General features: G+C 64.6%; 53 protein-coding genes. 23 read left to right on the top strand and 30 right to left on the bottom strand.

Translation table 11 applies throughout. The features are described from left to right. Nucleotides 1–276: 276 nt before the first annotated feature. Nucleotides 277–483, top strand: coding sequence for a YodC family protein (locus GGD63_RS36890; protein ID WP_183249758.1), 207 nt, complete (start codon nt 277–279; stop codon nt 481–483). A gap of 6 nt (nt 484–489) precedes the next feature. On the opposite strand, the gene GGD63_RS40420 is transcribed toward GGD63_RS36890, so the two are convergent. Continuing rightward, complete coding sequence (locus GGD63_RS40420; RefSeq protein WP_246785807.1) at nt 490–948, bottom strand: hypothetical protein; 459 nt, start codon at nt 946–948, stop codon at nt 490–492. Nucleotides 949–1,039: 91 nt separating this feature from the next. On the opposite strand from GGD63_RS40420, the gene GGD63_RS40415 reads away from it, so the two are divergent. Next, on the top strand, nt 1,040–1,333 hold the full coding sequence (locus tag GGD63_RS40415; protein WP_246785806.1) for a hypothetical protein: 294 nt from the start codon (nt 1,040–1,042) through the stop codon (nt 1,331–1,333). A 29-nt stretch (nt 1,334–1,362) separates the two neighbouring features. Further along, nucleotides 1,363–2,349 carry an alpha/beta hydrolase fold domain-containing protein gene (locus GGD63_RS36880; RefSeq protein ID WP_183249753.1) on the top strand — a complete coding sequence of 329 codons (987 nt, stop codon included), beginning with the start codon at nt 1,363–1,365 and terminating at the stop codon, nt 2,347–2,349. Between the two features lie 194 nt (nt 2,350–2,543). On the opposite strand, the gene GGD63_RS36875 is transcribed toward GGD63_RS36880, so the two are convergent. From GGD63_RS36875 to GGD63_RS36865, 3 genes are all read right to left on the bottom strand, one after another. Then, complete coding sequence (locus tag GGD63_RS36875; RefSeq protein WP_246785805.1) at nt 2,544–3,005, bottom strand: DUF4440 domain-containing protein; 462 nt, start codon at nt 3,003–3,005, stop codon at nt 2,544–2,546. 567 nt (nt 3,006–3,572) lie between these two features. Continuing rightward, nucleotides 3,573–5,822: an ABC transporter substrate-binding protein gene (locus GGD63_RS36870; protein WP_183249751.1), complete on the bottom strand. Its 2,250-nt coding sequence runs from the start codon at nt 5,820–5,822 to the stop codon at nt 3,573–3,575. A 353-nt stretch (nt 5,823–6,175) separates the two neighbouring features. After that, complete coding sequence (locus tag GGD63_RS36865) at nt 6,176–7,210, bottom strand: transglycosylase (RefSeq protein WP_183249750.1); 1,035 nt, start codon at nt 7,208–7,210, stop codon at nt 6,176–6,178. Between the two features lie 232 nt (nt 7,211–7,442). Here GGD63_RS36865 and GGD63_RS36860 point away from each other — a divergent pair, with 232 nt between their 5' ends. Further along, a complete protein-coding gene (locus GGD63_RS36860; protein ID WP_246785804.1) occupies nt 7,443–7,658 on the top strand; it encodes a hypothetical protein in 216 nt (71 codons plus the stop codon). Nucleotides 7,659–7,801: 143 nt separating this feature from the next. Further along, nucleotides 7,802–8,218: a cupin domain-containing protein gene (locus GGD63_RS36855; RefSeq protein WP_246785803.1), complete on the top strand. Its 417-nt coding sequence runs from the start codon at nt 7,802–7,804 to the stop codon at nt 8,216–8,218. A gap of 121 nt (nt 8,219–8,339) precedes the next feature. Here the strand turns inward: GGD63_RS36855 and GGD63_RS36850 are convergent, their stop codons facing one another. Genes GGD63_RS36850 through GGD63_RS36830 form a run of 5 tightly spaced genes read right to left on the bottom strand, consistent with a single transcriptional unit; the run spans nt 8,340 to nt 11,928 of the window. Continuing rightward, a complete protein-coding gene (locus tag GGD63_RS36850; RefSeq protein WP_183249748.1) occupies nt 8,340–9,101 on the bottom strand; it encodes a TSUP family transporter in 762 nt (253 codons plus the stop codon). Beyond that, entirely contained in the window at nt 9,098–10,366 is a 1,269-nt protein-coding gene (locus GGD63_RS36845; protein WP_183249765.1) for a CCA tRNA nucleotidyltransferase, read from the bottom strand. Before GGD63_RS36845 ends, GGD63_RS36850 begins: the two co-directional genes overlap by 4 nt. Before the next feature lie 10 nt (nt 10,367–10,376). Beyond that, the gene (locus GGD63_RS36840; RefSeq protein WP_183249746.1) at nt 10,377–10,640 is read right to left on the bottom strand and encodes a DUF6111 family protein; all 264 of its coding nucleotides are present in this window, start codon (nt 10,638–10,640) and stop codon (nt 10,377–10,379) included. Next, the gene (locus tag GGD63_RS36835) at nt 10,637–11,320 is read right to left on the bottom strand and encodes a CoA pyrophosphatase (protein ID WP_183249744.1); all 684 of its coding nucleotides are present in this window, start codon (nt 11,318–11,320) and stop codon (nt 10,637–10,639) included. The genes GGD63_RS36840 and GGD63_RS36835 overlap by 4 nt, the downstream gene beginning before the upstream one ends. Beyond that, entirely contained in the window at nt 11,317–11,928 is a 612-nt protein-coding gene (locus tag GGD63_RS36830; protein WP_183249742.1) for a DUF1285 domain-containing protein, read from the bottom strand. The genes GGD63_RS36835 and GGD63_RS36830 overlap by 4 nt, the downstream gene beginning before the upstream one ends. 263 nt (nt 11,929–12,191) lie before the next feature. Here GGD63_RS36830 and GGD63_RS36825 point away from each other — a divergent pair, with 263 nt between their 5' ends. The 6 genes from GGD63_RS36825 to GGD63_RS36800 all read left to right on the top strand — a co-directional run bounded on the left by GGD63_RS36825 (nt 12,192) and on the right by GGD63_RS36800 (nt 22,369). Next, a complete protein-coding gene (locus tag GGD63_RS36825) occupies nt 12,192–13,190 on the top strand; it encodes a MoxR family ATPase (protein WP_080137678.1) in 999 nt (332 codons plus the stop codon). Next, nucleotides 13,190–14,134: a DUF58 domain-containing protein gene (locus tag GGD63_RS36820; RefSeq protein WP_183249740.1), complete on the top strand. Its 945-nt coding sequence runs from the start codon at nt 13,190–13,192 to the stop codon at nt 14,132–14,134. The genes GGD63_RS36825 and GGD63_RS36820 overlap by 1 nt, the downstream gene beginning before the upstream one ends. Then, on the top strand, nt 14,131–16,944 hold the full coding sequence (locus GGD63_RS36815) for a DUF4159 domain-containing protein (RefSeq protein WP_183249738.1): 2,814 nt from the start codon (nt 14,131–14,133) through the stop codon (nt 16,942–16,944). Before GGD63_RS36820 ends, GGD63_RS36815 begins: the two co-directional genes overlap by 4 nt. Nucleotides 16,945–16,951: 7 nt before the next feature. After that, nucleotides 16,952–19,015, top strand: a complete 2,064-nt coding sequence (locus tag GGD63_RS36810; protein ID WP_183249736.1) for a hypothetical protein — start codon at nt 16,952–16,954, stop codon at nt 19,013–19,015. Nucleotides 19,016–19,413: 398 nt separating this feature from the next. Then, entirely contained in the window at nt 19,414–19,812 is a 399-nt protein-coding gene (locus GGD63_RS36805) for a DUF2946 family protein (protein WP_183249734.1), read from the top strand. 148 nt (nt 19,813–19,960) lie between these two features. Further along, entirely contained in the window at nt 19,961–22,369 is a 2,409-nt protein-coding gene (locus GGD63_RS36800; protein ID WP_183249732.1) for a TonB-dependent receptor, read from the top strand. An 87-nt stretch (nt 22,370–22,456) separates the two neighbouring features. Here the strand turns inward: GGD63_RS36800 and GGD63_RS36795 are convergent, their stop codons facing one another. The 5 genes from GGD63_RS36795 to GGD63_RS36775 form a co-directional block, all read right to left on the bottom strand. Beyond that, nucleotides 22,457–23,614 carry a hypothetical protein gene (locus GGD63_RS36795; RefSeq protein ID WP_246785802.1) on the bottom strand — a complete coding sequence of 386 codons (1,158 nt, stop codon included), beginning with the start codon at nt 23,612–23,614 and terminating at the stop codon, nt 22,457–22,459. Nucleotides 23,615–23,650: 36 nt separating this feature from the next. Next, nucleotides 23,651–24,322 (bottom strand): methyltransferase domain-containing protein, encoded by a 672-nt coding sequence (locus GGD63_RS36790; RefSeq protein WP_183249727.1) that lies wholly within the window; start codon nt 24,320–24,322, stop codon nt 23,651–23,653. Between the two features lie 36 nt (nt 24,323–24,358). Continuing rightward, a complete protein-coding gene (locus tag GGD63_RS36785) occupies nt 24,359–24,874 on the bottom strand; it encodes a GNAT family N-acetyltransferase (protein WP_183249725.1) in 516 nt (171 codons plus the stop codon). 124 nt (nt 24,875–24,998) lie between these two features. Further along, entirely contained in the window at nt 24,999–25,946 is a 948-nt protein-coding gene (locus GGD63_RS36780; protein ID WP_183249723.1) for a glycosyltransferase family 2 protein, read from the bottom strand. A gap of 62 nt (nt 25,947–26,008) precedes the next feature. Next, nucleotides 26,009–26,500, bottom strand: coding sequence for an NUDIX domain-containing protein (locus GGD63_RS36775; RefSeq protein WP_183249721.1), 492 nt, complete (start codon nt 26,498–26,500; stop codon nt 26,009–26,011). Between the two features lie 104 nt (nt 26,501–26,604). On the opposite strand from GGD63_RS36775, the gene GGD63_RS36770 reads away from it, so the two are divergent. Further along, nucleotides 26,605–27,486 carry a metallophosphoesterase gene (locus GGD63_RS36770; protein ID WP_183249719.1) on the top strand — a complete coding sequence of 294 codons (882 nt, stop codon included), beginning with the start codon at nt 26,605–26,607 and terminating at the stop codon, nt 27,484–27,486. 121 nt (nt 27,487–27,607) lie between these two features. On the opposite strand, the gene GGD63_RS36765 is transcribed toward GGD63_RS36770, so the two are convergent. The 3 genes from GGD63_RS36765 to GGD63_RS36755 form a co-directional block, all read right to left on the bottom strand. Further along, nucleotides 27,608–28,162: a hypothetical protein gene (locus GGD63_RS36765; RefSeq protein WP_183249718.1), complete on the bottom strand. Its 555-nt coding sequence runs from the start codon at nt 28,160–28,162 to the stop codon at nt 27,608–27,610. Nucleotides 28,163–28,358: 196 nt separating this feature from the next. Continuing rightward, on the bottom strand, nt 28,359–28,568 hold the full coding sequence (locus tag GGD63_RS36760; RefSeq protein WP_008560963.1) for a hypothetical protein: 210 nt from the start codon (nt 28,566–28,568) through the stop codon (nt 28,359–28,361). A gap of 29 nt (nt 28,569–28,597) precedes the next feature. Further along, complete coding sequence (locus GGD63_RS36755) at nt 28,598–30,232, bottom strand: isocitrate lyase (RefSeq protein WP_183249716.1); 1,635 nt, start codon at nt 30,230–30,232, stop codon at nt 28,598–28,600. 453 nt (nt 30,233–30,685) lie between these two features. Between GGD63_RS36755 and GGD63_RS36750 the strand changes: the two genes are divergently transcribed. Beyond that, the gene (locus GGD63_RS36750; protein ID WP_183249714.1) at nt 30,686–32,131 is read left to right on the top strand and encodes a short-chain fatty acyl-CoA regulator family protein; all 1,446 of its coding nucleotides are present in this window, start codon (nt 30,686–30,688) and stop codon (nt 32,129–32,131) included. Nucleotides 32,132–32,315: 184 nt separating this feature from the next. Here GGD63_RS36750 and GGD63_RS36745 read toward each other — a convergent pair whose 3' ends face one another. Continuing rightward, complete coding sequence (locus GGD63_RS36745) at nt 32,316–32,609, bottom strand: antibiotic biosynthesis monooxygenase (protein ID WP_018648871.1); 294 nt, start codon at nt 32,607–32,609, stop codon at nt 32,316–32,318. 232 nt (nt 32,610–32,841) lie between these two features. On the opposite strand from GGD63_RS36745, the gene GGD63_RS36740 reads away from it, so the two are divergent. Both GGD63_RS36740 and GGD63_RS36735 read left to right on the top strand, forming a co-directional pair. Beyond that, nucleotides 32,842–33,642: a hypothetical protein gene (locus GGD63_RS36740; protein ID WP_183249712.1), complete on the top strand. Its 801-nt coding sequence runs from the start codon at nt 32,842–32,844 to the stop codon at nt 33,640–33,642. Between the two features lie 163 nt (nt 33,643–33,805). Further along, nucleotides 33,806–34,159 (top strand): hypothetical protein, encoded by a 354-nt coding sequence (locus tag GGD63_RS36735; protein ID WP_183249710.1) that lies wholly within the window; start codon nt 33,806–33,808, stop codon nt 34,157–34,159. A gap of 189 nt (nt 34,160–34,348) precedes the next feature. Here the strand turns inward: GGD63_RS36735 and GGD63_RS36730 are convergent, their stop codons facing one another. Both GGD63_RS36730 and htpX read right to left on the bottom strand, forming a co-directional pair. Further along, nucleotides 34,349–34,984, bottom strand: coding sequence for a tetratricopeptide repeat protein (locus GGD63_RS36730; RefSeq protein ID WP_183249708.1), 636 nt, complete (start codon nt 34,982–34,984; stop codon nt 34,349–34,351). A gap of 135 nt (nt 34,985–35,119) precedes the next feature. Continuing rightward, nucleotides 35,120–36,076 (bottom strand): zinc metalloprotease HtpX, encoded by a 957-nt coding sequence (gene htpX, locus GGD63_RS36725; protein WP_183249706.1) that lies wholly within the window; start codon nt 36,074–36,076, stop codon nt 35,120–35,122. A gap of 287 nt (nt 36,077–36,363) precedes the next feature. Here htpX and GGD63_RS36720 point away from each other — a divergent pair, with 287 nt between their 5' ends. The 5 genes from GGD63_RS36720 (at nt 36,364) to GGD63_RS36700 (ending at nt 42,938) form a co-directional block, all read left to right on the top strand. Next, nucleotides 36,364–37,716, top strand: a complete 1,353-nt coding sequence (locus GGD63_RS36720; protein ID WP_183249704.1) for an HlyD family secretion protein — start codon at nt 36,364–36,366, stop codon at nt 37,714–37,716. Continuing rightward, nucleotides 37,713–39,653 (top strand): glycosyltransferase, encoded by a 1,941-nt coding sequence (locus tag GGD63_RS36715; RefSeq protein WP_183249702.1) that lies wholly within the window; start codon nt 37,713–37,715, stop codon nt 39,651–39,653. Before GGD63_RS36720 ends, GGD63_RS36715 begins: the two co-directional genes overlap by 4 nt. A 92-nt stretch (nt 39,654–39,745) precedes the next feature. Continuing rightward, the gene (locus GGD63_RS36710) at nt 39,746–41,047 is read left to right on the top strand and encodes a lytic murein transglycosylase (RefSeq protein WP_183249700.1); all 1,302 of its coding nucleotides are present in this window, start codon (nt 39,746–39,748) and stop codon (nt 41,045–41,047) included. A 108-nt stretch (nt 41,048–41,155) separates the two neighbouring features. After that, nucleotides 41,156–41,659, top strand: coding sequence for a DUF1993 family protein (locus GGD63_RS36705; protein WP_183249698.1), 504 nt, complete (start codon nt 41,156–41,158; stop codon nt 41,657–41,659). Nucleotides 41,660–41,837: 178 nt separating this feature from the next. Beyond that, entirely contained in the window at nt 41,838–42,938 is a 1,101-nt protein-coding gene (locus GGD63_RS36700) for an alkene reductase (RefSeq protein ID WP_183249696.1), read from the top strand. 192 nt (nt 42,939–43,130) lie between these two features. Here the strand turns inward: GGD63_RS36700 and GGD63_RS36695 are convergent, their stop codons facing one another. From GGD63_RS36695 to GGD63_RS40690, 8 genes are all read right to left on the bottom strand, one after another. Next, entirely contained in the window at nt 43,131–44,873 is a 1,743-nt protein-coding gene (locus GGD63_RS36695; protein WP_183249763.1) for an ABC transporter substrate-binding protein, read from the bottom strand. 130 nt (nt 44,874–45,003) lie between these two features. Further along, nucleotides 45,004–45,333, bottom strand: coding sequence for a DUF2160 domain-containing protein (locus GGD63_RS36690; RefSeq protein WP_183249694.1), 330 nt, complete (start codon nt 45,331–45,333; stop codon nt 45,004–45,006). Nucleotides 45,334–45,345: 12 nt separating this feature from the next. After that, on the bottom strand, nt 45,346–46,152 hold the full coding sequence (locus tag GGD63_RS36685) for a carbohydrate ABC transporter permease (RefSeq protein ID WP_183249692.1): 807 nt from the start codon (nt 46,150–46,152) through the stop codon (nt 45,346–45,348). Then, entirely contained in the window at nt 46,152–47,126 is a 975-nt protein-coding gene (locus GGD63_RS36680; protein ID WP_183249691.1) for a carbohydrate ABC transporter permease, read from the bottom strand. The genes GGD63_RS36685 and GGD63_RS36680 overlap by 1 nt, the downstream gene beginning before the upstream one ends. Further along, on the bottom strand, nt 47,126–48,211 hold the full coding sequence (locus GGD63_RS36675; protein ID WP_183249688.1) for an ABC transporter ATP-binding protein: 1,086 nt from the start codon (nt 48,209–48,211) through the stop codon (nt 47,126–47,128). The genes GGD63_RS36680 and GGD63_RS36675 overlap by 1 nt, the downstream gene beginning before the upstream one ends. Before the next feature lie 13 nt (nt 48,212–48,224). Beyond that, complete coding sequence (locus tag GGD63_RS36670; RefSeq protein ID WP_183249685.1) at nt 48,225–49,301, bottom strand: ABC transporter ATP-binding protein; 1,077 nt, start codon at nt 49,299–49,301, stop codon at nt 48,225–48,227. Further along, entirely contained in the window at nt 49,298–50,848 is a 1,551-nt protein-coding gene (gene glpD / locus GGD63_RS36665) for a glycerol-3-phosphate dehydrogenase (RefSeq protein WP_183249683.1), read from the bottom strand. The genes GGD63_RS36670 and glpD overlap by 4 nt, the downstream gene beginning before the upstream one ends. 51 nt (nt 50,849–50,899) lie before the next feature. Beyond that, nucleotides 50,900–51,034, bottom strand: coding sequence for a hypothetical protein (locus GGD63_RS40690; protein ID WP_283812022.1), 135 nt, complete (start codon nt 51,032–51,034; stop codon nt 50,900–50,902). 95 nt (nt 51,035–51,129) lie between these two features. Between GGD63_RS40690 and GGD63_RS36660 the strand changes: the two genes are divergently transcribed. Continuing rightward, on the top strand, nt 51,130–51,381 hold the full coding sequence (locus tag GGD63_RS36660; RefSeq protein ID WP_183249681.1) for a type II toxin-antitoxin system prevent-host-death family antitoxin: 252 nt from the start codon (nt 51,130–51,132) through the stop codon (nt 51,379–51,381). Then, nucleotides 51,381–51,797 carry a type II toxin-antitoxin system VapC family toxin gene (locus tag GGD63_RS36655; RefSeq protein ID WP_183249679.1) on the top strand — a complete coding sequence of 139 codons (417 nt, stop codon included), beginning with the start codon at nt 51,381–51,383 and terminating at the stop codon, nt 51,795–51,797. The genes GGD63_RS36660 and GGD63_RS36655 overlap by 1 nt, the downstream gene beginning before the upstream one ends. A 4-nt stretch (nt 51,798–51,801) precedes the next feature. Here the strand turns inward: GGD63_RS36655 and GGD63_RS36650 are convergent, their stop codons facing one another. Both GGD63_RS36650 and GGD63_RS36645 read right to left on the bottom strand, forming a co-directional pair. After that, a complete protein-coding gene (locus GGD63_RS36650) occupies nt 51,802–52,635 on the bottom strand; it encodes a DeoR/GlpR family DNA-binding transcription regulator (protein ID WP_183249677.1) in 834 nt (277 codons plus the stop codon). A 122-nt stretch (nt 52,636–52,757) separates the two neighbouring features. Beyond that, nucleotides 52,758–53,444 (bottom strand): HAD family phosphatase, encoded by a 687-nt coding sequence (locus GGD63_RS36645; RefSeq protein ID WP_183249675.1) that lies wholly within the window; start codon nt 53,442–53,444, stop codon nt 52,758–52,760. A gap of 154 nt (nt 53,445–53,598) precedes the next feature. Here GGD63_RS36645 and GGD63_RS36640 point away from each other — a divergent pair, with 154 nt between their 5' ends. Then, nucleotides 53,599–54,066 (top strand): nuclear transport factor 2 family protein, encoded by a 468-nt coding sequence (locus GGD63_RS36640; RefSeq protein WP_183249760.1) that lies wholly within the window; start codon nt 53,599–53,601, stop codon nt 54,064–54,066. Nucleotides 54,067–54,325: the final 259 nt, after the last annotated feature.

Raw genomic sequence — 54,325 nt, 5'->3', positions numbered from 1 at the left:
GCATCGCCCACGCTCGCTGCCTTCTCGCCTATTATGGTGAAACTCGCCCGACAAAAGCGAATCATTCTCACGCTCTCAGGATGAGGCTAAGCAGCGTCAGTGCCCGTTGAAACTGCTGCCGCGCACTCCGTCCTCATCCTGAGGAGCCCGCCTGAAGCGGGCGTCTCCAAGGATGGCCACAGGGAAACGCTCTCAAATGCGATAGCCCTGCGTTTTCCCCGTGTCATGACCGCCTGCTAGCCTCCTCCGGGGTCGATCAACTCGAAAGGACAATTCATGGACTTGAAAACCGGCGATGTCGTGATGCTGAAATCCGGCGGCCAGCCGCTGACGGTTGCGGAGGTGAAGGAGGACGAGGTGCTCTGCCTCTGGATGGGCATGGAAGGCGATCTCTTCCGCGAGACGCTGCCGCTCGCCGCGCTCGTGCAGGTGGAGGAAGAGGAGGAAGAGGAAGACGAGGATGAGGACGAAGACGAGGAGTAGGCGCCTCTAGAACCGCATCCTCGTCGGATCGGAGCGTTCCGCTCCGACGCTTCTGATGTCCGCTTCTCCGCCGACGACAGCGCAATAGCGGACATCACTGAGTGTCACGGAAGAGCCGGAGGCCGACATGGCAACCGCTTGGGGCACGCAGCCTGCATTCTCCTCCGTCACCATGTGCATGGCAGTCATCCGCAGAAATCGCTTCAACCACCGGTAGTCACGCTCGGGCGGTTCGGCTAGCATTTGGTGGCGTGCAAACATTGGGACGGAATGTCCGTCCTTGAAAGGACATATCATGAGATTGTCGTCAGGATTTGTCGCGCCTTCAGCCTTCGCTTTCTTGTCAACGGTCTTGCTGTGCAGCCCGGCGGCGTCGCAAACCGCAACAAGCTCCCCCACCCAGGTTCCCTCCGTCACGGTCGAAGCGCCGAAGCAGGCGGCAAGGCCGAAGCAGGCGGTCAACACCGGGGCATCTCGCTCGTCAACCCGCCACATACGATCGGCAACTGCTCAACCGTCGAGCGGCCGAACGCCGTCGTCAGCACCGGGTTCACCATTGGCGAGGATTGCCGCGCTGGAGAAAGTCGCCAGCAGTTGCAACGGTGGCTGTCAAACAAGCTTCAGACACGGCAAGGATCCCTGGGTCGGGTGCAGCGAGTCGGGCGGCGGACAAACCAATGCACCCTTCTCGCCGACCTGCACAGACACCATCACTCACAAATCCTACGTGGATTGCGTCGAGACCAAGGTGTTCCTGGGCGACTACCGAAATAGAGCCTACTGGATCTGCAGCAGCCTCTCCGCCGGCAACAAGTTTCAAGTCGCCGAACTCAAGCGATCAAAGCGCTAGCGCTGGGGCGTTTTCGAGCGAACCGGATATTGGTTCGCTCGAACTGTTGGCGAATTGAGGAGGAAGATCTGCGCAATTCGATTCATCTCTCTCTGTTGGCTGCAGCCTGGCTATTGAGTTCGTTCGCATCTGCCGAGCCATTCCGAGCTGCGATTTCGCGACTCAGCGTACCGGCCGAGACTCCATTCGAAGTCCTGATTGCTTATCCGACGGCGGCATCCGAGGCTGAGTTAGTAGAAGGCCCGTTCAAATTCCGGGCGAGCCAAGATGGTCCGATAGCGCCGGATAGCGTTTTTCCCATTGTCCTGTTCGCGAAGGGAAATGGAAGCGCCGCGGGGTCCCCGTTGGTGCATCATGATCTGCTACTTCGTTTGGCGCGTGAAGGGTTTGTCGTCGTCGCGCCGTACTACCCCAAGACGCCTCGACCTTTCATCAGCCGGCCAGGACAAACGCGCAGCGCGCTCGCGGCCGCTGAGGCAGACGAGCGTCTTTCCGGACACATCGATCCCGACCGGATCGGAATGATGGGCTATTCTTTCGGTGGCGCCGTGACGCTGATCATGGCGGGAGCGAAACCAAATCTGGCGCTGTTGTCGGCATATTGTCGTGAACATGGAGACGATCCGAAAGCCTGCGAGGGCATACCGACGGATGATTCTTTGGCCAATATTCCAAGTCGAAGATCGGATTATGCCATTCCATTGAAAGCGCTCGTTCTCCTCGAACCGCTCGGAGCGCCCTTTGGAAAGGACGATCTGAATACATTGAAGATGCCAATCTTGATCTATCGTGCATTGCAATCGGATCTCAGGGCAGACGGTAATGCCTTGTCATTGGTCCGAAACTTACCGGCGGCCCCTCGCCAAGCCGCAATACCCGGTGGGCACGGCGTTTTTCTCGCTCCTTGCCCACCCACACTCAATGCGCTCTGCAGCGATCCACCGGAAGTCGATCGGATCGCAATTCACAACAGGGTCGCTGATGAGGTTGTAAATTTCTTGCGCTCTAGTTTGTGACTCCCCCAATTGCGGCGCCAGTGCACTCGATTAACCCGCCCGCTTCAAACTCGGCAGGCGCCGACCGACGCCCGTGCTGTCTGAGGTAGGTGCACTGTCACCGTAATTCCTGAGCGCCAACAGCAAACGTTCAATGAGATTTCATCACGAAAGCGACGGCGACCGGGGTCTAACCCGGTCGCCCGCGACGCGTCTTACTTTGGAGGCTGCGGCGGCTTGGGCATCGCCGACAACATGCGAATCTTCAACTTCCCGCCCTCGGTAACGTAAGTCGCCGTCCAAATCCCACCTACTTCGATGGGTGCTCCACTCTGGTTCTTGCCAGTGATGCGGTATCCGCCGATAGCGAGCGCGGCGTCCGTTCCGAGGGGCCACGCCTGATCCACGGTTATCTCCTCGTGATCAAGTCCTGCCTTGAACGCACCTTGGTAGTACTCTGCAATATCCGTTCGTGGTCCTGCTGGATTAACGTGAACGCCTTCATTCGCGAACAGCGCGGCGATACCTACGCCATCCTGCTTATTGAAGCTTTCCGCGTACGCAGAGCCGATTTGTTCAACCCTCTGCTTGAGGTTTTGGTCTGCATCGGCGGCTGCCGCAGGCACAGAGAATGCAGCGAGAAAAAAGCCTAAGACGTAAGACAATCGCATTTTCATTCCCTCCCTATTAAATCAATGAACGAAATGGCCTCCCCATTGAGGAGCCGAGAGCAACGATAGCACAACAATCAATAATTGAGGACCGAACCCACGAGTGCCGGGATCATCACCAGTCCGCCGGCAATCAAGGCCACATCTGGGATGGCGGTGCACCGGCATCCGCTCGACCAAGGCGTGGCAAGCAGCGCGCCGGGGATCGCAATCCAACCGAACTACTACCGCCCCGAGTTCGGTGGCCGATCCCGATCAGTCCGTAATTACGGTCTCCAGCACGCTCAATTGACCCGGCCCGCTTAAGCTCTGCAAGTGCCTGACCGAAGCCCGCGCCGACGAATTAAGTGCACTGTCACCGTGAGACCGCGGCGCTCAAATCCCCATAGCGCCTGCCGCACCGTTTTACGTTTCCTCTCGCGCGGTTTCCTCCCTTGGAGGCTTTCGGACGCCGGCCGCCGAATGCGCCGCGCCGCCCCTCATGCGGCCGGCATCCGAAACCCTTCACAGATCCGGACTCATGCTGCAAATTTCAAGAAGGTGTGGCGCACCGGCGAGGTATCAACGCGTGCCTCACAAGGCATAACGCCGGTAGAGCACGACGATGACAGCGAGCACCGTCCCGGCATAAATGACCTGCGCTGCGTGATCCAGAATAACAGCGGCGCGCTTTCGGCCGGTGCCCCGAAGTTTTTCATGTTTGTAGCCCGCCAATATCGTCATCAGGCATAGTATAAAGAAGATGTAGAATATCTCTTCGACCACCACCGTGTATCCGACATCGCCGATCTGGCTGCTCACCGCTACGAGCAGCACCGCGCTCGCCAGGATCGAGGTCACTGGGATCGTCACGCGTTCACGAAACATGGTTTCGGGAAAGAACAGCGTCGCGAATACGACGAGCACGAGCAGGAACATCGGCAGCAGGTTCTTCAGCATGTAGATGGAGGAGCTGCGGCGCAGCACGATGGTCGCATCGAATCCTGCGAATTCCGTCATTGCCTCGGCATCAAACAAAGACGCCTTGCCGAGCGTCGATCCGCTGGACATGGATTCGACGAAATAGTTCAGTCCGAGAAATCGCCAAAGCGGAAGTCCGGAATAGGCCCCGTCCTCGGCCCGCGAGCTTCCGTCGTCGGCAAGGCGCAAGCCGAACCGATCGATGACATAAGTAATGAGTTCCCGCCGCTGTTCCGCGTTCTGGAAATGCAGACGCAATTCCTGCGTGTCGAACGGATAATCATGGAGATCGAAACGGGTCTTGAAATCGCCGTTGATGCGATAGAGCCGATAGCTCAGACCGTCTTCCTGTCCAGCCTGAATCGGCCGAGCTGCATCGAACGCCCCGCGATCCAGCAAAGCCGGGAATTCGACGTGCGTCTGCGCCTCATCGTCGCCAGCGAACCGCATCCAGAGATAGAAGTCGACGTTGAACGAATTTTGCTTCACGTCGATCCGACTGACGCGAATGATGTCGATGCCGGTATAAACGACGCGTTGAATCCAATAGCGCCGCCCCTCGAACGCGATGACATGGCCCTTCTCCCGTTCGGCGTCGAGATCGATTCCATCCGGCTGATCGATGCGCACGAGTTGCAGCGGCGCCGTGACGAACCGACCGTAACGGAAGAAACCCATTCGGATCGGGCGCGGAATGTCGCGGTTCGCGTTGAAATAGAGCCGCCCCGTCAGCCCGACGACCGCCGATTTCGGACTGTCGATCGCGGCCAGTGCGAGGCGCACCCGGTCGCGATCCGCAACCTTGCTGTCGGATGGTTTCTGAATCCCCTGCCCCATAAACCGGGGATGTACGGCAGCTCGTCTCAGCGCGTCGATCATCAGGCGCGCGGCATCATATGAGCCACCGCCAACCCAGCTTGGGGAGGTTCCCGCTCTCGCTTTGTAGTCGGCGGCGAAAGCCTGCGCCGCCACGCCGGCGCTGTCGAAAATCAGCGACGATGCCGCATACAGATTCTCACTGAAGAAACCCGGACGCGTTTGTTCCTCGGGCTCGTTGACGAAATTTCTCAAATAGCTTTCGCGGCCCGCGCCCTGGGTTGTGATGATCGTCCCCTTGATGCCGCGGCGACGCAGCGCCTTGACGATGTCTGCGATATAGTCGGCTGCCGCGCCGACGACGATGACACCGGGACCGGGCTCCTGCGCGGCAGCGTCCAGCGCCTCATCCATCGATCGGATCTGACCTGCTGCGACGTCCAGTCCGAACACACGCAACTGCTCCGCCGGATAGGCCGCCGCAAATCCACGCTCAAAACTCTTGCCGTAGGAATCGCGCGTGTGAACAAGACGGACTCTTGGCTCCTTCATCACGGCGCGCAGATGTTCTGCGATCGAGCGCGCCTGTGCGGAGACCGGCGACAGCGCACGAAAATAGTAATCATTGGTGGATGTCAGATCGTCGGCAGCCGCGCTTCCCGTGAGCGCCGGAATCCGCGCATCCTTATATGCCGGCGCTGCCGCGAGCGATGCGGAGCTGAGATAATGGCCGAGCACAGCGACGCATGGGCTGTCGGCGATCGCCTGCGCATTCGCGCGCGCCACGGCTGGATCGCTTGCGTCGTCGAACAGAACGAGTTCAATCGGCCGTCCGTTGACGCCACCCCTGGCGTTCACTTCGTCGATTGCAAGCTGCATCGCGATCAGGCTTTCCGTCCCAGCCGGGGCGGATGGGCCAGAGAGCGAATTGGCGAACGCGATGCGAATAGGCTCCGGGCGGGTCCAGAGGATGGCGGCCCAGGCGACGCCGAGCACCAGGGCGACGCCCGCAACAACGGCAAGCCACATGATAAGCCGCTGCTTCATCGTCGATCCTCGCATCGGTCGGCATAAGCCGAGATTCTCCAGATCGAGGCCTCAGTCAGGTGGAGATTGCCGCCGCTGAGAGCGTTTTTCAAGCCTGCCCGATCGCCCCCGGCAAGATCCACGACCGCTCAAAGCGGATGAAGGAAAAGCGCGGGGAGCCGAAAGTCAGAGCCGTCGGGCCGTAGCCGCGGTCATTCGCATACCCAGCCTGAACACCGCGAGCTTTCGCCGGATGGCTCGGAACGGCTTTCGTTCTCGCCGTGGAGCACGGCCAATTCGATGTGTCGCAGGGCGAACGATCACCTCGTCGGCGAATGCGACCAGCTTGTCTGGAGCCGGCCACTGAACGGAAGCTACTGCTTCACCCCTTCGGCCGTGGCCGTGGCCATGTATTTCGAATAGAGTTCGGCAATCCGCGCGCGCCACATCCCGACGAACGCGCCGGATGTCAGCTTATCGACCGATTTCCACGCCTGCTTGACGGCCGGAAGAGTATTCCGCCAGATCGCGCGCTTGCACCATTTCTCGCCTTTTTCCTTGCCCTCGCCGGTGGCGCACATGGATTTCCAGGCGATACGATCGGGTTGGCTGATGTGCTCGGCGGCGCCTTCCCAGCCCTGTTGATGGATCAGGTAAAGATCGCTCAAGGTCGGCTTCTGGTGCGTCACCCACTCGAACAGCACGCCTTCGGTAATGACCTTGTAGGCTGCCGCAACGGCATTGTCGCGGGGACTGCGAATCTGCCCCGAGCCGAATTTGCCGAACTCGTATTCACTCAGCTGGAACAGGCCGATATACGACCCGGTGCGTTGCTTGGGATCGAATCCGGACTCGATCTTCGCGACCGCCTTCATGAAATTGAAATCGAGACCGAAAGCATCGGACGCGCGCTTGATCTCCTCGATCGGCGTTCCGACCAGGGTGTTCTTGAGCGACCTCAACACGATATCCGCCGGCTTCTCGGCGGGCGGATATTCGGACCATACGTAATAGATCAGATACCGGAAATCCTGGCTCGCCGGCGCGGCGCTGGAAGCATCATCGAACGCATTGCGCGTTGCCGGCTCCGGCTGCGCAGCATCACGGTGGTCCAATGCTTCCGATTTCGTCGCGATGGAATCGTCATCGATTTTGGCTTGGGCCATCAATGACAGACCAGAAGCCGCCTCGGGGACCGAGCCCGGCTCTGCTCCAGGCGACGCTTCAGGTCCGAAAGAAACCTCCGGTACGGCGGCGGAGAACGACGGCGCACCGGGTGTCCCGGCGCTCACGGACCCTTGCGGCATTGCGTCCGGCACGCTCGCCCCTGGCGTGCTTCCGCTTACCTCATGAATCATCCCCGTGAATGCAATGACACCCACGATGCAGGCGGCCTGCAAGGCTTTCATTGCCCCCAACTCCGCGGCAGGGTCCCCGAACGAACGCTACACCCATGCTCCCCGCTGTCCAAGGCAAGACGGGCACGCTGATGCTTTACCGAAGCTGGCTGTTACCAAAATGCGACACCCTTATCGCCGCTCGTGCCTGTTCGGCGAGGACGCCCGCCCGCCGCGATCGCACCAAGCCGCTGCCGTCACCGGCTACTCCGACCCGTCCGCCGGCTCGTCGACGAATTGAGACTTGCAAGCCCCGACTTCGCGCTGCTGGCAGACCCAGGGGGTCCTGGCGCGCGAAGGCGGCGAACGCGCGTTCAATCATCCGGCCATGGGAGTGCTGCACTATCAGCAGGTGTCGCTGTCACTCGCGGGCTGGCCCGATTATCGGCTGACGATGCTGCTCGCTGCACAACCTGTATCGGTCGATGATCGGGATCGACGGCGCCGCACGCGGGCGTGAAGGATGAAACGGTTGCTCAAGGTCCGCTTGCAGACACGGCCGAAGTGTCCGCTGAGGTCAGTTTTGGGTCCGTTTCAGGCATGTCAAAGACCGGAAAATTTGATAGGGTCGGGCATTCTCAATCATGAATTTTGGAGGAAGCGATGCTTGTCAGGTTATTGCTTTGCACCGCCGTAGTCTCGTTGGCGATAACTGATATCGCTGCGGCTCAGCAAAATTCGCCAGCGGTGACCCAGCAAACCGCGACAATAAAGCGGACGCCACTACAGAAGTTTGACGTGCCCGGCACGAACTATGAGACCGTAATTGGAATGGCTGAAGTCATGCCCAACGTGAATATCGGACGCCACACCCATCCAGGTCCTGAGTCAGGCTTTATGCTTGATGGCGAGATGGTGCTCATGGTGGATGGTCAACCAGACAAGACGGTAAAGACCGGGGAGAGCTACCAACTTGCACCCGGTGTTATTCACGACGCCAAAGCTGGGCCGAACGGCGCGAAAGTAATCGCCACTTACGTTGTCGAGAAGGGAAAGCCGCTCGCTTCTCCGGCTCCGTAGCGATGTCCGCCTAGGGGGCATGAGCCGCCAATGACGGCTACCCCGGACGACTTCCGGTTTGCGCTCAGAAGCCACACCTGTGGCTACGAGCAGGCGCGAATGCCAATCGCGCCGTGATCATCTACGCGATGATCTGCTTCGCCGCCGCCGAGATCATCACCAGCCCGCCGGTAATCACCGCGACGTCGAGGATCGCGGTGTGGATGTGCACCGGCATCCGCTCGACGAACGCCTTCGCAAGAAACGCGCCGGGCACGGCGAGGCCACCGATCAGAAGCGCAAAGGCGAGCACCTGCGCGGTCACGGCGCCGGCAAGGCCGAACACCGAGATCTTGATGAGGCCGGTGCCGAGCGAGATCATCGCATCGGTCGCGATCACGGAAGCGCCCTCGAGGCCCGCGGCCATCAACAGCGAGAGCAGGATCACGCCGGAGCCTGAGGTGCCGCCGACCAGCACGCCGTAGCCGACGGCGAGGCCGGTGTCGCCGATCCTGACCTGGCGCCGTCGCAGCACGCGGCGCAGCGGCACACTCAGGATCAGCATGGTGCCGATCACGAGCGCCGCGCCGGCATTGGTGAGGCGCGTATAGCCGTAGGCGCCGAGCGCGGTGGTCAAGCCAGCGCAGGCCAGCACGATCAGCGCGCGGCGGCGGTCGGCATGGCGGACATAGGCAAGAGCGCGGCTCGCATTGGTGAGCATCGCAGAGATCGCGATGATCGGCACCACCGGCTCGGCGCCGACCAGCGGCACCAGCACCAAGGGCATCAGCGCGCCGGTGCCGTAGCCGGCGAGACCACCGATGATCGAAGCAAACAACGCCATCAACGCGACCAGCAAAAGCTGAAAAATCGAGATGTCGGCGAAGCCTGAAACGATGGTCACGTTTTCCCGTCGCGGCCGACGCGGGCCGCAGCTTGATCGGCGATGGAAGCGAGCGCGGCTTCCTCTAGGGGAAAATCCGCCGCAAGCCAAGCGTCCTCGGCAAGCGTCAACACATGTCCGAGCGCAGGTCCTTCCGCCAGGCCGCGTGCGATGAAGTCGGCGGCGCGCAGCGGGAATTTCGGCGCAGTCCAACGTTGCGGCAGCTCGGCGAGCGCGCGCCAGCGCGGCGAATGCACCTCGCCGCCGGCGCGTGCCCAGCCGAGCAACACGCGATCGTGATAGCGCTCAGGCCCGAGCCGATAGAGCAGCCGCCGCGCATGGGCCTCGTCCTTGGCGGCCAAGCGCCACCAGCGATGGCCCATCGAGTCCAGCGCCTTGGCCTCGGCATTGGAGAGCCGCAGGCGCGCGGCGACGCGCCTGGCGTCCTCGGTCACGGCGACCGTCAGCGCGGCGAGGCGCCGCGTGCTGCTGGCGGAAAGGCCAAGCTCGCGCTCGATCGCGATCATCGCGGCGAGCGGGCCGGTATAGGCAACACCGCCGATCAGCGCCTGCAGCAATCCGCCGTCGGCCATGGCCAGCACGGCCGCGGAGGCGCGAGCTGCCACGAGCAGCTTCAGCATCTCCATGCGCACCCGCTCGGCCGACAGGCTGGCGAGGCCCGCGCGTCCCCGGATGCAGGCGAGATAGCCGTCGCGGTCGGGCTCGCCGGCACCAAAGGCGGCGTGGATGCGGAAGAAGCGCAGGATGCGCAGATAATCCTCGGCAATGCGCTGGCCGGGATCGCCGATGAAGCGCACGCGGCGCGCTTTGGCATCCGCGATGCCGCCGACATAGTCATAGACGACGCCCCTTGCATCGACCGACAGGCCGTTCATGGTGAAGTCGCGCCGCTCGGCGTCCTTCACCCAGTCGCGGCCGAACGCGACCCTGGCCTTGCGGCCGAAAGTCTCGGTGTCCTCGCGCAGCGTCGTCACCTCATAGGGATGGCCGTCGATGACGAGCGTGATGGTGCCGTGGTCGATGCCGGTCGGCACGCTCTTGATGCCGGCGGCCTTGGCGCGGCGGATCACCTCCTCCGGCAGCGCCGTGGTCGCGATGTCGATGTCGCCGGGCACGAGGCCGAGCAGCGCGTTGCGCACGGCGCCGCCGACCACCCGCGCCTCCTCGCCATCGGCGCCGAGCAATTGCAGCACGCGCGCGGTCCCGCCTGTCATCAGCCAGGGCGCATCGGCAAGAATCGGCGCAAGGATCGGCTCCGCGCTCATCATCCAGATCCTATCTTTCCGTGCCCGGCACGAACTTGCCGTCCTCGATATGGGCGGGAACGTAGGTCGAATTCAGTCCGGCGCCGGAGAATTGTGCGAGGCCAATCAGGCCCGCGATCACCAGCGCGAGCGCGACCAGGACGAGACGGGAGACGATGGTGACCGGCCAGGACGTTTGCACGAACAGGCCGGAACGGGTAGCGGCCAGGAACAACGCATAGACGGCAAAGGGGATGAGGAAGATTCCGATCTCGGTCAGAACCGTCCGCATCATGATGAATAGATCCGCTCATACAGCACACGCAGCATTCCTGCCGTCGCACCCCAGATGTAGCGTTCCGCGAACGGCATCGCGTAGTAGAACCGCTCCATGCCGCGGAATTCCTTGCTGTGCACCTGGTGGTTCACCGGGTTCATCAGGAAGGATAGCGGCACCTCGAACGCGTCATCAACCTCGGAATGGTTGATGGTGAGCGCAAAGCCCGGCCTGACCCTCGCGACCGTCGGCAGGATGCGGAAGCCGAAGGCGGTGCCGTAGAGGTCGAGATAGCCGATCGGCTCGATGAAGTCTCTGGACAGGCCGACCTCCTCCTCGGCCTCGCGCAGCGCGGTATCGAGCGGCGAGGCATCCGTCGCGTCGATCTTCCCGCCGGGAAAGGCGATCTGGCCGGCGTGATCGTTGAGATGGGCCGAGCGCTGCGTCAAGAGGATGGTCGGCTCGGGATGGTCGACCACGGCGATCAGCACCGCCGCCGGCCGCACCGGCTGCTCGCGCGCGATGATCTCCAGCATCTTGTCGGTGCCGGGATCGCCCGAGGCCGGAATGATATTGGGATCGTAGAGGCCGGGCGGCACGTCGAAGCCGAGCCGCGCCCGCGAGCGGGCGAAGAAATCGGCAGCGCCGAGCGCGACGGGTTCGCGCTTGGGCTCGCTATCGGGGATAGGCTTATTCAAAGCGCGGCCCTCACCTGCTCCGCGTCGGCCATGGCGAAGAATTCGCCGGCCGACTCGACGCCGAACATCGGCTGGCCATCGACCATCCGCTCCTCGCCCATGTCAACCAGATCGTAGTAGAGCGCACGAGTCACCTTGGCCCAGAGATCGGCGCGGACATGCAGGTAAGGCGTCAGCCCGCCGTCCGCCGCCTGCTCGAAGCGCAGCCGGTGCGCGGCATCGCAAATGACCCAGTCGTCGACATTGGTGCGGAAGCTCAGCACGCGATGGTTGTCCTCGCCGCTTCTGAGCATCTCGACCGCCATGAACGGCGCATCGTCGACGCGGATGCCGACCTTCTCCACCGGCGTCACGAGGAAATGCTTGTCGCCCTCGCGCTTCAGGATGGTCGAGAACAGGCGGACGAGGGCGTGACGGCCGATTGGCGTCCCCATGTAGAACCAAGTACCATCGGAGGCGATTCGGATGTCGAGATCGCCGCAAAACGGCGGATTCCACAGATGCACCGGAGGCAGGCCCTTTTTGGCGCCTTCGGCACCGGCAGCACTTTTGGCGGCGGCAGTCAGCCCTTCAAGACCGCGCTCGGCGCTCTGCCCTTGGTTCGCCATGGTTTGCCCTGACTTTGTCATCTGGCACGATTGGTGCAGGTCTACGTCGTCGATTGGTGCTCGGTTCCACCCCGGATTAGTCCGGTGTGGAGGTCGCCACTTCGTGATGCCCTACATACCCTTAAGCCGATAAGGTGGGGATAGGTTAATTCAACGAATACATGGCCTTCCTGCAAGTCTAGCATAGGGCCCATGTGCTGGCGTGACGACGCAGGAAAGTGACGGCGCAAGCAAGCCGCGTGGCAGGCTGAAGGAGCGAGCGAATGGCGGAGAGTGTCGAGAAACTCGAGGACGGGATCGTCCGTTCGGCAGAGCAGGTGTCGGCCCAAATTCGCGCGGCAAAGGACGCGATCGCATCCGTCATCTTCGGCCAGGACCGCGTGATCGAGAACACGCTGGTCACGATCCTCTCCGGCGGCCATGCGCTGCTGATCGGCGTGCCCGGCCTTGCCAAGACCAAGCTGGTCGAGACGCTCGGCGTCACGCTGGGCCTCGATGCCAAGCGCATCCAGTTCACGCCCGATTTGATGCCGTCGGACATCCTCGGCGCCGAGGTGCTGGACGAGAGCACCGCCGGCAGGCGCGCCTTCCGCTTCATTGCCGGTCCCGTGTTCGCGCAGCTCCTGATGGCCGACGAGATCAACCGCGCCAGCCCGCGCACCCAGTCGGCGCTCTTGCAGGCGATGCAGGAGCAGCACATCACCGTCGCCGGCGCGCGCCATGATCTGCCCAAGCCGTTCCACGTGCTCGCGACGCAAAACCCGCTGGAGCAGGAAGGCACCTATCCGCTGCCCGAAGCGCAGCTCGACCGCTTCCTGATGGAGATCGACGTCGACTATCCCGACCGCGAGGCCGAGCGCCGCATCCTGTTCGAGACCACCGGCGCCGAGGAGACGCTGGCGAAGGGCTCGATGAGCGCGGATGCGCTGATCACCGCGCAGCGGCTGGTCCGCCGCCTGCCTGTCGGCGATTCCGTGGTGGAGGCGATCCTGTCGCTGGTGCGCTCGGCCCGTCCGGGCGAGGAGAGCGGCGAAGCCGGCAAGTTCATCGCCTGGGGCCCCGGCCCGCGCGCCAGCCAATCCTTGATGCTCGCCGTGCGCGCCCGCGCGCTGATCGACGGACGCCTCGCGCCCTCGATCGACGACGTGCTCGACCTTGCCGAGCCCGTGCTGAAGCACCGCATGGCGCTGACCTTCCAGGCGCGCGCCGAAGGCCGCACGATTCCGGACGTGATCCGGCAATTGAAGACACGGATCGGTTGATGGCCGCAGAGACCGGGCACACAGCAAAGGAGATCATCGCGATCCGACGTGCCGATGGCGAAAGCCGTACGCTCGCCGCTTCGCTGCCACGCCTGGTGCTAGAAGCCCGTCGCGTTGCCGCCAATGTCATCCACGGCCTGCACGGCCGGCGCCGCGCCGGCTCCGGCGAGAATTTCTGGCAATATCGCCGCTTCGTCTCCGGCGAGCCGGCGCAGAACGTCGACTGGCGCCGCTCGGCACGTGACGACCATCTCTATGTCCGCGAGCTCGAATGGGAAGCCTCGCACACGGTCTGGATCTGGCCCGACCGCTCGCCCTCGATGGCGTTCGCCTCGAAGACCGCGCGCGAATCCAAGCTCGAGCGCACGCTGATCGTCGCCTTCGCGCTGGCCGAGCTGCTGGTCTCGGGCGGCGAACGCGTCGGCATTCCCGGGCTGATGGCGCCGACCGCGAGCCGCAGCGTCATCGACAAGATGGCGCAGGCGATGCTGCATGACGATGCCGACCGCCTCAGCCTTCCGCCCTCCTTCGTTCCGTCCGCGCTCGCCGAGATCATCGTGCTGTCGGATTTCTGGTCGCCGATCTCCGAGATCAGTGCGACGCTCGCCGGGCTCTCCGGCTCCGGCGCGCATGGCACGATGGTGCAGGTCGTCGATCCCGCCGAGGAGTCGTTCCCCTATTCCGGCCGCATCGAGTTCGTGGAACCCGAAGGCTTCGGCGTGATCACCGCCGGCCGCGCCGAGAGCTGGGCGCAGGATTACACCGCGCGCCTCGCGCTGCACCGCGACGAGATCCGCGCCGAGACCTCGAGGCTCGACTGGCTGTTCACGACGCATGCGACCGACCGCTCCGCCGCCGAGCTGCTGCTGTATCTGCACGCCGGCATGCAGGTGAGCAAATCGGGCGCGCGCACCACGACGATCAAGGCGGGGCCGGCCGCATGATGGGATTGCCGCTCGCTTTCACCGAACCGCTACTGCTGATCGGCCTCGTCAGCCTGCCGGTGCTGTGGTGGCTGTTGCGCGTGATGCCGCCGCGGCCGCGCCGCATCGAGTTTCCGCCGACCCGCCTGCTGTTCGACATCGCGCCGCGCGAGGAGACGCCCTCGCGGACGCCATGGTGGCTGACCGCGCTGCGCCTTTTGGCTGCGGCCCTCGTCATTTTCGCCGCCGCCGGGCCGATCTGGAATCCGCAGACAGGCCTTGCCGGCAGCAAGGCGCCGCTGATGATCATGCTCGACGACGGCTGGAGCGCGGCCTCGAACTGGGACATCAGGATCAGGGCCGCCGACGAGCTGATCGCCAATGCCGACAATGACCGCCGGGCGATTGCGCTGGTGCCGCTGTCCGAGCCGAACCGCGACATCACGCTGATGCCCGCAGGCGCGGCGCGCGTCGCGCTGCGCCAGCTCGCGCCAAAGCCCTATTCGATCGACCGCGTCGACACGCTCGCCGCGGTTGACCGTTTCCTGAAGGGGACCGGCGACTGCGAGATCGCCTGGCTGTCCGACGGCGTCGACACCGGCCGCGGCGAAGAGTTCGTGCAGGCCCTCGGCAAGACCATCGGCGATCGCAGCCTGACCATCTTCGAAGGCGGCACCTCCTCGCCGCTGGCGCTGGTCGCGGCCGAGAACGCCGCCGCCAGGATGACCGTGAAGGTGCTGCGCACCGACAGCGGCATTGCGGTGGGCACCGTGCGCGCGCTGGACCAGAAGGCCTCGCCGATCGGCGAAGCGCGTTTCTCGTTCGGCCCGCAGGACAAGGAGACCGACGCCGCGTTCGACCTGCCGGTCGAGCTGCGCAACGACATCACCCGGCTCGAGATCTCGGGCGAGCGCTCGGCCGGTGCGGTGCAGCTGCTCGACAAGCGCTGGCGCCGACGCGCCATCGGCATCGTCTCGGGCTCGACCAGCGAGACCGCGCAGCCGCTGCTGGCGCCGACCTTCTACCTCACGCGCGCGCTGGCGCCGTTCGCCGACGTACGGCTCGCCGACAAGGGCTCGCCGCAGCAGGGCATCACACAATTTCTGGACCAGAAGCTGCCGATGATCATCCTCGCCGATGTCGGCACCATCGCGCCTGAAATCCGCGAGCGCCTCAATGCCTGGATCGACCAGGGCGGCGTGCTGGTGCGGTTCGCAGGACCCCGCCTGGCGCAGGCCGAGGACGATCTCGTGCCGGTCAAGCTGCGCAAGGGCGGCCGCACGCTCGGCGGCAGCCTGACCTGGGAGAAGCCGCAGCATCTCGCCTCTTTCGCCGCCGACGGCCCGTTCGCCGGCGTCGTGGTGCCCAAGGATGTCACCGTGAGCCGCCAGGTGCTGGCCGAGCCCGACGCCGTGCTCGCCACCAAGAGCTGGGCCTCGCTGGAAGACGGCACGCCGCTGGTGACCGGCGAGCATCGCGGCAAAGGCATCGTCAGCCTGTTCCATGTCAGCGCCGACATGCGCTGGTCGGATCTGCCGATGTCGGGCATCTTCGTCGAAATGCTCAGGCGGGTCGTCGACATGTCCGGCTACACCACCAAGCCCGGCGCCGGTGTTGCCAGCGAGGCGACCACCGAAACGGTGGCACCGCTGCAGATCCTCGACGGCTTCGGCGCCTTCGGCCCGCCGCCGGCGACCGCAAAGCCGCTGCCTGCGGATTATCGCGACCGCGCCACCCCCGATCATCCGCCCGGCTTCTACGGTCCGGCAGAAGGACCGCTCGCCGTGAACACGCTTGCCAGCGCCGACCGCATCGCAGCCCTGAACACCGCGAGCCTGCGCGCGCGGCACGCCACCTACACCAATGCCGAGCCGCGCGATTTGCGCGGCTGGCTGCTGTCGACCGCGCTCGGGCTGTTCCTGATCGACGCCATCATCGTCGCGCTGCTCGGCGGCGGCCTCGCCGCGCTGCTGCGCCGCCGCGCCGCGCCCGCCATGCTCCTGCTCGGCCTCGTGCTTGCAGGTCTCACTGTGCTGTCGCCGGCGCCGTCGCGCGCCGACAGCGCGTCCGACGAGTTCGCGATGAAGGCGGTGTCGCAGACCCGCCTCGCCTATGTCGTCACCGGCAATGCCGACGTCGATTCCATCGTCAAGGCCGGCCTCACCGGACTGACGCTGTTCCTGGCGCAGCGCACTGCGCTGGAGGCCGGCGATCCCGTCGGCATCGATCCCGCGCGCGACGAGCTCGCCTTCTTCCCGCTGATCTACTGGCCGATCGTGCCCGGCGCGCCCAAGCCGCCGCAGGACGCCATCAACAAGATCGACGCCTATATGAAGCAGGGCGGCACCGTGCTGTTCGACACCCGCGATGCCTACGAGGCACCGCCCGGCGATAGCGGCGCGTCGCAGACGCCGGGCATGCGGGCCTTGCGCGACATCCTGTCCTCGCTCGACGTGCCCGAGCTCGAGCCGGTGCCGCGCGAGCACGTGCTGACCAAGACCTTCTACCTGCTGCGCGACTTCCCCGGCCGCTTCAACACCGGCCAGACCTGGGTCGAGACCCTGCCGCGCGACGAGGACGACGACGCCGCGCAGCGCCCGGCGCGCGGCGGCGACGGCGTCTCGCCGATCATCATCACCTCGAACGATCTTGCCGGCGCCTGGGCCGTGCGCCCCGACGGCCAGTACATGCTGCCGGTGACCAGCGGCGACACCCGCCAGCGCGAATTCGCCTACCGCGCCGGCGCCAACATCGTGATGTACACGCTGACCGGCAACTACAAGGCCGACCAGGTGCACGCACCGGCCCTGATCGAACGTCTGGGGCAATAGGATCGATATGAATTACGGCATCGCGTTCACGCCGCTTGTTCCCGCGATCGTCCTGTGGCTCGCGCTGGCCGCGATCGTCGTCATCGCCATCCTGCTGCTGGTGGCGCGTGCGCGCGGTGCGGCCGTGCGCGTCGCCGCGCTGGCGCTGTTCCTGCTGGCGCTCGCCAATCCCTCCTTCACCCGCGAGGACCGCGATCCCCTCACTTCGGTCGCCGCCATCGTCGTCGACAAGAGCCCGAGCCAGAATTTCGGCAACCGCAATCGCGAGGCAGCCCAGGCGCAGGAGGCGCTGGTCGACGGCCTGAAGAAGATCAAGGGCCTCGAAGTCCGCGTCGTCGAGGCCGGACAGGCCGACGGCGAGACCGACGGCACGAGACTGTTCGGCGCCCTCGCCTCGGCGTTGTCGGACGTGCCGGTCGATCGCGTCGCCGGCGCGTTCCTGATCACCGACGGCCGCGTCCACGACATTCCCGCGAGCGCCGCCGCGCTCGGCTTCCAGGCGCCGGTGCATGCGCTGATCACCGGGCAGAAGGACGAGCGCGACCGCCGCATCGCGATCACGGCGGCGCCGCGCTTCGGCATCGTCGGCCAGATGCAGACCATCACCTACCGGCTCGACGACCAGGGCGTTTCCGGCGAGCGCGCCAGGGTCACGGTGCGCCGCGACGGCGAGGTCATCAACGAGCGCACGCTCACGAGCGGCCAGAGCGCAAGCGTCGACGTCGACATCAAGCATGCCGGGCCGAACATCGTCGAGATCGAGGCCTCGCCGCTCGAGAGGGAGCTGACCCCGGTCAATAACCGCGCCGTCGTCGCCATCGACGGCGTGCGCGACAAGCTGCGTGTGCTGCTGGTCTCGGGCGAGCCGCATTCCGGCGAGCGCACCTGGCGCAACCTCCTGAAGTCCGACGCCAGCGTCGACCTCGTGCACTTCACGATTCTAAGGCCGCCGGAGAAGCAGGACGGCACGCCGATCAACGAATTGTCGCTGATCGCGTTTCCGACCCGCGAGCTGTTCCAGCAGAAGATCAACGAATTCCAGCTGATCATCTTCGACCGCTACGCCCGCCAGGGCGTGCTGCCGATCGCCTATTTCGACAACATCGCGCGCTATGTGCGCGCGGGCGGCGCGGTGCTGGTCTCGGCCGGCCCCGACTACGCCTCCAACACCAGCATCTGGCGCACGCCGCTGGATTCGGTGCTGCCGGCCGAACCCGTCGGCGTGACGGAGAAGCCGTTCTATGCGCATCTGTCCGACATCGGCAAACGCCATCCGGTCACGCGCGGGCTGGAGGGATCGGCGTTCGAGCCGCCGCACTGGAGCCGCTTCTTCCGCACCGTCGACACCCGCAATTCCGTCAACCCGCCCGTGATGACGGGCCTCGACGGCAAGCCGCTATTGTTCCTGTCGCGCTTCGGCGAGGGCCGCGTTGCGCTTCTGCTCTCCGACCACATCTGGCTGTGGGCGCGCGGCTATGAGGGCGGCGGGCCGCATCTCGATCTCCTGCGACGGATGTCGCACTGGCTGATGAAGCAGCCCGACCTCGACGAGGAAGCGCTGCGCCTCCAGGTGCAGGGCAAGAATCTCATCGTGGTGCGCCAGACCATGTCGGACAGCGTCCAGCCCGTCAGCGTGACCTCGCCGTCGGGCGTGTCGCACGATCTGACCTTGAGCGCCAGCGATCCCGGCGAGTGGCGCGCCAGCCTGCCGGCGAACGAGCTCGGCCTGTGGCAGGCGACCGACGGCACGCTGAAGGCGCTCATCAATGTCGGACCGACCAATCCGAAGGAGTTTTCGGAGGTCACCTCCACCACCGAGACATTGAGGCCGCTGACGCAGGCGACCGGCGGCAATGCCGTGCGCGTGGTCGACGGCAACAGCGTCGAGCTGCCGCGCATCGTGCCATCGCGGTCGGCGAGCGTGTTCGCCGGCGACGGCTGGATGGGCGTGCGGATGCGCGACGCCAGCGTCGTCAAGGGCGTCGGCGTGCTGCCGATCTTCGCCGGCCTGATCGGCTTGTTGCTGCTGCTCGGCGCGTTTGCGGCGACCTGGGTCCGCGAGGGGCGGTGAACGCCTAAGGCGTGATGAAATTCGGCCGACTGTCCGTGGTTCACCTCTCCCCGACGGGGAGAGGTCGGATTGCGCTTGGCGATGCGCAGCATCGTCCAGTGCAATCCGGGTGAGGGGCCGCAGCGATCAGTGAGGCCGTAACCCCTCACCCGGATCGCATCTTACGATGCGATCCGACCTCTCCCTACGGGAGAGGTGAACCGAGCTCTTGGCTCTTGGCTTGCATCGATTCAACCAAATGCCGTCCCACTCTAGTTGCCCGAACGACACATCCGGCCGGCTGTCTGCGCTGGTCGGCCCGCCCGCCGTTGACATCAGTGGATCGATGCTGCGATGTTACATTATAACATCGCGACGTCAGGGGTTTGGCGCCTCGCGATGTGGGGTGGCGTTTGCAGATGAAGTGGGTCCGGTCGCATATCAGGCACGGTGCCCGGCTCGCGTTGTTCGCGATGCTGGTGCAATTCGCGCTGACCTTCGGCCACAGCCACTGGTTCGCCCAGGCCGCCCCCCTCACCTCGCTCCAGCAGACGGACGGCGCCAAGGCGATCGCTTCGACCGACCGTGCGGCGGTCCAGAAGCAATCGCCCTCTGCCCCTGACCGCGAGCAGCCAGGCGACGACAATTGCGCCATCTGCGCCGTGGTCGCGATGGCAGGCACGGTCCTGTTCGCGACGCCGCCGCTCCTGCAGCTGCCGCAGGCGATCGAGCTGCTCCACCGCACCACCGATGCCGAATTCATCCATCTGAAATCGGCCGGCACGGCGTTCCAGCCGCGCGGCCCTCCCGCGTCCTGACTTCCAGCATTGCGTGATCACGCCCGGGCCCGCCGCTTTCAGGCGATCAGCCGGGAGAAGTTGAAGTCGAATTCCGTCGCGCTGCGACGGCAGGCCGCCTCCGATCAGCACACCAACATGCGGACGGCGCCTGAGTGGAATCAGGACCATGTCATTTGAATTGCGACGCGCGCAGCGTCTGACCGGAGCGAGCCTGCTCCTGCTCGGCGCCGCCGCCACATCCGCGCTCGCCCAAGAACCCGCGCAGGCACCTGCGCAACCGCCTGCGCAAGACAAGTCGTCGACGGAGATCCCGGCCGTCACCGTGACGGCGCCGAGCCCGATCGTGCGCCGGGTGGTGCCGACCCGCAGCCCGGTCCGCGTCGCGCGCAGCGGACGGTCGCGCAGCCAGCAGCGCACGGCGGAAGCAGCGCCGGCAGCGCCCGCGACGGCTGCGCCTCAGCAGGGCGTACTGCCAATCGTGACCAACCAGTTCGCCACCGTCACCGTCGTGCCGAACGATGAGATCCGCCGCGAGGGCGGCGGCCAGCTCGGCGATCTCCTGTTCTCCAAGCCCGGCATCACCGGCTCGAGCTTTGCGCCCGGCGCTTCCAGCCGGCCGATCATCAGGGGCCTCGACGTCAACCGCGTCGGTATCGTCGAGAACGGCACCAATGGCGGCGGCGCCTCCGACCTCGGCGAGGATCACTTCGTGCCGATCGATCCGCTCGCGACCAACCAGGTCGAGGTGGTGCGCGGGCCTGCTGCGCTGCGCTACGGCTCGACCTCGATCGGCGGCGTCGTCAGCGCCACCAACAACCGGATTCCGGACGCGCTGCCTTCCTGCGCGCCGTCATTCCAGACCTACGGCCTGCCGACCAAGGCGCCGCTCGCTTCAGCCGCGACATCGCCTTGCGTCACCGCGGAGACGCGCACCGCGTTCAGCTCGGTCGATCGCGGTATCGAGAGCGGCGTGCTGCTCGACACCGGCGGCGGCAATTTTGCCTTCCATGCCGACGCCTATGGCCGCACGACCTCGGACTATGCGATCCCGAGCTATCCCTATCTGAACGACCAGACGCGGCCCGTGAACGGCCGCCAGCCGAACTCGGCGACGCGCTCGGACGGCGCCTCGATCGGCGGCTCCTACTTCTTCCAGGGCGGCTATATCGGGGCGGCAATCACGCAGAACGACTCGCTCTACCACATCCCCGGCATCGACGGCGCGGACCACCGCACGCGCATCGACGGCCATCAGACCAAGATCAACGTCAAGGGCGAGTACCGCCCCGATGCGACCGCGATCGACACGATCCGCTTCTGGGCCGGCGCGACCGACTACCGGCACAACGAGATCGGCCTTGCCGATCCCGTCGATCTCAACAGCGACGGCATCCGCCAGACCTTCACCAACAAGGAGCAGGAGATCCGCACCGAGGTGCAGCTGATGCCGTTCAACGCGCGCTTCGCCGACGTGACCACGGCGTTCGGCGTCCAGGCCGGCCATCAGGAATTGACCGCGCCGAGCCCCGACGATCCGGGCAGCCCACTCAACGGATTATGGGACCCTAACAGGAACAACAGGGTCGCCGGTTACGTCTTCAACGAGCTGAAATTCAGCGAGACCACCAAGGCGCAAATTGCCGGACGCATCGAGCATGTCAATCTCTCCGGGACAGCGCCGGCATTCATACCTCCCGTGTTCGACGTTAATATCGACCCTGCCAGTATTGGTCCTGCCACGTCGCGGAACCTGCACTTCACGCCGAAGAGTGCGAGCATTGGCCTGCTCCAGGATCTGCCGTGGGGGCTGGTCGCCAGCGTTACCGGTCAATACGTCGAGCGAGCGCCGAAACCGGCAGAGCTCTTTTCGCGCGGCGCGCATGACGCGACCGCTACCTTCGACATCGGCAATCCGGATCTCGGCATCGAAACGGCAAAATCGATCGAGGTCGGCCTGCGGCGGGCGACAGGGCCGTTCCGATTCGAACTCACCGGCTACTACACGAAGTTCAACGGCTTCATATTCCGCCGCTTGACCGGCAACACGTGCGACGAGGCGGCTTGTGTGGACATCGCCAATCCGGACCAGCTTGAGCTGCAGCAAGCGAGATATTCGCAGCGCGATGCCATCTTCCGCGGCGGCGAATTCCAGTCGCAGCTCGACGTCGGCGCGTTCCAGGGCGGCATCTGGGGCATCGAGAACCAGCTCGACGTCGTCCGCGCCACCTTCACCGACGGCACCAACGTGCCGCGGATTCCGCCGGTGCGGCTGGGCGGCGGCGTGTTCTGGCGCGACGACAACTGGCTGATGCGCGTCAACCTGTTGCACGCCTTCGCGCAGAACAATATCGCCGTGATCGGGGAGACGCCGACGCCGGGTTACAACCTCTTGAAGGCCGAGGTGAGCTACAAGACCAAGCTCGATCGCAACTGGTTCGGGGCGCGCGAGATGATTGCCGGCATCGTCGGCAACAATCTCCTCAACGAGAGCATCCGCAATTCGGTGTCCTACACCAAGGACGAGGTGCTGATGCCCGGCATCGGTGTGCGGGCGTTCGCGAACTTCAAGTTCTAAAGCATGATCCGGAAAAGTGTGACGCGGTTTTCCGGAAAGATCATGCGCAAACAACAGCCTGAAGCGCGATGACGATTGATCCAAATCTCATCGCGCTTTGGTCCAGGCGGCCGCTTCGGGAGCATCCTCTGCCACCTCCTGGAAAAGGACGGCAAACAGCAGGCTCCACAGCGTCAGGAGAGAAATGGGAATGGTGTAGTACGGCGTCGCGATCGGATAGGTGAAGAAGAAGGCGAGATTGATCGCCAGATTGGCGATCGTGAGCTGCGCGACACGGCGAACGCCATTCGCCTGCCGCAACAGGCAGATCGAACCTGCAATCCCGATGATGAGCAACAGCGTCTGGAGCGGGTCGGCGAGATAGTCCCGGATCACGGCGAACGAAAAATCGAGTGGCCTGACATCGGGGTTGTTGCCGTAGGTCGACGCGAACGGACTGCCGGCATTGACGGCATAAGAAACGATGGTCGGCATCACACCGGCCAGCAGCGCGATGCCGAACACGGCTCCTTGCAAGAACCGGGACACGGTGCGTTCCGCAAGGAACGCGACGAGGAGGAACATTCCATAGCCGGACGCCAGGAAGAGGTTGGCCAGCCGGAAATCGACTGTCAATCCGAGCAGGAAGCCGATGGACGCCAACAGTCCGATCCTCGGTTGAGGTTGCGGGCTCGCCAGCCATCGCGCGGTGAGACATCCTGCGAGCGCGCACACGACGACCGTCGGGGCCATCGAATAGCTCGCCTTGACCGGATTGACCATCAGGTAGATTGCAAGACAGCCGAACGTTCCAGCCATCAGGATCGACCTCGTGGTGCGCGCGATGGAAAGGGCAAACAGCGCGAAGCCGAAGACGACAACGGTCGCCATCATGTACATGGATACGACCTGGTGACCTCTCGGAAACAACGCCAACACGAGGCCGACACCCGGCGGGTACTGGATGACGACCTTCCCTGTGGCCGGCATCAAATTGTGACAGGGCGCATCAGTCGTATCGTCCCAGTTCGGGTAGTCGATCTCCTTCAGCTTTTCTTTCAGATAGCCATCGTCGTCGAGGGCGAGGTTGGTGTCGAAGCCTCTCACCAGCCCGAACCTCTGAAACAGATGCGCCTGCCGCAGGTAGCAGATGTCGTCGTAGACGCCGCGAGCCTCATTCCATCGCAACATGGTCCAGAAATGGCCGACCAGCACCGCGATAAACAAGACGGCGAAGATGACTTTGCTCGTGCCGATTCGCTTCATTGGGATCATGCCGCGGCGGGAGGAGCTGGCTCCGCTTCAGCGGAATGCAAGATAGAGATTGGACGATAGCGGGCCGAGCGACAAGCCGGTGTAGCCCACCGCCGCTGACCTGGCGATCAGCGCGGTGAACGCCAGCAGCCGTTTTCGTGTCATCAGGATCAGGTTCTGCTCGTCGGTCCATTCCGACTTGCCGGTGATCATGCAGGCGATCCTGAAAGTGCCATCCAGGTAGTGCGCCAGCGGGATGGCCGTGTGGTGCTCGACCGGAAAGAACCTGTTGGGCACCGTGATGAACACCCTCCTCGCAACGCGGCAAAGCTCCTTGACCAGGAGCACCTGATTTTGGTGGCTTCCGGCATGCTCGAGCACAGCATTGGAGGTCGCGACCTCGAACTCGTTGTCGGCAAACGGCAGCCGTGTATTCGGCTCGATCTGCACGTAACGGCATAGCGGAAAGGCCGCCTTGAACCCGACTCCTTCGCCGAGCCCGCAGGCTGTGATCTTGTGCTGATGTGGGTAGCTTCTTTCCAGCACGTTTGCGCCGTCGTTGATCACGTCGGACACGCCGACGTCCAGGATCTCGTCCGACGCGGACGGCTGCATGTGAGCGATGAAATCCTGGAATATGCGGTCGCGCGCCGCGACGAGCAGCTTTTCCGCCGTGCTCCCGGACGCCACCTCCCGGTAATATTGCTGATCGACCGGCACTGCGTTACCTCACGTGAGCTGCAAAGCGACGGCGCGTCAGGTCGGCGTCTTGCTCCAGTCCGGACCGACCGGCCCCGAAACGCCTTCGAACGCGCCCTCGACGAGCTCGAGGACGAGGAGCCGGGCGTAATCGACCGGGCCCGGCATCGTGACCCGTCCCTTCGGCACCGGCTTGAAGCCGACGCGGCTGTAATAGGGCTCGTCGCCGACCAGCAGCACCAGGCGGTGGCCCTGCGCCTTCGCATCCTTCAGCGCGCGCTCGAGCAGCAGCCGGCCGACGCCGCGGCCGCGGAACGGAGGTTCGACCGTCAGGGGCCCGAGCAGCAGCGCCGGCGTGTCGCCGACGCAGATCGGCAATTGCCGCACGGATCCGACCAGCAACGTACCGATGCGGGCGGTGAAGGACAGTCCTTGCACGTGATCCACGTGCTCGCGGATGCGGTAGGCGCTCAGCACAAAGCGGCCGGGTCCGAAGGTGCGTTCGTGCAGCCGCTCGATCGCCTGAGCATCGCCGGCAACTTCCGGCAGGATGGTGAGTGAGAGATCGTTCATCGCGTCATGGGGTCTTCAAGCGGAGGCATCGGTTCGCGTCGGGAAAAAATGGTCGGCCGGCGCGGGCGGGATATCACCTCGGAGGGCGGTGGTCCATGGGATTAGGCCCGCCTCAGAGGCAATTTCAGTTCCTCCCGAGCGGCGGTTGGGACAGGTAGGCGAGCATCTTCATTTCCCGCCGGCCGCGCGTCACGGTGTCGAGCACGAGCCCCGACGAAGCCGAAAGCAGCGCCATGATCATCAGACCCATGGCGAGCATGGCGGTCGGGAAGCGCGGCACGAGGCCGGTTTCGAGGAAGGTGATTACGACGGGCAGTCCGAGAGCGATCGACAGCAGCGCGAGGACGATGCCGATCGCCGAAAAGAAGCGCAGCGGCCGCTCCGATCGGTTGAGCCTCAGCATCGTATTGAAGATGCACAAACCATCCTGCCAGGTATTGAGCTTGGAGACGGAACCTTCCGGGCGCGCATAATAGGGCGTCTCGATCTCGGCGGCCGGGAGCGACAATTCCAGCGCATAGACCGCAAATTCGGTCTCGATCTCGAAACCGTCGGACAAAACGGGGAAGGATTTGACGAAGCGGCGCGAGAAGACGCGGTAACCGGACAGCATGTCCTTGAAGGCGTGGCCGAAGGTCGATGCCAGGAAACCGGTGAACAGCCGGTTGCCCACGCGATGACCACGCCGGTAGGCCGCTTGCGATCGATCGACACGGAGCCCGACAACCATATCCAGATGCTCATCGAGGAGCTTGTCGATCATGCGCGGCGCGCTCGGCGCGTCGTAGGTCGCATCTCCATCGACGAGCACGTAGATGTCTGCCTCGACGTCCGCGAACATGCGGCGCACGACGTGGCCTTTGCCCTGACGTCGTTCGCTCCGCACGACCGCTCCTGCCTCGCGCGCGATCGCCGCGGTACGGTCGGTCGAGTTGTTGTCGTACACGTAGATTTCGGCCGCAGGCAGTGCCTTGCGGAAATCGGCGACGACCGTCGCGACGGCGGCTTCCTCATTGTAGCAGGGAACCAGCACGGCGACCCGAAATGGCCATGAGCTCGTCGCTTCAGGCAATCTACATCTCCCCGTCCATACGTCGAGACCGCAGACCCGGTGACTACTAGCACAGGCCGTCCTCACCGCCACGTCGCAATCAGCGGCCGGCCGTCCAGCACCTCCGCGATTCTTTGCCGGGTGCCGAGCGTGGTCCCCTCGGGCAGCGCATTGATCGCGAAGAACCCGCATTCGACGATCTCGTGGTTGGGCTCGGGCAGCCGATCCTGCCTGAACTGCCTGACGACGTAGACCGCGACGTGGTCGCGGCGGGAGACATGGCTGTTGAGGAAGATGCCGTGCAGCACGGGCTCGCCGGTGAGATCGATGTCGCCCTCCTCCTTGAGCTCGCGCCGCATCGCCTGCTCCATGGTCTCGCCGAGATCGACGCCGCCGCCGGGCAGATACCAGCCGCTGATGTAGCTGTGCCTGACCAGGAACACCCGGTTCTCGGCGTCCAGCACCACGGCGCGGACGCCGAGCGTCATGCCGCGCACCAGCAGGAAATAGGCGTGGAAGATCCGCCGCAGCAGCGGCTCGAATTTGCGTCGAACGCGGTTCAGACCATCCCCCATCAGGCTCCCAACAAAACTCCCAACAGGCCCCTGTCCGGGCCCCGCTTGCACAGTCCTTTCGACCTTGCCATTACAGTGAACGAATAGCGAGGCAATCGCGCGCCATGGCCCCCTTCACGCTCGCCCATCTGTCCGACCCGCATCTGGCGCCGCTGCCGAAGCCGCGGCTGATCGAGCTCGCCGGCAAGCGCGCGCTCGGCTACGTCAACTGGACGCGCAACCGCCACAAATACCAGCGCCGCGAGGTGCTCGACGCGCTCGTCGCCGACATGAAGGCGCAGGCGCCCGACCACATCGCGGTGACGGGCGATCTCGTCAATCTGGCGCTGGAGGCGGAGTTCGCCCCCGCACGCGCCTGGCTCGACGAGGTCGGGCCGCCCGACCGCGTCACCACGATTCCCGGCAATCACGACGCCTATGTCCGCGCCACTTTTCATCGCTTCAGCGAGACCTTTGCACCCTATCTTGCAGGCGACGACGGCCGCATCGGCTTCCCGTCCGTGCGCCGGCGCGGGCCGCTGGCGCTGATCAGCCTGTCGACGGCGGTGCCGACGCTGCCGCTGATGGCGACGGGCACGCTCGGGCGCGATCAGCTCGCCGCGCTCGCCGAGGTGCTCGAACGGCTCGCGGCCGAGGACGTCTTCCGCGTGCTGCTGGTGCATCATCCGCTGAAGTCCGCCACGCGCCAGAAGCGGATGACGGACTCTGCCGATCTCCTGGCGGTGTTGAAGCGCCATGGCGTCGAGCTGATCCTGCACGGACACGACCACATTCATTCGACGATGTGGTTCGAGGGTCCCAACGGCAACATTCCCGCGCTGGGCGTGCCCTCGGCCTCCGCGCTCGCGCACGGACGCTATCCGGCGGCGGCGTACAATCTGTTCAGAATCGAGAAGGACAATGCCGGCTGGCGCTGCGAGCAGACGGTGCGGGCGCTGGGGACGGGATTCCAGATTGGGCAGATCAAGCAGGCAAGGTTGATCTGAGGTCACGCCGTCATTCCGGGGCATGCGAAGCATGAGCCCGGAATCCATCGGGCCGCGGTACGTGACGATGAATGGATTCCGGGCTCGCGCTTCGCGCGCCCCGGAATGACAGTGCGCGTCCTCACCAGCCCCGCAGGACCGCCAGCACGGCGACGCCGAACAGCGCGGCGGCGCCGAGGATGAAGCCGAATACGAACGGCCAGACCCGCGAGCGGCGCGGCGGTGCGGCGGCTGGGGCTTGTGGTTCGGGCGGGACCACCATCGCGTGCTCGCGCTCGATCATGCGGCGCGCGACATAGTCGGTGACGGCATCGACGATGACAGCGGTGTCGTGCGATTCGGCGAGCACGATGCGGCCGAAGCGGGTGTCCTGAACGAAGCGGTACATCCGCTTGTCGCGCCCCATCATGATGTGCGCGACGACGTCGATCCAGAGTCTCGGCGTATCGCCTTGGCTGATGCCGCGGTCGAACAGGTCGACCTGCTCCGGGACCTGCGCAAACAGCGGATCAAGCGCGTCGTTGAGGATCTCGAGCCGCGCCACCTCGGCGTCGCGCAAGTCGACGACGACGCCGGTCCGGTCGGCGGCCTCGATCCGTGCGCGCAGCAGCGCATCGCGCAGCCGCACCGGGCGCGGCTGGCTGGGATGGGTCCCGCTGGTCTCGGGCTCTGACATTGTCGGCCTCGTCCTCGACTTATCCCCGTTAACCTATCAGCAACCAAACCGTCCGCAAAGGGCCCATAATTCCAGATACTTACGGCGCCCACAGGCCATTGACCTGTGCCAAAAACAGACGATCCCACCCAGGCAGAGCCTGGATGGGACCATCCGTCCTTGGACGTCTTCTTGGTTCAGATCGGCAGCCAGGCCCTCAGGCCGAGACGCGCGACGGCTCTTCCACGATCGAGAAGCGGACGCCGGCCTTGTGGCGGCTCTCTTCCGACACCTCGCGCCAGCAGTCCTCGGCTTCCTTGCGGGTCTTGAACGGACCTTTGACCTGGGCCGAGCCTTCCACGAGCTTGTGGAAGTTCATCGAACCGAACTCGCCGCCGATCACCCAGAAATTGCTGCCTTTGGTCATTGTCAGTCTCCTCTCGAACTGCGCGTGCGTTAGCCGAACTGGTTCATGGTGTTGTGGGCGCCGCCCGCCTTCAGGGCAGCTTCGCCCGCGAAGTACTCCTTGTGGTCGTCACCGATGTCGGAGCCGGCCATGTTCTGGTGCTTCACGCAGGCGATGCCCTGACGGATCTCGGCGCGCTGGACGTTCTTGACGTAGCCCAGCATGCCCTGCTCGCCGAAATACTCGCGGGCGAGATTGTCGGTCGAGAGCGCAGCCGTGTGATAGGTCGGCAGCGTGATCAGGTGGTGGAAGATGCCGGCGCGCTTGGCCGAATCCGCCTGGAAGGTGCGGATGCGCTCGTCGGCTTCCTTCGCCAGCGGCGTATCGTCGTACTCCGCCTTCATCAGCTCGGCACGGTTGTACTTGCTGACGTCCTGGCCCGCTTCCTTCATCGCGTCGTAGACCTGCCAACGGAAGTTGAGGGTCCAGTTGAACGACGGCGAGTTGTTGTAGGCGAGCTTGGCGTTCGGCACCACCTTGCGGATGCGATCGACCATGCTGGCGATCTGCTCGATATGCGGCTTCTCGGTCTCGATCCAGAGCAGGTCGGCGCCGTTCTGCAGCGAGGTGATGCAATCGAGCACGCAGCGGTCTGCACCGGTGCCGGGGCGGAACTGGTACAGGTTGGACGGCAGCCGCTTCGGACGCATCATCTTGCCGTTGCGGTTGATGATGACGTCGCCGTTGCGGGCGTTCTCCGGCGTCACTTCCTCGCAATCGAGGAAGCTGTTGTACTGGTCGCCGATGTCGCCCGGCTTGTGGCTGACGGCGATCTGCTGCGTCAGGCCTGCGCCGAGCGAGTCGGTGCGGGTCACGACGATGCCGTCTTCGATGCCGAGTTCGAGGAAGGCATGGCGGCAGGCGCGGATCTTGGCGAGGAAGACCTCATGCGGCACGGTGACCTTGCCGTCCTGGTGGCCGCACTGCTTCTCGTCCGAGACCTGGTTCTCGATCTGCAGCGCGCAGGCGCCCGCCTCGATCATCTTCTTGGCGAGCAGATAGGTCGCCTCCGCGTTGCCGAAGCCGGCATCGATGTCGGCGATGACGGGGACGACATGGGTCTGGAAGTTGTCGATCTTCTCGATCAGCTCCTTTTCGCGGATCTTGTCGCCTTCCTTGCGCGCCTTGTCGAGGCTGCGGAAGATGTCGTTGAGCTCGCGCGAGTCCGCCTGACGCAGGAAGGTGTAGAGCTCCTCGATCAGCGCCGGCACCGAGGTTTTCTCGTGCATCGACTGGTCGGGCAGCGGACCGAACTCGGAGCGCAGCGCCGCGATCATCCAGCCCGAGAGATACAAATAGGTGCGGTCGGTCTTGCCGCCGAAGTGCTTCTTGACCGAGATCAGCTTCTGCTGGGCGATGAAGCCGTGCCAGCAGCCCAGCGACTGGGTGTACTTGGTGGGGTCCTTGTCATAGGCCGCCATGTCGGCCCGCATCAGCGCCGCGGTGTAGCGGGCGACGTCGAGGCCGGTCTTGAAGCGGTTCTGCAGGCGCATGCGCGCGACGGCCTCGGCCGACACGCCGTTCCAGGTCGGCTGGTTCTTGAGGAGCGCCTGGGCTGCCTCGATCTCGCTCTGATACGAGGCCGGGCGCTGGAGCGCGTTGATGCCGCGGGGCTGGTAATTCATGTGCCTATCCTTTCGCTGACGGCCGATGGCTGGCCATCGACATTCTTGACAATGCATTGCGAGATGCGTGTCAGGAGCTAAACGCGAAAACAGAAACTTCGTACAGATGGCTTGTTTTTTATTGGTGATGTCATGTAACATCAGAACATGTAATAGATGTTATTTTGTAAATCTTGTAAAAAATAAGACAGCTAGGCTGTCCTTGATGTGCCAGGAGATCTGAGACATGCCCGCCAAATCCGCTGTTTTCTCCCTCTCCCCGTTCTTACGGGGGCGCGACGAGCTTCGCTCGCGCCGGGAGGGTCGGGGTGAGGGGCTCTCTCCGCAAGTCCGACTCTCACCTCCCCTGCGGAAGCTCCCCCTCACCCGCCACGCCCCGGACGATGCTTCGCATCGCTCGGCGCGTGTCGGCCTCTCCCCGCGCGCGGGGAGAGGCGAAGAAGGGAGCTGGTGATGGCCGCCGAATCCGGGAAGAAACTGTTCGTCGGCCCGCGCTTCCGGCGGATCCGGCAGCAATTGGGGCTGTCGCAGACCCAGATCGCCGAGGGGCTCGGGATCTCCCCCAGCTACGTCAACCTGATCGAGCGGAACCAGCGCCCGGTGACGGCTCAGATCCTGCTGCGGCTGGCCGAGACCTACGACCTCGATTTGCGCGACCTCGCCACCGCCGACGAGGATCGCTTCTTCGCCGAACTGAACGAGATCTTCTCCGATCCCTTGTTCCGCCAGATCGACGTGCCAAAGCAGGAGCTGCGCGACCTCGCCGAGCTCTGCCCCGGCGTCACCCATGCGCTGCAGCGGCTTTACGCGGCCTATACCGAGGCGCGCCAGGGCGAGACGCTGGCCGCCGCGCAAATGGCCGATCGCGACGTCGGCTCGCGCTACGAGGCCAATCCGGTCGAGCGCGTGCGCGAGCTGATCGAGGCCAACCGCAACTATTTTCCGGAACTCGAGCAGGCCGCGGAAAATCTGCGCGATGAACTGGACGTGCCGGCCGAGGGGCTCTATGCGGCGCTCGTTGCGCGATTGCGCGAAAAGCATTCGATCCAAACCCGGATCATGCCGGTGGACGTGATGCGCGAGACGCTGCGGCGCTTCGACCGCCACCGTCGGCAGCTGCTGATCTCCGAGCTGGTCGACCCGCCCGGCCGCGCGTTCCAGCTCGCCTTCCAGCTCGGGCTTGGCGAATGCGCGCAAGCCCTGGAGACCATCATCGGCCGCGCCGGCCCGCTCGACGACGCGCCGCGGCGGCTGTTCCGCATCACGCTCGGCAATTACTTCGCGGCCGCCGTGATGATGCCCTACCCGGCATTCCTCGCGGCCGCCGAAGCGCTGAACTACGACATCCACGTGCTGGCGCAGCGCTTCAATTCCGGCTTCGAGCAGGTCTGCCATCGCCTCACAACGCTGCAGCGGCCGAACGCGCGCGGCATTCCGTTCTTCCTCTTGCGCGTCGACAATGCCGGCAACGTCTCCAAGCGCTTCTCGTCAGGCACGTTCCCGTTCTCGAAATTCGGCGGCACCTGTCCGCTCTGGAACGTGCACTCGACCTTCGACACGCCGGATCGCCTGCTCAAGCAGGTCATCGAGCTCCCCGACGGCACGCGCTATTTCTCCATCGCGCAGATGGTGCGCCGCCCCGTCGCGCCGCATCCGCTGCCGCAGCCGCGCTTCGCCATCGGCCTCGGCTGCGAGATCCGCCACGCCGCGCGCCTGACCTACGCCGCCGGCATGGACCTGGAGAAGACAGAGGGCACGCCGATCGGCGTCAACTGCCGCCTCTGCGAGCGCGAAAACTGCGCCCAGCGCGCCGAGCCGCCGATCACGCGCACGCTGATTTTGGACGAGACGACGAGAAGGGTGTCGAGCTTCGCGTTCTCGAATGCAAGGGAGTTATGAGGGGCACGGCTGTGGGGTTGGCGGAAGGCGCGGGCCACATCCACCACTGTCATGCCCCGCGAAGGCGGGGCATCCAGTACGCCGCGGCTTCTCGATTCAATCACAGCCGTCACGGAGTACTGGATCGCCCGGTCAAGCCGGGCGATGACAGTTGAGTGTGAGGCGAGAGCGAGCCGTCCAATCCCTACGCCAGCGTATGCACGATCACCGGCCCCGCCACGGCGCGGGCGTCGCCGGCGAGCAGCGGGCCGAGATCCTTCTCGATCCAGGCGATGGCGCGCTTGTTCGCCTCCTCGGCCTGCTCGAACTTGTCGAAGATCGAGATCGCGGTGACCGTGTCGTCGCCGGCATAGACGACGTAATAGGCGCGGAAACCCTCGACGTCGCTGATGATCGGAACGGCGCCGTCCTTAATGCGACGCGTCAGTTCTTCCGCACTCCCGCTTTTCGCCTTGGCCTGACGGATGGCGGCATACATGGCATCCTCCCCTTCCGGCTGTCTGGACTTTCGGGCCTAGTGCCCGGGAGGCGATGTTACGCCGAAGCGCGCCGCCGATCCACGCTTGGTTAACCCGGCACTAATCCGTCTCCGCGATCTGCAACCAACGGTTAAGCACGCCTCAACATCGCTGCCTTAGTCTCGCCTCACTCACTTTTCGCAAACAACGGCGGCCTATCCTGCCGGGCGAAGTGACATCAGGGGGTTCATCATGCGCATTGCGTTGCTGCTGACCGCGACCATTGTCGGCGCGCTCTTTGCCAATCCATCCAATGCCGGGTCGCTCGATGCCGACGCGGCGCAGCCGCTGCCGCCGGGCTTCCAGAGCTACCGCGGCTACATGTTCGACATCTCCGAGAACCGCGACCGCAAGGATGTGGACAAGCTCACCGAGAACCTGAAGAGCCAGATCGACGTCGTCGAAGGCGTCGGCCTCTCCCCGCGCGTGCTGCGCTTCTTCCACACCGTACCGATCGTCGCGAGCGAGCTGGCCTGCCTCGACGAAGGCGCCGCCACCGCCTGCTACGGCCGGGTCACGCCGGACATCCAACGCACCGCGCCCCGGACCCTGACGGTCTGGGATCCCGGCAAGCAGCGCTGGTCCAATCCCAATGCCGTCGACCTCGCGGTCGATTCGGGCCTCGGCGTGATCATGCTGCGGCCGGACATGATGCGCTACGAGAAGGAGGCGGTGCTGCTGCACGAGCTGCTGCACGCCTATCATGCGCGGCTTCTGCCGGACGGCTACGCCAACAAGGGCGTGATCGGCTATTATGCCCTGGCCAAGTCCAAGGACCAACTGCCCAAGGAATCCTACGCGCTGAAGAACCCCATGGAGTTCTTCGCCGTGACCGCCAGCATCTTCCTCTCGGGAAAGAGCGAATTCCACGACCCCAAATCGCGCGAGGTGCTCAAGGAGAAGATGCCGGACTATTACAAATACCTGGTCGGCGTGTTCGGCTTCGATCCCGATCCGGCAGCGTCGAGCGGCCCGGTTGCCTCGCTGAAGTGAGGGCGGAAACACCGTCAGGACACAAGGGCCGCGCAAAATGCGCGGCTTTTTTGTTTTGGGTACCGGAAGCTGCGGATGACGCCTGGCCGGGAATTGCCAAGGTGGGGCCCGATCTGCATAGTCCCGCCCGCATCGATACCGTTTTCGGAGAGGATAAGAGAACATGGCGGACGCCGACCTGGATGTCGTGATCCGGCAACTGGCCAGACAGCTGCATACGGGCCTGATGACCCGCGCCAAGGAGCGGCGGGATCGCTTCAACGGCCTCGCGGCCAAGGCCAAGGGCAAGGAGACCGGCGACCGCTTCAAGATGATGGCCAAGGCCACCATGGAGCAGGCGACCGCCGCCGCCAAGCGCCTGCAGATGTCCGCCGACAACGTCGCCGACAGCTACGCGCGGTCGATGCGCCTCGCCGCCAGCACGCCGGTTGCGGTGAAGGTGGAGAAGAAGGCGAAGGAAGAGAAGCCGGCGAAGAAGGCCAAGGCGAAGAAGGCGAAAGCCAAGAAAGCGAAGTAAGGCGCGGCTCGCGCGCTTCACCTCTCCCCGCTTGCGGGGAGAGGTCGGATCGCCCCCGGGCGATGCGAAGCATCGTCCGGCGCGATCCGGGTGAGGGGGTACAGATCTCGCGGCTGTCTGCCGTGTGGAGAGAGGCCCCTCACCCCAACCCTCTCCCCGTAAGAACGGGGAGAGGGAGAGAGACTTTCCCTACCGCCTTGGCACGGCGAGCGGCTCGGCGCTGGCGAGTTCGGCGAGCTTGGCGCGGGCGGCCTCGCGGGTGCGGACGTCCTTGCCGGCCGGAAGCGCGAGGGCGGATTCGAAATCGGCGCGCGCGTCGTCGATCTGGCCGCGGGCGAGGAATGCCAGACCGCGATCAAGGCGGGCTTGCGCGTCCGAGGGATCGAGGCGCACCGCCGTGTTGTAGCTCAGGATGGCGCGATCGAGATCGCCGGTGGCCGCGAGCGCGAGGCCGCGCTGGTGATAGGGCGCGGCGTGCTTGGGATCATGCGCGATCGCCTCGTCATAGTCCTCGATGGCCAGTTCCAGATCACCGTTGTGCCGGCGTGCGAGCGCGCGGTCGCGATAGAGCGAGGCGCGGTTGGGATTGAGATGGATGGCCTCGTCGAAATCCTCGATCGCACGACGAAAGTCGCCGTGGCGCAACGCGATCCGCCCGCGCCCCTCATAGGCAAAGGCGATCAGCGAGCCGCGCAGCGGCGAGAAGCCGATCACGGCCGCGCAGATGTCGGGATCGTCCTCGTCGCCGCAATTGACCACCATATGCGTGGACAGGCCGACGAGGACGGCCACGACGATCAGCAATGGTACGGCAACTCTGGTCATCTTCGACGGTGGCCAGCTGATGGCCGGCCACGCATCCCCTTTCGAAGGAACTGTCACGCCGAGGTGTTAGCACCGCTCCGGACAATTCTGTGTGCGCCAGCTCACAAAGCCCCGCGCAAATCCTGGACGGTTCCGTCAGCCCCAGGGACCAGGAGAAGGACCACGAGAAGGACCGCGCGAGGACGAGCGGCCCCACGGGCCTTGCGGCGGATAGTTCTCGTTGGCGCCGACCGACGGCGCCGCCTGCGCGCCGAGATCGGCCGCGAGCCTTTGCAGTGCGGCGATGCGGTTCTGCGTCGAGGGATGGGTGGCGAACAGATTGTCCACGCCATGGCCCGACAGCGGATTGATGATGAACATGTGCGCAGTCGCGGGATTCCGCTCGGCATCAAAGTTCGGCACTTGGTGCGCGGCGCCTTCGATCTTCACCAGCGCCGAGGCCAGCCACATCGGCTGTCCGACGATGCGCGCGCCGAGATCGTCGGCGGCATATTCGCGGGTGCGGCTGATCGCCATCTGCACCAGCATGGCGCCGAGCGGGGCGAGGATCATCATCAGGATCGAGCCGACGATGCCCGGTCCGTTGTTGTCGCGGTGGCCGCCGAAGAACATGCCGAACTGCGCGAGCATGGAGATGGCACCGGCGATCGTCGCGGTGATCGTCATCAACAGCGTGTCGTGATTTTTGATATGCGCAAGCTCGTGCGCGATCACGCCGGCGAGCTCCTCGCGGCTGAGCTGGTTCATCAGGCCGGTGGTGACGGCGACGGCGGCATTCTCGGGATTGCGGCCGGTCGCGAACGCATTGGGCTGTGCCTCGTCCATCAGGAACACCCGCGGCATCGGCAAGCCCGCGCGGCCCGCAAGCTCGGCGACGAGACCGACCAGCTCCGGCGCGGTCGAACGGTCGACCTCGTGGGCGCCGTACATCGAGAGCACCATGCGGTCGGAGTTCCAGTAGGTGAAGAGATTGGTCGCGGCCGCAATGACGAGCGCGATCATGGCACCGGAGGCTCCGCCAATCAGATAGCCCACGCCCATGAACAGGGCGGTGAGGCCTGCGAGCAGCATTGCGGTACGAAGATAGTTCATGGGCCGTCTCCTGGGGCGGCCGCGGGCAAGCCTCCGGCCGGCAACCCCCGAGGTATGAACGCAGCCTGATCCCGCAAGGTCATGCGTCGCCGGGACGCAGATGCATTGCCGTGCGGCCAACCTTTCTCTCCTCGCTAAACCTTGACCGGGATTTACGCAAAAACGCGCGTCGGCGCTTAGCAACCTGGAAAGCGCAGGCTCGGCAAAATTCGCGGTAACCGGGCACACCGCACGGTTGTTGCGCATTGCCCCGGTTCCGTTGACATTGCGTCAGCACGGTGACCGTCATGATCGATCGCTCTCGCGCCGCTTCCACCGATCCAGCAGCCGCTGCCCCGCCTCACGACAAGGAGGCCAGAGGCGATGCCAAGGGATTGCAGGAGGCGCTGCACGAGCAGCTGTTCGCCAATGACGAACCCGATCATTCGCCCGAGGCGCAGACGCCGGCGGAATCGCAGCGGCGCTGGTCGCACCTGCGACGTGGCGCCAAGATCGCCATCGGCCTTGCCATCCTTGCCGTGTTCGGCTGGTTGCCGCTGCGCGCGATATGGGAATATTCGAGTGTCGAGGCCGTGCTGAATTCCCGCCTCGTCACGCTGCGCGCGCCGATCGGCGGCCGTGTGGCAGCCGCGCAGCGCCTGACCGATCAGGCCAGGCTCGATGCCGGGACCGTGGTCCTGCGCGTGGTCAACTCGCGCGGCGATCGCACCCGGCTCGACGATCTCCGGCGACAGAAATCGCGCCTCGAGAACGAGCGGCCGAGCCTCGCCGCCAAGCTTGCCTCGGCGCAAGCCGCGCAAAAGGACCTGGCGCGGCAGGCCGCGCAGTTCCGCGACGGGCGGGTGCTGCAGCTCGAGGCCCGCATCGCGGAGATCCAGACCTCGATCGAGGCAGCCGCGGCGCGACGGGACGAGGCCAGCGCCGCCGTCGAGCGCGCCTCCTCACTGGCGAAAACCGGCAACGTCTCGACGGTCGAGCTGGCGCGGCTGACGCGCGAGCTTTCGGTGTCACAGCAGACCGAGCTCGGTGCTCGCAAACGACTGGACGCAGCCAAGGTGGAGCTCGCCGCGGCACGGAGCGGCTCCTTCCTCGGCGACAGCTACAATGACCGTCCGAGCTCGGTGCAGCGCGAGGAGGAGATGCGCCAGCGCGCCAGCGACCTCGAGGCCGATCTCGCACGCATCGACACCGAGATCGCCTGGCTCGGCAACGAAATCATCATCGAGGAGGTTCGCTTCGCCGATCTCTCCGAGGCCAACATCACGACACCCGTCGCAGGGCGCGTCTGGGAGATGATGACCTCGCCGGGCGAGGACGTGCAAGCCGGCCAGCCCCTGCTCAAGGTGCTCGATTGCAGCAGCGCCGTCATCACCGCGAACGTCACCGAGGGTGTCTACAACCGCCTGCAGCTCGGTGACCACGCAACATTCGAGCCGAACGATGGCGGCGCGCCGATCTCCGGCACCGTCGTCAATCTGACCGGCGCCGCCGGCGCGCCCGCCAATCTCGCCATCAATCCCGACGCGCTGAACAAGGAGCCGTTTCGCGTGACCGTTGCGCTTGCCGATGCCGCCGCCCACGGCTGCACGGTGGGACGCACCGGCCGCGTCGTGTTTGCAAGGCTCGAGACCGCGCCGTGACGGCGGCGCTGGCGCCCGGCCTGATCGCGCTCGGCGCCTTCATGGCGATCGTGCCGCTGCTCCGGCGCGACAGCACGATGGCGCGCTCGTTCCTGGCCATCGCGGCGCTGGTTCTCCTGCTGCGCTATCTCCACTGGCGCGTCACGGCAACACTTCCGCCGCCGCATCTCACAGTGGATGCCTTGATCGGCTATCCCTTCATGTTGCTGGAAGCGGCTTCGCTGGTTGCGGTCGCGCTGTCGCTGCTGTTCCTCAGTCGCACCCTCGACCGCACCAAGGCGGCCAGGATCGATGGCCGTGCCAGAGATCCGCGCGCGCCGCTGATCGACGTCTTCATCTGCACCTACAACGAGGAGCGATCGATCCTCGAGCGCACCATCATCGGTGCGACCGGCATGGAGTACGGCAACTACCGCGTCTGGGTGCTCGACGACGGAAGGCGGCCCTGGCTGCGGCGCCTTTCGGGCGAGCTCGGCTGCCACTACCTGACGCGGCCCGACAACCGCCACGCCAAGGCCGGCAACATCAATCATGCACTCCGGCATGTCGGCACGCTGCCGGAGCCGCCGCAATTCATCGCCGTTCTCGACGCCGATTTCGTACCGCGGCCCGACTTCCTCGCCCGGACCATCTCGCTGATGGATGATCCCTGGGTCGGCGTTGTGCAGACGCCGCAGCACTTCATCAATCCCGACCCGATCCAGACCAACCTTGCTGCAACCGACGTCTGGCCGGACGAGCAACGCTTCTTCTTCGACATCCTGCTGCCGGCCAAGGACGCCTGGGGCGTCGCCTTCTGCTGCGGCACCTCGTCGCTCATTCGCTATGACGGACTGGCGCGGATCGGCGGGTTTCCGACCGACTCGGTGACGGAGGATTATCTCGTCACGCTGCGCCTGAAGGAATGCGGCCTCAACACGATCTATCTCAACGAGCGGTTGACGATCGGGCTCGCGCCGGAGGGGCTCAAGGAATACATCACCCAGCGCGCCCGCTGGTGCCTCGGCCTGATGCAGATCGTGCGCGGCCGCAGCGGACCGCTGTCGCGGACGTCGAAGCTCTCCTTCATCGACCGCCTCTCGCTGGTCGATGCCTTCATGAGCTGGGCCGCGGTCTACACGTCGAAGGTGGCGGGCCTCGTAGTGCCCTGTCTGTTCCTGCTGTTCGGCATCAAGGCGGTCCGGGCCGACCTGACCGAGCTGCTGCGCTATTTCCTGCCGTTCTATGTCTGGCACGGTCTCACCATGGCCTGGCTGTCGCGCGGCCGCTCGCTCGCCATGATGACGGACGTGTCGCAACTCATCGCCGCGCCAGCGGTGCTGAAGGCGGTGGCAACCGGCCTGCTGAAGCCGAAAGGACACAAATTCAAGGTCACCGCGAAAGGCGGCGACCGTGACAGGCGATTCGTCGAATGGCCGCTGCTGCGGCTCTATGGCAGCGCGCTTGTCATCACGCTGGCGGCCATCGCCTACGCCTTCATCCTGCACCTGCGCGGCGAGAACATCGCCTATGGCGGGCTGGCGCTGGCCTGGAGCCTCTACAACGCGTTCATCCTCGCCGTGGTCTGCTTCGTCTGCATCGAGCAGCCGCGCAAGCGCAAGGCGGAGCGCTTCAACCGCAACGAACCGGTCCTGCTGCGTCAGGACGGCAGGTCGCATCTGGCGCGGCTCGCCGACATCTCCATCACCGGCGCGCGGCTGATCGATCCCGATCCGCCGGCGCCCGGCAGTACGATCGAATGCCGGATCTACGGCCGCTCGATCGCGGCGATCGTGGTGCGACGAACCGCGGATGGCTTCGCAGTGCGCTTCGAGGAAGGCATGGACACGCGCGTGCATGCGATCCGGGCGTTCTATGCCGGCGAGTATGTCCGCGCCTATCAGGGCGTCCGGGCGCTTCCGGTCGGAAAAGCGCTGCTGATGCGGCTGTTTGGATAGGCATGATCTTTTCGGAAAACCGCTTCGCACTTTTCCGGATCTTGCTTTAGACTTCGGACGAATCCACGCCCGCCCTCCCCGCCGGACCCCCTATGCTCCAGATCCGATTTGCGATCGCGGCCGTCGCGCTCCTCGCATGCTCCGCCACCGCCTTTGCCCAGTTCGCACCGCCGACCGCAAGGCCTGCGACGCCCAAGGCCACCGCACCCTCGCCGCGCGCGGCCTCGTGCCATAACGGCGCGAGCTTCGACCGCTTCCTCACTGAGGTGAAGCAACAGGCCGTCGCGGTCGGCGTATCGCAGCGGACGATTGCGGAGGCTTCCCCCTACCTCGTCTACGACCAGGGCATCGTCAACCGCGACCGCGGCCAGCGCGTATTCGGGCAGCTCTTCACCGAGTTCGCCGGACGCATGGCCGCGCCCTATCGCATGCAGAATGGCCAGCAGCACATCAAGCAGCACGCGGCCGCGTTCGCGCGCGCGGAGAAGGAATACGGCGTGCCGCCGGCGGTGATCGCCGCGTTCTGGGGCCTGGAGAGCGATTTCGGCGCCAACATGGGCAATCTGCCGACGCTGAAATCGCTGATCTCGCTCGCCTATGACTGCCGCCGCTCGGAGATGTTCGTGAACGAGACCATCGCCGCGCTGAAGGTCATCGACCGCGGCGATCTCACGCCCGACGAGATGATCGGCTCCTGGGCCGGCGAGCTCGGACAGACGCAATTCCTGCCGACACACTACGTCAACTACGCCGTCGATTACGACGGTGACGGACGGCGCGATCTCCTGCGCTCGGAGCCCGACGTGATCGGCTCGACCGCAAACTACATCGCCAACGGATTGAAATGGCGGCGCGGCGAGCCGTGGCTGGAAGAGATCAAGGTGCCGCAAAACCTGCCATGGGAGCAGACTGATCTCACCGTGCAGCAGCCGCGCTCGAAATGGGCGCAACTGGGCGTCACCTATCCCGACGGACGGCCGCTGCCGAATGACAATCTGCCGGCCTCCGTGCTGCTGCCGATGGGACGGAGCGGTCCCGCCTTCATGGCATATGCGAATTTCGCGGCCTACACCGAGTGGAATAACTCGCTGATCTATTCGACCACCGCGGGCTATCTCGCCACCCGCATCGCGGGCGCAGCCCCGATGCGCAAGCCCGCCACGCCGGTCGCGCAGCTGCCGTTCAATGAGCTCAAGCAATTGCAGCAGCTTCTGGTCCAGGCCGGCTTCAATGTCGGCAAGGTCGACGGCGTGCTCGGCCAGCAGAGCCGCGCCGCCGTGAAGGCGATGCAGATCAAGTTCGGCCTGCCGGCGGATTCCTGGCCGACCGCCGAGCTGCTCGCGCGGATGCGCGGCGGCACCGCGCAGGCGCAGCCGGCAGGAGTCGTACGGTAGAATTTTCGCATCGCACAAGACACTTGCGCGATTGTATTTTTCCATGAGGCTCCCATGTGAGTGGCTCAGGTTTCTCCTGAGATTTCTCACCATTGAAGCGAGCATCACATGTCCTTCTACGACGCCGTCGTCCCCGCCTATTTACAGATGCTGAACAGCGTGACCGGGCTGCTCACCAAAGCTGAGGCGCATTGCGCGGCCAGGAAGATCGATCCCAGCGTCCTGCTCGGCTCACGCCTCTTCCCGGACATGCTGCCGCTGTCGCGGCAGATCCAGCTGGTCAGCGACTATCCGACCAGAGGCTGTGCGCGGCTGACGCAAAGCGAGGTCCCCTCGACGCCCGACACCGAAACGAGCTTTGCGGAGTTGAAGCAGCGGCTGGCGAAGACGATCGACTATGTCAAATCCTTCAAGCCCGAGCAGTTTGAGGGCGCCGACGCCAAGGACGTCACCTTTCCGGTCGGCCCCGGCAAGACCATCACCATGACGGGACAGCAATTCCTGAGCTCGTTCTCGCTGCCGAACCTCTATTTCCACGCGGCGACAGCCCACGGCATCTTGCGTCACAACGGCGTCGAGATCGGCAAGCGCGATTTCCTCGGCGCGAACTGATTTGTGAAATCGCACGGCCGCGTAGCGGAATTCCGCTGTCCCGGCCGAAATTGCACATGAATCATGCTGCGCGGCCCGTGCCGCGCAGCTCGCCTGCACTTTCCGTATGGCTCATCCCTTGCGCCGATTGCCGCGATGCACAAGTGTTCCGGACCTCTCACCGCCTGGATGCATTCCCATGAGCCGTTCGACCAAATTGTTTGAGACTTACAAGCTCGGCCCGATCACGCTGGCCAACCGCCTCGTCATGGCGCCGCTAACGCGCAACCGCGCCGTTCCCGGCACGTTCGTACCCGGCGCGCTCGCTGCCGACTATTACGGCCAGCGCGCGTCCGCAGGCCTGCTGATCACCGAAGCGAGCCAGGTCTCGCAACAGGGCCAGGGCTACCAGGACACCCCCGGCATCTACAGCAAGGAGCAGGTCGCCGGCTGGCGAAAGGTCACCGACAAGGTGCATGAGCGCGGCGGCAAGATCTTCATCCAGCTCTGGCATGTCGGCCGCATCTCGCATGTCGATCTGCAGGCGAATGGCGCAGCGCCGGTGGCGCCGAGTGCGATCCGCGCCAAGGGCAAGACCTTCGTGAACGGCGGCTTCGCCGACGTCTCCGAGCCGCGCGCGCTCGAGCTTTCCGAAATTCCTGGAATCATCGACGACTTCAAGCGCGCCACCAGGAATGCGCTGGAAGCCGGTTTTGACGGCGTCGAGATCCACGGCGCCAACGGCTATCTGCTCGAGCAGTTCGCCAAGGACGGCGCCAACAAGCGCAACGACGCCTATGGCGGCTCGATCGAGAACCGCGCGCGGCTGATGCTCGAGGTCTCCAAGGCCGTCGTGGGCGAGGCCGGCGCCGATCGCACCGGCATCCGCATCTCGCCGGTCACGCCGGCCAACGACATCTCGGATTCCAACCCGCAAGCCCTGTACGACCACATCGTCGACGGACTCAGCGCGCTCAAGCTCGTCTATCTCCACGTGGTCGAGGGCGCCACCGGCGGGCCGCGCGACATTGCGCCGTTCGACTATGCGTCCTTGCGCAAGCGCTTTGCCGGCGCCTATGTCGCCAACAATGGCTACGATTTCGATCTCGCCACCAAGGTGCTGGACGCGAATGCGGCCGATCTCATCGCCTTCGGCAAGCCGTTCATCTCCAACCCCGACCTCGTCGAGCGCCTGAAGCAGGGCGCTGGCCTGAACGACTGGGACAAGAACACGTTCTACGGCGGCGGCGCCAAGGGCTACACGGATTATCCGACGCTGGCGGCCGAACCGGCGGAGTAACCACAGCGTCGCTCCATCCTCCGTCATTGCGAGGAGCCCTTGCGACGAAGCAATCCAGACTGCATCCGCGGAAAGACTCTGGATTGCTTCGCTGCGCTCGCAATGACGTGGGGAGACAGCGCGCCACAAGCGCAAAAGAAAAAAGGCCGGGATCGCTCCCGGCCTTTCGCATTTGATGACGTTACGCGCTGCTTACTTCGCTTCCGCGCGCTTCGGAGGAGTGGCGGGCCACGACTTGATCAGGGTGTCGTAGTCCACCGTCTCGCCCTTCGGCTTCTCGTTGGCGAGCTTGCGCTGCGGGGCGATGGTGCCGTCCTTCTGGGCCTTGGCGAACCAGTACTCGGCCGTCTCCTTCTTGTGCAGCTTCGGACCGCAGGCGCCCTGCACGCCGGACTTCTCCAGGCGCTCCATCACGGAGTCCTGGGCAGCGGCCAGAGCGTCCATCGCGGCTTGCGGCGTCTTCGCACCGGACGACGCATCGCCGATGTTCTGCCACCACAGCTGCGCGAGCTTCGGATAGTCGGGCACGTTGTTGCCGGTCGGGGTCCACTGCACGCGCGCGGGCGAGCGGTAGAACTCGATCAGGCCGCCGAGCTTCGGCGCACGCTCGGTGAACGACTTGTCCCAGATGTCGGATTCACGGATGAAGGTGAGACCGACATGGCTCTTCTTCAGGCTCACCGACTTGGAGATGATGAACTGGAGATAGAGCCAGGCCGCCTTGCGGCGATCCGCCGGGGTCGACTTCAGCAGGGTCACGGAGCCGGCGTCCTGATAGCCGAGCTTCATGCCTTCCTTCCAGTACGAGCCGTGCGGCGAGGGAGCCATACGCCATTTCGGCGTACCGTCCGCGTTCATCACGGCGATGCCGGGCTTCACCATGTCGGCGGTGAAGGCGGTGTACCAGAACATCTGCTGGGCGATGTTGCCCTGCGCCGGCACGGGACCGGCCTCAGAGAAGGTCATGCCCTGCGCCTGCGGCGGCGCGTATTTCTTCAGCCACTCGAGGTATTTGGTGATCGAGTAGACCGCGGCCGGACCGTTGGTATCGCCACCACGCTCGACCGAGGAGCCGACCGGGCGGCAGCCTTCCATGCGGATGCCCCACTCGTCGACCGGCAGACCGTTCGGAATGCCCTTGTCGCCGTTGCCGGCCATCGACAGCCAGGCGTCGGTGAAGCGCCATCCGAGCGAGGGGTCCTTCTTGCCATAGTCCATATGGCCGTAGACCTTGACGCCGTTGATCTCCTTGATGTCGTTGGTGAAGAACTCGGCGATGTCCTCATAGGCGGACCAGTTCACGGGCACGCCGAGCTCGTAGCCATACTTGGCCTTGAACTTGGCCTTGTAGTCGGGGTTGGTGAACCAGTCGTAGCGGAACCAGTAGAGGTTGGCGAACTGCTGGTCGGGCAGCTGATAGAGCTTGCCGTCCGGCCCCGTGGTGAACGACTTGCCGATGAAGTCGTTGACGTCGAGCATCGGATCGGTGACGTCCTTGCCCTCGCCGGTCATGTAGTCCGACAGGATCACGGTCTGGCCGTAACGGAAGTGCGTTCCGATCAGGTCGCTATCGTTGATCCAGCCGTCATAGACGTTCTTGCCGGACTGCATCTGGGTCTGCAGCTTCTCGACGACGTCACCTTCCTGGATGAGGTCGTGCTTGAGCTTGATGCCGGTGAGCTCGGAGAACGCCTTGGCCAGCGTCTGCGATTCATATTCGTGCGTCGTGATGGTCTCGGAGACGACGTTGATCTCCATGCCCTTGAACGGCTCGGCGGCCTTGGCGAACCACTCCAGCTCCTTCTTCTGCTCGTCCTTCGACAGCGTCGAGGGCTGGAATTCCGCAATCCACTTCTGGATCACGGCGTCGTCGGCGGCGCGAACCGGCGCCGAGACGGCGAACGACACTGCAACGATCGCAGCGGCGCTGGACATGGTCAGAAAACTATTCTTGGTCAATGGACCTTTCCTTCTCCTAAACTGTCGCATGTTGTTCCTCCGTTGCAGCGACAAACTTTTATACAGGCCCGGGTTGGTCCCGGATCTGGCCGTCCCTTCGCAAGCTTCAGACCGTGCGGAAAATGAGCGCGGCCGTGACCAGCGAAATTCCTGATGCGAGCCACAGGCTCGAAATCTCAAAGCCCTCCTCGCCGATCGGCAGCGTGGCGATCGCGTCGGTGCCGACGAGGCCGATCCAGAGCAAATGGATGACGGCCGCGGCGATCAGCGAGATGAACAGGCGGTCGCCGCGCGTGGTCGGAATACTGAGCACGCCGACACGCTCGGCCTCGGGGTAGACCGCGCCGAGCCACGTCATCACCGCCAGCGTGCAGGCGAGCGCGGCGAAGAAGATCGCCGTCGGCAGCGTCCAGGCCATCCATGCAATCGATTCCATTGATGCCTCCCCCTAGACGCGACCGAGCGCGAAGCCGCGCGCGATGTAGTTGCGGACGAACCAGATCACCAGCGCGCCCGGAATGATGGTGAGCACGCCGGCGGCGGCAAGCAGGCCCCAGTCCATGCCGGCCGCCGACACCGTGCGCGTCATGATCGCCGCGATCGGCTTGGCCTGCACCGAGGTCAGCGTACGCGCGAGCAGGAGCTCGACCCAGGAGAACATGAAGCAGAAGAAGGCGGCGACGCCGATGCCGCTCGCGATCAGCGGCACCAGGATCTTGATGAAGAAGCGCGGGAAGGAATAGCCGTCGAGAAAGGCGGTCTCGTCGATCTCGCGCGGCACGCCGGAGACGAAGCCTTCGAGGATCCACACCGCGAGCGGAACGTTGAAGATGCAATGCGCGAGCGCGACCGCCCAGGGCGTATCGAACAGCCCGATCGCCGAATAGAGGTTGAAGAACGGCAGCGCATAGACCGCCGCCGGCGCCATGCGGTTCGACAGCAGCCAGAAGAACAAATGCTTGTCGCCGAGGAAGCGGTAGCGCGAGAACGCGTAGGCCGCGGGCAGCGCCACCGAGATCGAGATGATGGTGTTGAGGACGACGTATTCCAGCGAATTGATGTAGCCGGAATACCAGCTCTCGTCGGTGAAGATGCGCTTGTAGTGCTGCAGCGTCGGAGTATGCGGCCACAGCGTCATCGTCGAGACGATCTCGCTGTTGGTCTTGAAGCTCATGTTGACCAGCCAGTAGATCGGCAGCAGCAGGAAGATCAGGAACAGCCCCATGATGAGGCGGCGGCCGGGAATCGAATGCATCAGGCCACTCCTTCCTTTGGCTTGAGCGCGGTCACCGGCTTGAGCGCGGCCGAAGGCTTCGGCTCCGCCGCCGGCTCGCTCGCTGCCTGAACTTTGCGTTCGACACCGGCATTGGTCATGACGGTGTAGAAGATCCAGCAGACGATCAGGATGATGAGGTTGTAGACCAGCGACAGCGCCGCGGCCTTGCCGAGATCGAACTGGCCGAGCGCGATCTTGACGAGCTCGATCGACACGAAGGTGGTGGAGTTGCCGGGCCCGCCGCCGGTGACGACGAACGGCTCGGTGTAGATCATGAAGCTGTCCATGAAGCGCAGCAGCACCGCGATCAGCAGCACACGGTTCATCTTCGGCAGCTGGATCGCCTTGAACACCGCCCAGCGCGAGGCGCCGTCGATCTGCGCCGCCTGGTAATAGGCATCCGGAATCGACTTCAAGCCGGCATAGCAGAGCAGCGCGACGAGGCTGGTCCAGTGCCAGACGTCCATCACGATGACCGTGACCCAGGCGTCGACCTCATTGGAGACGTAGTTGTAGTCGATGCCGATGGCGTTCAGCACATAGCCGAGCAGGCCGATGTCGGGCCGGCCGAAGATCTGCCAGATCGTGCCGACCACGTTCCATGGAATCAGCAGCGGCAGCGCGAGGATGATCAGGCAGGCCGCCACCGTCCAGCCCTCGCGCGGCATCGACAGCGCAACGACGATGCCGAGCGGCACCTCGATGGCGAGGATCACCAGCGAGAAGAACAGATTGCGGCCGAGCGAGGCGAGGAAGCGGCCGCCGAGATCGGTCGAGGGATCGAGCAATTCCTTGAACCAGCCGACACCGTTCCAGAAGAACTGGTTGTTGCCGAAGGTGTCCTGCATCGAATAGTTCACCACCGTCATCAGCGGCAGCACCGCCGAGAAGGCGACGACCAGGAACACCGGCAGCACCAGGAACCAGGCTTTTTGGTTGATGGTCTTGTCCATCAGGCGGCTCCCTCCACCAGAAGGCTGTCGGCATAGACGTGAACATGCGACGGATCGAATTTCAGCCCGGCATTACCGTCCGCGCTGGTAAAGCCCGCCGGCGCGCGCGCCGCGAGCTTGGCATCGCCGAGGCGCGTTCGCGCGAAGCGGATGCGGCCGAGGTCGTCGATGCGCTCGATCCTGGCCGTGAGCAGGCCGGGCGCGGGCGCGACCACCTCGACGAATTCGGGGCGCACGCCGATCTCGATTTTGGCGCCGGCCGGAAGGTTGTCGTAGCTGCGGTTCAGCGCGATGACGTGGCCGTCGATCAGCGCCTCGCGTCCCCTCACCTCCGCCGGCAAGATGTTCATGCCGGGCGAGCCGATGAAATAGCCGACGAAGGTATGCGCCGGCTTGTCGAACAGCTCGGCCGGCGTGCCGCTCTGCACGACACGGCCGTCATGCATGACGACAACGGTGTCGGCGAAGGTCAGTGCCTCGGTCTGATCGTGGGTGACGTAGATCATCGTGAGGTCGAGCTCACGATGCAGCGCTTTCAGCTTGGACCGGAGCTGCCATTTCAGCTCGGGATCGATCACGGTGAGCGGTTCGTCGAACAGCACGGCAGCGACGTCGTTGCGCACGAGGCCACGGCCGAGCGAGATCTTCTGCTTGGCGTCGGCGGTCAGGCGCGTGGCCTTGCGGTTCAGATAGGGCTCGAGGTCGAGCAGGCGGCCGATCTCGGCGACGCGCCTGTCGATATCGGCCTGCGGCACGCCGCGGTTCTTCAACGGAAACGCCAGGTTCTGCCCCACCGTCATGGTGTCGTAGATCACCGGAAACTGGAACACCTGGGCGATGTTGCGCTTCTGGGTTGACAGCGGCGTGATGTCCTTGCCGTCGAACAGGATCTTCCCCCGCGACGGCGTGATGATGCCGGATATGACGTTGAGCAGCGTAGTCTTCCCACAGCCGGACGGGCCAAGCAACGCGTAGGCGCCGCCCTGCCGCCAGGTCATGGTGACGGGCTTCAGCGCAAAGCTCTCCTGCGGTGCATCATTGCCTCCGTAGGAGTGAGCGAGATCGACAAGGTCAATGCGGGCCATCGCGCATCTCCCCTTACGAGCCCGGTGCCGCGACCAAACGGTCGGCGGCATCGAAGACGAAAACATCATTGGGATCGAGCACGGCGTCGATAGTCTGGCCCGGCTCGAACTCATGCACGCCGTGCAGCACCGCCACCCAGTTCGATCCGTCGCGGGTCAAATGCACAAAGCTCTCCGAACCGGTGATCTCGGTCACCGTCACCGTGGCATGGAAGGCGTGGCGATCGGCCTCGCCGTTGGCAAGGGCGAGCTGATGGGCGCGGAAGCCGACGCGATAGGCGCCGTCGGCGAGCGACGAATAGAGTCCCGAGGCGGGCGAAGCCGTGCCGCCGGCATATTGAACCGAGCCGTTCTTCTTCTCGATGCCGACAAGGTTGAGCGGCGGATCGGAAAACACCTGCGCGACGCGAAGCGTCTGCGGACGGCGGTAGACGTTGGCGGTCTCGCCCATCTGCAGCGCCCGGCCCTCCCACATGCACACCGTGTTGCCGCCGAGCAGCAGCGCTTCGGTCGGTTCGGTGGTGGCATAGACGAAGATCGCGCCGGAGGCCTCGAAGATGCGCGGCAGCTCGGCGCGCAGCTCCTCGCGGAGCTTGTAGTCGAGATTGGCGAGCGGCTCGTCGAGCAGCACGAGATCGGCGTCCTTGACCAGTGCGCGCGCAATCGCGGTGCGCTGCTGCTGGCCGCCGGAGAGCTGGAGCGGAGTACGCTTCAGGAACGGCTCGAGCCGCAGCAGCTTTGCCGCCTGCGCCACGCGCGCCTCGATCTCCTCGCGCGGCTTGCCCTGCACGCGCAAAGGCGAAGCGATGTTCTCGTAGACCGTGAGCGAGGGGTAGTTGATGAACTGCTGATAGACCATCGCGACCGAACGCTGGCGCACGTCGGCGCCGGTGACGTCCTTGCCATTGACCAGCACCCTGCCCGTGGTCGGCTTGTCGAGGCCGGCGAGCAGCCGCATGATCGAGGTCTTGCCCGACAGCGTCGGCCCGAGCAGCACGTTGAGCGTGCCGCTCTCGAGCGTCAGCGAGACGTCGCGGATGTGCTCGCTACCGTCGACGGTCCGGGTCACGTGATCGAGGGTCACGGTCATGAGCGTCCTCCCGCTTCCAGCAGGGGACTTTGCGACACGGCGTGGGCCCTGATCCAGTCGTCAAGCGCCGCGATCTCGTCGGCAGATAGTCGCAGGCCGAGCTTGGAACGGCGCCAGACGATGTCCTCGGCGGTGACGGCCCATTCGTTGGCCATGAGGTAGCGGACCTCGCGCTCGGTCAGCGTGGCACCGAAGGCCTGGCCGAGATCCGCGGCCGATTTCGCATCGCCGAGCAGCTTGATGGCGCGGGTGCCATAGGCGCGCGCCAGGCGCCGTGCATGCTCATGGCCGAGGAAGGGATAGCCGCGCTGCAGCTCCACGATCAAGCCGTCGATATCGGACACGTTCATGTCGCCGCCGGGCAGCGGCCATTTGCCGGTCCAGCCCTCGCGTGCTTTCGCACTGCGGAGATAGGGCGAAAGCCGCTCCAGCGCCTCCTCGGCGAGGCGGCGGTAGGTCGTGATCTTGCCGCCATAGATCGACAGCAGCGGCACCCCGCCGGGCGTGTCGAGCTCGAACACGTAGTCGCGCGTTGCGGCCTTGGCTTCGCTGGCGCCGTCGTCATAGAGCGGACGCACGCCCGAATAGGTCCAGACCACGTCGTCGGGCGTCACGGGCTTGGCCAGATATTCGCTGGCCGCCTTGCAGAGATATTCGATCTCCTCCGGTGTCGCCTTCACCTTGGCAGGATCGCCGTCATAGTCGCGGTCGGTGGTGCCGATCAGCGTAAAGTCGTCCTGGTACGGGATCACGAAGATGATGCGGCCGTCGGCATTCTGGAACATGTAAGCGCGGTCGTGGTCGTAGAGCTTCTTGACCACGATGTGCGAGCCCTGCACCAAGCGCACCTTGGCTTTCGCATTCACGCCGGCGCCGCGGCCGAGCACATCCTCGACCCAGGGGCCGCCGGCATTGACCAGAGCCCGCGCCCGGACCTGCGAACGCTCGCCGGTCAGGGAGTTGAGCATGCTGACGGTCCAGACGCCGTCGGCCTGGCGGATCTCGGTGGCGCGGGTGCGGGTGCGGATCTCGGCGCCCTTGTCGGCGGCATCGCGCGCGTTGAGCACGACGAGACGGGCGTCGTCGACGAAGCAGTCGGAATATTCGAACGCGCGGCTGTAGCGGTTCGGGATCAGCGGCTTGCCGACCTCGTCGCGCTTGAGATCGACCGAGCGCGTGGCAGGCAGCAGATGGCGGCCGCCGATGTGGTCATAAAGGAAGAGGCCGAGGCGCAGCAGCCAGGCGGGGCGCAAGCCGGCGTGATGCGGCAAGACGAAACGCAGGGGGCGGATGATGTGGGGCGCGATGCCCCAGAGAATCTCGCGCTCGATCAGCGCCTCGCGGACCAGCCGAAACTCGTAATATTCGAGATAGCGCAGGCCGCCATGCACCAGCTTGGTCGACCAGGACGAGGTCCCGCTCGCCAGATCATTCATTTCGCACAGGAAAACCGTGTTGCCGCGGCCCACCGCGTCGCGCGCGATGCCGCAGCCGTTAACACCGCCTCCAATGATGGCGAGATCGAAAATACGCTCCAACAGACGCATCCCCCGGCGACCGCCCGTTCCGTCGAGCGGCTACTTTCGTTTTTGATTAGATCACACCGAAAAACGAAAGCAAGATGAAAGAGAGGCGAAAGGAAGTGAAAGAGGAACTTTTTTCAACGCCATTTCGGCGTAGAAATCGGCATGAGAACGGGCAGGCTTGGAACAAACGGCCTGATTGATCGGCATGACTTGCCCCACACGCACCGAAGACCTTGAATGTAGCAACATGTCTACATATAGTTTTGCCAGCACAGGATTGTTGCGGCAAGGACGCGCTGACGATGGTGACCACCCTGACCAGCCGAGAATTCAACCAGGATACGAGTGGGGCCAAGAAGGCGGCCTCGCAGGGACCCGTCTTCATTACAGATCGGGGCCGCCCGGCCCATGTCCTGCTGACGATCGAGGATTATCTGCGCCTGAGTGGCGGGCACATGAGTCTTGCCGAAGCTCTGGCGCAGGCGAACGCGGACTTTGATTTCGATCCGCCTCGGATAGCCGGCAAAATTTCCAGGCCCGCCGATCTCGATTGATGTTTCTGCTGGACACCGATGTCATTTCCGAACTGAGGCGGCCGGACAAGGCTGATCGCAATGTGCTCGCCTGGGCCAATGCTGTGCCTGCGGCGAATTTTTTTATGTCCGCCATCTCGATTCTTGAAATTGAACTTGGCGCGCGCCTGATCGAGCGCAAAGATGCAGTGCAAGGTGCCGTCCTGCGCGCCTGGATCAACGATCAAATTCTGACCCTCTTCGACGGGCGGATCCTGGTGATCGATACGGCCGTGGCGCAGCGCTGTGCACAACTCCACGTGCCCAACCCGCGGGCTGAACGCGACGCGCTCATTGCAGCAACCGCGCTCGTTCACGGCTTGACCGTTGTTACGCGCAATGTGGGCGATTTCGAACCAACGGGCGTCCCGCTGCTCAACCCGTGGGACGACGCTTAAGCCCCTATCTCAGCCGCACCACCGGCGCGGCTTCCTGGGCATCGGCCGGCGGATCATCGATGTCGGCTCCCTTCGGCATCGCCTCGACCACCTCGATGCCCTTGCTGTGGCAGATGGTGGCGAGGCGCTCGGGCAGCTCCTGGTCGGTGACGAAGGTCTGGATCTGGGTGATGTGGGCGATGCGCACCGGCGCACTGCGGCGGAGCTTTGTGGAATCGGCGACCAGCATGACGCTGCGGGCATTGGCGATGATGGCCTGCGCCACCTGCACCTCGCGATAATCGAAGTCGAGCAGCGCGCCCTCCTCGTCGATCGCGGACGCACCGATGATGGCGTAGTCGACCTTGAACTGTCCGATCAGCTGCGTCGCGGTCGAGCCGACCACGGCACCATCGGCGCGCCGCACCGTGCCGCCGGCGACCACCACCTCGATGCGGGGATGGCGGTACAGCAGCATCGCGACATTGAGGTTGTTGGTGATGACGAGCAGATCCTCATGCGAGGTCAGCGCGCTCGCGACCTCCTCGGTCGTGGTGCCGATGTTGATGAAGAGCGAGCAGCCGTTCGGGATCAGCGAGGCGGCGGCGGCCCCGATCGCCTTTTTCTCGTCGGCGGCGACGAAGCGGCGCGCCTCATAGGCGAGGTTCTCCACGCCGGAGGCGATGATGGCGCCGCCGTGGATGCGGGTCAGCGATCTCCGCTCGCAGAGATCGTTGAGATCCTTGCGGATGGTCTGCGCCGAGACCTCGAACCGGCGCGCGAGCTCCTCGACCATGACACGGCCGGAGGCCCGCGCGATGTTGAGGATTTCAGCTTGGCGATGGGTCAATCCGGTCACGGCAACGGCCTCAAATCAGAATGATGTATGGTGCGGCGGTTCGCGCCTTCGGTCAATGCGCGCGCCGATCACGGTTAACGGATGAAGCGACCTCACCACGCCATTTCTTACCAAGTCATTTCTTACCAAGTCATGGCGCTCGCAAGACGCGCGAGCAGCGCCGGATCGTCGAAGGCGCTGGCGGAGGTGACCGCGCCTGATGCAACCAGATCGGCATGGCTGAGGCTGGTCCGGATGCCGACGGTCGGAATTCCGGCCGCCGTGGCGGATTGCACGCCGGTGCGAGAGTCCTCGAACGCGATCGAGGCCTCCGGCCTCGCGCCGACGAAACGCAGCCCTTCCTGATAGGGCAGCGGGTGCGGCTTGCCGTGCGGCAGCTCGGCGCCGATCACGAGCGCCTTGAAGCGATGCGTGATGCCGAGGCCGGAGAGCAGCAGCTCGGCGTTGAGACGCGGCGCATTGGTCACGGCGACCATGGGGATGCCGGCGCGGTCGGCCCGATCGAGCAGCGCCATCAGGCCCGGCAGCGGTGCGATCTGCCCGGCCACCAGCGTGCGGAAGACCTCCTCCTTCTCATCCAGGATCAGGGCGCGCCGCTCCGGCGCCTCGTCGGGCAGAAAGCGCTCGCCGATCGCGACATTGGCGAAGCCTTGCAGCTCCCTGGAGAAGCGTGCGTGATCGAAGACATGTCCGTGAGGGCCGAGCACCTGGTTGAAAGCCTTCAGGTGCAACGGATCGGTGTCGGCGAGCGTGCCGTCGATGTCGAACAACAACGCCCTGCCCATCGTCTCCGTTTTTGCTTCGATCATGTCCGTACTTTCCCAAATGCGCGGCGCATCGATGCGCGAGACGTATCAATATGGCCTCGATCACGCAATGACGCATCCACATGACCACGACGTGACACTCGACAAAGTCGCGCGCGACTGCAACACTCGGTGCAAGATCAAAAAGGAGGAAACGATGACGATCAACCGACGCGATCTGGCTCTCTCGACTCTGGCCGTCCCGGCTCTTGCGGTCTCCGCGCTTGCTCTCGCCACGCCGGCGCTGGCCGCTTCAGCAGACGAGGACGCCGTGGCGAAGAAGGTCGAGGCCTTCCGCCTCGCCCAGATCGCGGCCGACCCGAAGGCGCTCGGCGCGCTGTGCTGGGACGATCTGAGCTACAGCCATTCCAGCGGCAAGGTCGAAGACAAGGCGACCTTCATCACCAACGCCACCGACGGCAAATCAAAATTCCTGTCGATCGAATACAAGGACCCAACCATCAAGGTCGTCGGCCCCGCGGCGATCGTGCGCTTCCACTGGTTGGGGGAACAGGAAATGGCAGCCGATGGGAAAAAAGTATCGACCAACCTTCACATCCTGATGAACTGGCAGAAGCAGGGCGACGAGTGGAAGCTCTTGTCGCGGGCAGCGACGAAGTTGTGATGACACCTCTTGCCCTCTCCCCCTCGCGGGCAGGGCTATCGCATACGTGAAGAAGAGTAGCGGATAGCTCGCCCACAACGCATCCTTCGAGACGCCCGCCGATGGCGGGCCCTCAGGATGAGGACGGAGTTCGCGGCAGCAGTTTCAACAGGCACCGACGCCGATTAGCCTCATCCTGAGAGCGTGAGAATGATTCGCTTTTGTCGGGCGAGTTTCACCATAATAGGCGAGAAGGCAGCGAGCGTGGGCGATGCGGTTG

The organism is Bradyrhizobium sp. cir1 (assembly GCF_014198245.1).
Classification (GTDB): domain Bacteria; phylum Pseudomonadota; class Alphaproteobacteria; order Rhizobiales; family Xanthobacteraceae; genus Bradyrhizobium.
Note: the sequence above shows the minus strand (reverse complement) of the source record. Positions and strands in the feature narration are given on the sequence as shown.

Bases quoted from the DNA above. Each gene is read 5' to 3' on its own strand.
- GGD63_RS36680 (WP_183249691.1), bottom strand. From the start codon at position 47,126: ATGGACAAGACCATCAACCAAAAAGCCTGGTTCCTGGTGCTGCCGGTG.
- GGD63_RS36655 (WP_183249679.1), top strand. From the start codon at position 51,381: ATGTTTCTGCTGGACACCGATGTCATTTCCGAACTGAGGCGGCCGGAC.
- GGD63_RS36750 (WP_183249714.1), top strand. From the start codon at position 30,686: ATGGCCGCCGAATCCGGGAAGAAACTGTTCGTCGGCCCGCGCTTCCGG.
- GGD63_RS36735 (WP_183249710.1), top strand. From the start codon at position 33,806: ATGGCGGACGCCGACCTGGATGTCGTGATCCGGCAACTGGCCAGACAG.
- GGD63_RS36695 (WP_183249763.1), bottom strand. From the start codon at position 44,873: ATGTCCAGCGCCGCTGCGATCGTTGCAGTGTCGTTCGCCGTCTCGGCG.
- GGD63_RS36795 (WP_246785802.1), bottom strand. From the start codon at position 23,614: ATGAAGCGAATCGGCACGAGCAAAGTCATCTTCGCCGTCTTGTTTATC.
- GGD63_RS40690 (WP_283812022.1), bottom strand. From the start codon at position 51,034: ATGCCGATCAATCAGGCCGTTTGTTCCAAGCCTGCCCGTTCTCATGCC.
- GGD63_RS36810 (WP_183249736.1), top strand. From the start codon at position 16,952: ATGAATTACGGCATCGCGTTCACGCCGCTTGTTCCCGCGATCGTCCTG.
- GGD63_RS36770 (WP_183249719.1), top strand. From the start codon at position 26,605: ATGGCCCCCTTCACGCTCGCCCATCTGTCCGACCCGCATCTGGCGCCG.
- GGD63_RS36640 (WP_183249760.1), top strand. From the start codon at position 53,599: ATGACGATCAACCGACGCGATCTGGCTCTCTCGACTCTGGCCGTCCCG.
- GGD63_RS36720 (WP_183249704.1), top strand. From the start codon at position 36,364: ATGATCGATCGCTCTCGCGCCGCTTCCACCGATCCAGCAGCCGCTGCC.
- GGD63_RS36670 (WP_183249685.1), bottom strand. From the start codon at position 49,301: ATGACCGTGACCCTCGATCACGTGACCCGGACCGTCGACGGTAGCGAG.
- GGD63_RS36705 (WP_183249698.1), top strand. From the start codon at position 41,156: ATGTCCTTCTACGACGCCGTCGTCCCCGCCTATTTACAGATGCTGAAC.
- GGD63_RS36685 (WP_183249692.1), bottom strand. From the start codon at position 46,152: ATGCATTCGATTCCCGGCCGCCGCCTCATCATGGGGCTGTTCCTGATC.
- GGD63_RS36660 (WP_183249681.1), top strand. From the start codon at position 51,130: ATGGTGACCACCCTGACCAGCCGAGAATTCAACCAGGATACGAGTGGG.
- GGD63_RS36845 (WP_183249765.1), bottom strand. From the start codon at position 10,366: ATGAGCGCGGAGCCGATCCTTGCGCCGATTCTTGCCGATGCGCCCTGG.
- GGD63_RS36765 (WP_183249718.1), bottom strand. From the start codon at position 28,162: ATGTCAGAGCCCGAGACCAGCGGGACCCATCCCAGCCAGCCGCGCCCG.
- GGD63_RS36775 (WP_183249721.1), bottom strand. From the start codon at position 26,500: ATGGGGGATGGTCTGAACCGCGTTCGACGCAAATTCGAGCCGCTGCTG.
- GGD63_RS36840 (WP_183249746.1), bottom strand. From the start codon at position 10,640: ATGATGCGGACGGTTCTGACCGAGATCGGAATCTTCCTCATCCCCTTT.
- GGD63_RS36690 (WP_183249694.1), bottom strand. From the start codon at position 45,333: ATGGAATCGATTGCATGGATGGCCTGGACGCTGCCGACGGCGATCTTC.
- htpX (WP_183249706.1), bottom strand. From the start codon at position 36,076: ATGAACTATCTTCGTACCGCAATGCTGCTCGCAGGCCTCACCGCCCTG.
- GGD63_RS36870 (WP_183249751.1), bottom strand. From the start codon at position 5,822: ATGAAGCAGCGGCTTATCATGTGGCTTGCCGTTGTTGCGGGCGTCGCC.
- GGD63_RS36855 (WP_246785803.1), top strand. From the start codon at position 7,802: ATGCTTGTCAGGTTATTGCTTTGCACCGCCGTAGTCTCGTTGGCGATA.
- glpD (WP_183249683.1), bottom strand. From the start codon at position 50,848: ATGCGTCTGTTGGAGCGTATTTTCGATCTCGCCATCATTGGAGGCGGT.
- GGD63_RS36805 (WP_183249734.1), top strand. From the start codon at position 19,414: ATGAAGTGGGTCCGGTCGCATATCAGGCACGGTGCCCGGCTCGCGTTG.
- GGD63_RS36815 (WP_183249738.1), top strand. From the start codon at position 14,131: ATGATGGGATTGCCGCTCGCTTTCACCGAACCGCTACTGCTGATCGGC.
- GGD63_RS36700 (WP_183249696.1), top strand. From the start codon at position 41,838: ATGAGCCGTTCGACCAAATTGTTTGAGACTTACAAGCTCGGCCCGATC.
- GGD63_RS36645 (WP_183249675.1), bottom strand. From the start codon at position 53,444: ATGATCGAAGCAAAAACGGAGACGATGGGCAGGGCGTTGTTGTTCGAC.
- GGD63_RS36865 (WP_183249750.1), bottom strand. From the start codon at position 7,210: ATGAAAGCCTTGCAGGCCGCCTGCATCGTGGGTGTCATTGCATTCACG.
- GGD63_RS36785 (WP_183249725.1), bottom strand. From the start codon at position 24,874: ATGAACGATCTCTCACTCACCATCCTGCCGGAAGTTGCCGGCGATGCT.
- GGD63_RS36800 (WP_183249732.1), top strand. From the start codon at position 19,961: ATGTCATTTGAATTGCGACGCGCGCAGCGTCTGACCGGAGCGAGCCTG.
- GGD63_RS36890 (WP_183249758.1), top strand. From the start codon at position 277: ATGGACTTGAAAACCGGCGATGTCGTGATGCTGAAATCCGGCGGCCAG.
- GGD63_RS36755 (WP_183249716.1), bottom strand. From the start codon at position 30,232: ATGAATTACCAGCCCCGCGGCATCAACGCGCTCCAGCGCCCGGCCTCG.
- GGD63_RS36730 (WP_183249708.1), bottom strand. From the start codon at position 34,984: ATGACCAGAGTTGCCGTACCATTGCTGATCGTCGTGGCCGTCCTCGTC.
- GGD63_RS36825 (WP_080137678.1), top strand. From the start codon at position 12,192: ATGGCGGAGAGTGTCGAGAAACTCGAGGACGGGATCGTCCGTTCGGCA.
- GGD63_RS36820 (WP_183249740.1), top strand. From the start codon at position 13,190: ATGGCCGCAGAGACCGGGCACACAGCAAAGGAGATCATCGCGATCCGA.
- GGD63_RS36675 (WP_183249688.1), bottom strand. From the start codon at position 48,211: ATGGCCCGCATTGACCTTGTCGATCTCGCTCACTCCTACGGAGGCAAT.
- GGD63_RS36760 (WP_008560963.1), bottom strand. From the start codon at position 28,568: ATGACCAAAGGCAGCAATTTCTGGGTGATCGGCGGCGAGTTCGGTTCG.
- GGD63_RS36710 (WP_183249700.1), top strand. From the start codon at position 39,746: ATGCTCCAGATCCGATTTGCGATCGCGGCCGTCGCGCTCCTCGCATGC.
- GGD63_RS36740 (WP_183249712.1), top strand. From the start codon at position 32,842: ATGCGCATTGCGTTGCTGCTGACCGCGACCATTGTCGGCGCGCTCTTT.
- GGD63_RS36745 (WP_018648871.1), bottom strand. From the start codon at position 32,609: ATGTATGCCGCCATCCGTCAGGCCAAGGCGAAAAGCGGGAGTGCGGAA.
- GGD63_RS36830 (WP_183249742.1), bottom strand. From the start codon at position 11,928: ATGGCGAACCAAGGGCAGAGCGCCGAGCGCGGTCTTGAAGGGCTGACT.
- GGD63_RS36875 (WP_246785805.1), bottom strand. From the start codon at position 3,005: ATGAAAATGCGATTGTCTTACGTCTTAGGCTTTTTTCTCGCTGCATTC.